This window comes from Bacillus bruguierae (assembly GCF_037104725.1).
GTDB lineage: Bacteria > Bacillota > Bacilli > Bacillales > Bacillaceae_G > Bacillus_A > Bacillus_A bruguierae.
In genome coordinates this window covers 104,897-160,905 of sequence record NZ_JBAWSX010000011.1, presented here as the reverse complement: position 1 = coordinate 160,905, position 56,009 = coordinate 104,897, and the positions used below count along the sequence as shown (strand labels likewise).

General features: G+C 34.8%; 62 protein-coding genes and 3 riboswitches (2 of these 65 running past the window's edge). Of the genes, 37 read left to right on the top strand and 25 right to left on the bottom strand.

The genetic code is table 11. From position 1 onward, the window contains the following. From WAZ07_RS17990 to WAZ07_RS17970, 5 genes are all read right to left on the bottom strand, one after another. Window positions 1-156, bottom strand: the 5' end (the start) of a protein-coding gene (locus tag WAZ07_RS17990; RefSeq protein WP_336473554.1) for a 1,2-dihydroxy-3-keto-5-methylthiopentene dioxygenase. The gene continues 414 nt to the left of window position 1, outside the view; the window shows 156 of its 570 coding nt (coding positions 1-156); its start codon is at window positions 154-156; its stop codon lies off the left edge, out of view. Beyond that, a complete protein-coding gene (locus WAZ07_RS17985; protein WP_336473553.1) occupies window positions 134-772 on the bottom strand; it encodes a methylthioribulose 1-phosphate dehydratase in 639 nt (212 codons plus the stop codon). The genes WAZ07_RS17990 and WAZ07_RS17985 overlap by 23 nt, the downstream gene beginning before the upstream one ends. Beyond that, on the bottom strand, window positions 769-1,428 hold the full coding sequence (locus WAZ07_RS17980) for a 2-hydroxy-3-keto-5-methylthiopentenyl-1-phosphate phosphatase (protein WP_090914167.1): 660 nt from the start codon (window positions 1,426-1,428) through the stop codon (window positions 769-771). The genes WAZ07_RS17985 and WAZ07_RS17980 overlap by 4 nt, the downstream gene beginning before the upstream one ends. After that, entirely contained in the window at window positions 1,425-2,669 is a 1,245-nt protein-coding gene (mtnW, locus tag WAZ07_RS17975) for a 2,3-diketo-5-methylthiopentyl-1-phosphate enolase (RefSeq protein ID WP_336473552.1), read from the bottom strand. The genes WAZ07_RS17980 and mtnW overlap by 4 nt, the downstream gene beginning before the upstream one ends. 64 nt (window positions 2,670-2,733) lie before the next feature. Further along, window positions 2,734-2,840, bottom strand: a riboswitch (SAM riboswitch). 51 nt (window positions 2,841-2,891) lie between these two features. Then, window positions 2,892-4,082, bottom strand: a complete 1,191-nt coding sequence (locus tag WAZ07_RS17970; RefSeq protein WP_336473551.1) for a pyridoxal phosphate-dependent aminotransferase — start codon at window positions 4,080-4,082, stop codon at window positions 2,892-2,894. 103 nt (window positions 4,083-4,185) lie between these two features. On the opposite strand from WAZ07_RS17970, the gene WAZ07_RS17965 reads away from it, so the two are divergent. From WAZ07_RS17965 to WAZ07_RS17955, 3 genes are all read left to right on the top strand, one after another. Next, window positions 4,186-4,965, top strand: coding sequence for a carbon-nitrogen family hydrolase (locus WAZ07_RS17965; protein ID WP_336473550.1), 780 nt, complete (start codon window positions 4,186-4,188; stop codon window positions 4,963-4,965). Between the two features lie 71 nt (window positions 4,966-5,036). Further along, window positions 5,037-5,182: riboswitch (SAM riboswitch) on the top strand. An 87-nt stretch (window positions 5,183-5,269) separates the two neighbouring features. After that, window positions 5,270-6,454 carry an S-methyl-5-thioribose kinase gene (mtnK, locus tag WAZ07_RS17960; RefSeq protein WP_336473549.1) on the top strand — a complete coding sequence of 395 codons (1,185 nt, stop codon included), beginning with the start codon at window positions 5,270-5,272 and terminating at the stop codon, window positions 6,452-6,454. Window positions 6,455-6,701: 247 nt separating this feature from the next. Next, window positions 6,702-6,887 (top strand): YvrJ family protein, encoded by a 186-nt coding sequence (locus tag WAZ07_RS17955; protein WP_090914175.1) that lies wholly within the window; start codon window positions 6,702-6,704, stop codon window positions 6,885-6,887. 275 nt (window positions 6,888-7,162) lie between these two features. Here the strand turns inward: WAZ07_RS17955 and WAZ07_RS17950 are convergent, their stop codons facing one another. Next, a complete protein-coding gene (locus WAZ07_RS17950; protein WP_336473548.1) occupies window positions 7,163-7,939 on the bottom strand; it encodes a 3-hydroxybutyrate dehydrogenase in 777 nt (258 codons plus the stop codon). 198 nt (window positions 7,940-8,137) lie between these two features. Between WAZ07_RS17950 and WAZ07_RS17945 the strand changes: the two genes are divergently transcribed. Both WAZ07_RS17945 and WAZ07_RS17940 read left to right on the top strand, forming a co-directional pair. Next, window positions 8,138-8,470: a PadR family transcriptional regulator gene (locus tag WAZ07_RS17945; RefSeq protein ID WP_336473547.1), complete on the top strand. Its 333-nt coding sequence runs from the start codon at window positions 8,138-8,140 to the stop codon at window positions 8,468-8,470. A gap of 55 nt (window positions 8,471-8,525) precedes the next feature. After that, complete coding sequence (locus WAZ07_RS17940; RefSeq protein WP_336473546.1) at window positions 8,526-9,287, top strand: DUF1129 domain-containing protein; 762 nt, start codon at window positions 8,526-8,528, stop codon at window positions 9,285-9,287. A 344-nt stretch (window positions 9,288-9,631) separates the two neighbouring features. Here WAZ07_RS17940 and WAZ07_RS17935 read toward each other — a convergent pair whose 3' ends face one another. From WAZ07_RS17935 to WAZ07_RS17925, 3 genes are read right to left on the bottom strand one after another with little or no spacing between them, the layout of a single operon-like run. Next, window positions 9,632-10,249: an ImmA/IrrE family metallo-endopeptidase gene (locus WAZ07_RS17935; protein WP_090914181.1), complete on the bottom strand. Its 618-nt coding sequence runs from the start codon at window positions 10,247-10,249 to the stop codon at window positions 9,632-9,634. A 54-nt stretch (window positions 10,250-10,303) separates the two neighbouring features. Further along, on the bottom strand, window positions 10,304-10,597 hold the full coding sequence (locus WAZ07_RS17930) for a hypothetical protein (RefSeq protein WP_090914183.1): 294 nt from the start codon (window positions 10,595-10,597) through the stop codon (window positions 10,304-10,306). Between the two features lie 39 nt (window positions 10,598-10,636). Next, on the bottom strand, window positions 10,637-11,143 hold the full coding sequence (locus WAZ07_RS17925; RefSeq protein WP_336473545.1) for a hypothetical protein: 507 nt from the start codon (window positions 11,141-11,143) through the stop codon (window positions 10,637-10,639). 368 nt (window positions 11,144-11,511) lie between these two features. On the opposite strand from WAZ07_RS17925, the gene WAZ07_RS17920 reads away from it, so the two are divergent. The 3 genes from WAZ07_RS17920 (at window position 11,512) to WAZ07_RS17910 (ending at window position 13,701) form a co-directional block, all read left to right on the top strand. Next, a complete protein-coding gene (locus WAZ07_RS17920; RefSeq protein ID WP_336473544.1) occupies window positions 11,512-11,805 on the top strand; it encodes a DUF3928 family protein in 294 nt (97 codons plus the stop codon). A 128-nt stretch (window positions 11,806-11,933) separates the two neighbouring features. Beyond that, window positions 11,934-12,383 carry an NUDIX hydrolase gene (locus WAZ07_RS17915; protein ID WP_336473543.1) on the top strand — a complete coding sequence of 150 codons (450 nt, stop codon included), beginning with the start codon at window positions 11,934-11,936 and terminating at the stop codon, window positions 12,381-12,383. Window positions 12,384-12,525: 142 nt separating this feature from the next. Then, the gene (locus tag WAZ07_RS17910) at window positions 12,526-13,701 is read left to right on the top strand and encodes an acetyl-CoA C-acetyltransferase (RefSeq protein WP_336473542.1); all 1,176 of its coding nucleotides are present in this window, start codon (window positions 12,526-12,528) and stop codon (window positions 13,699-13,701) included. Between the two features lie 38 nt (window positions 13,702-13,739). On the opposite strand, the gene WAZ07_RS17905 is transcribed toward WAZ07_RS17910, so the two are convergent. Further along, window positions 13,740-14,468 (bottom strand): AAA family ATPase, encoded by a 729-nt coding sequence (locus WAZ07_RS17905; RefSeq protein ID WP_336473541.1) that lies wholly within the window; start codon window positions 14,466-14,468, stop codon window positions 13,740-13,742. A 233-nt stretch (window positions 14,469-14,701) separates the two neighbouring features. Here WAZ07_RS17905 and WAZ07_RS17900 point away from each other — a divergent pair, with 233 nt between their 5' ends. The 3 genes from WAZ07_RS17900 (at window position 14,702) to WAZ07_RS17890 (ending at window position 16,704) form a co-directional block, all read left to right on the top strand. Next, entirely contained in the window at window positions 14,702-15,448 is a 747-nt protein-coding gene (locus tag WAZ07_RS17900; RefSeq protein WP_396547495.1) for a hypothetical protein, read from the top strand. Window positions 15,449-15,746: 298 nt separating this feature from the next. Beyond that, complete coding sequence (locus WAZ07_RS17895) at window positions 15,747-16,256, top strand: GNAT family N-acetyltransferase (RefSeq protein ID WP_336473539.1); 510 nt, start codon at window positions 15,747-15,749, stop codon at window positions 16,254-16,256. Window positions 16,257-16,326: 70 nt separating this feature from the next. Beyond that, the gene (locus tag WAZ07_RS17890; protein ID WP_336473538.1) at window positions 16,327-16,704 is read left to right on the top strand and encodes a hypothetical protein; all 378 of its coding nucleotides are present in this window, start codon (window positions 16,327-16,329) and stop codon (window positions 16,702-16,704) included. A gap of 22 nt (window positions 16,705-16,726) precedes the next feature. Here the strand turns inward: WAZ07_RS17890 and WAZ07_RS17885 are convergent, their stop codons facing one another. Next, window positions 16,727-17,161, bottom strand: a complete 435-nt coding sequence (locus WAZ07_RS17885; RefSeq protein ID WP_090914198.1) for a DUF3997 domain-containing protein — start codon at window positions 17,159-17,161, stop codon at window positions 16,727-16,729. 145 nt (window positions 17,162-17,306) lie between these two features. Between WAZ07_RS17885 and WAZ07_RS17880 the strand changes: the two genes are divergently transcribed. The 3 genes from WAZ07_RS17880 to WAZ07_RS17870 all read left to right on the top strand — a co-directional run bounded on the left by WAZ07_RS17880 (window position 17,307) and on the right by WAZ07_RS17870 (window position 18,691). Next, window positions 17,307-17,762, top strand: a complete 456-nt coding sequence (locus WAZ07_RS17880; protein WP_336473537.1) for an RDD family protein — start codon at window positions 17,307-17,309, stop codon at window positions 17,760-17,762. A gap of 259 nt (window positions 17,763-18,021) precedes the next feature. Beyond that, entirely contained in the window at window positions 18,022-18,117 is a 96-nt protein-coding gene (locus WAZ07_RS17875) for a flagellar motor protein (protein WP_396547331.1), read from the top strand. 97 nt (window positions 18,118-18,214) lie between these two features. Then, the gene (locus WAZ07_RS17870) at window positions 18,215-18,691 is read left to right on the top strand and encodes an SDR family NAD(P)-dependent oxidoreductase (RefSeq protein WP_336473536.1); all 477 of its coding nucleotides are present in this window, start codon (window positions 18,215-18,217) and stop codon (window positions 18,689-18,691) included. Window positions 18,692-18,729: 38 nt separating this feature from the next. Here WAZ07_RS17870 and WAZ07_RS17865 read toward each other — a convergent pair whose 3' ends face one another. After that, the gene (locus tag WAZ07_RS17865) at window positions 18,730-19,830 is read right to left on the bottom strand and encodes an ABC transporter ATP-binding protein (RefSeq protein ID WP_336473535.1); all 1,101 of its coding nucleotides are present in this window, start codon (window positions 19,828-19,830) and stop codon (window positions 18,730-18,732) included. Between the two features lie 278 nt (window positions 19,831-20,108). On the opposite strand from WAZ07_RS17865, the gene WAZ07_RS17860 reads away from it, so the two are divergent. Then, entirely contained in the window at window positions 20,109-21,785 is a 1,677-nt protein-coding gene (locus WAZ07_RS17860; protein WP_336473534.1) for a glycoside hydrolase family 13 protein, read from the top strand. 222 nt (window positions 21,786-22,007) lie between these two features. Here WAZ07_RS17860 and WAZ07_RS17855 read toward each other — a convergent pair whose 3' ends face one another. Continuing rightward, complete coding sequence (locus tag WAZ07_RS17855; protein ID WP_336473533.1) at window positions 22,008-23,768, bottom strand: alpha-glycosidase; 1,761 nt, start codon at window positions 23,766-23,768, stop codon at window positions 22,008-22,010. A 305-nt stretch (window positions 23,769-24,073) separates the two neighbouring features. Between WAZ07_RS17855 and WAZ07_RS17850 the strand changes: the two genes are divergently transcribed. From WAZ07_RS17850 to WAZ07_RS17835, 4 genes are all read left to right on the top strand, one after another. Then, the gene (locus WAZ07_RS17850) at window positions 24,074-25,336 is read left to right on the top strand and encodes a sugar ABC transporter substrate-binding protein (protein ID WP_336473532.1); all 1,263 of its coding nucleotides are present in this window, start codon (window positions 24,074-24,076) and stop codon (window positions 25,334-25,336) included. Window positions 25,337-25,414: 78 nt separating this feature from the next. Continuing rightward, window positions 25,415-26,716 (top strand): carbohydrate ABC transporter permease, encoded by a 1,302-nt coding sequence (locus WAZ07_RS17845; RefSeq protein WP_336473531.1) that lies wholly within the window; start codon window positions 25,415-25,417, stop codon window positions 26,714-26,716. Beyond that, complete coding sequence (malD, locus tag WAZ07_RS17840; protein WP_090914212.1) at window positions 26,717-27,559, top strand: maltosaccharide ABC transporter permease MalD; 843 nt, start codon at window positions 26,717-26,719, stop codon at window positions 27,557-27,559. A gap of 335 nt (window positions 27,560-27,894) precedes the next feature. After that, window positions 27,895-28,923 carry a LacI family DNA-binding transcriptional regulator gene (locus tag WAZ07_RS17835; RefSeq protein WP_090914214.1) on the top strand — a complete coding sequence of 343 codons (1,029 nt, stop codon included), beginning with the start codon at window positions 27,895-27,897 and terminating at the stop codon, window positions 28,921-28,923. A 15-nt stretch (window positions 28,924-28,938) separates the two neighbouring features. Here the strand turns inward: WAZ07_RS17835 and WAZ07_RS17830 are convergent, their stop codons facing one another. Beyond that, window positions 28,939-30,096, bottom strand: coding sequence for an aminotransferase A (locus WAZ07_RS17830; RefSeq protein WP_090914216.1), 1,158 nt, complete (start codon window positions 30,094-30,096; stop codon window positions 28,939-28,941). A gap of 107 nt (window positions 30,097-30,203) precedes the next feature. Beyond that, entirely contained in the window at window positions 30,204-30,404 is a 201-nt protein-coding gene (locus WAZ07_RS17825) for a hypothetical protein (protein ID WP_336473530.1), read from the bottom strand. A 215-nt stretch (window positions 30,405-30,619) separates the two neighbouring features. Between WAZ07_RS17825 and WAZ07_RS17820 the strand changes: the two genes are divergently transcribed. Beyond that, window positions 30,620-31,906, top strand: coding sequence for a HAMP domain-containing sensor histidine kinase (locus tag WAZ07_RS17820; protein WP_336473529.1), 1,287 nt, complete (start codon window positions 30,620-30,622; stop codon window positions 31,904-31,906). A 30-nt stretch (window positions 31,907-31,936) separates the two neighbouring features. Here the strand turns inward: WAZ07_RS17820 and WAZ07_RS17815 are convergent, their stop codons facing one another. Then, on the bottom strand, window positions 31,937-32,695 hold the full coding sequence (locus WAZ07_RS17815) for a DUF3967 domain-containing protein (protein WP_336473528.1): 759 nt from the start codon (window positions 32,693-32,695) through the stop codon (window positions 31,937-31,939). A gap of 260 nt (window positions 32,696-32,955) precedes the next feature. Here WAZ07_RS17815 and WAZ07_RS17810 point away from each other — a divergent pair, with 260 nt between their 5' ends. Both WAZ07_RS17810 and comJ read left to right on the top strand, forming a co-directional pair. Beyond that, the gene (locus tag WAZ07_RS17810) at window positions 32,956-33,390 is read left to right on the top strand and encodes a NucA/NucB deoxyribonuclease domain-containing protein (RefSeq protein WP_336473527.1); all 435 of its coding nucleotides are present in this window, start codon (window positions 32,956-32,958) and stop codon (window positions 33,388-33,390) included. Between the two features lie 38 nt (window positions 33,391-33,428). Then, a complete protein-coding gene (comJ, locus tag WAZ07_RS17805; RefSeq protein ID WP_413788914.1) occupies window positions 33,429-33,683 on the top strand; it encodes a competence protein ComJ in 255 nt (84 codons plus the stop codon). A 236-nt stretch (window positions 33,684-33,919) separates the two neighbouring features. On the opposite strand, the gene WAZ07_RS17800 is transcribed toward comJ, so the two are convergent. Beyond that, the gene (locus tag WAZ07_RS17800) at window positions 33,920-34,213 is read right to left on the bottom strand and encodes an MFS transporter (protein ID WP_336473525.1); all 294 of its coding nucleotides are present in this window, start codon (window positions 34,211-34,213) and stop codon (window positions 33,920-33,922) included. A gap of 48 nt (window positions 34,214-34,261) precedes the next feature. Next, a complete protein-coding gene (locus WAZ07_RS17795) occupies window positions 34,262-34,735 on the bottom strand; it encodes a DinB family protein (RefSeq protein ID WP_336473524.1) in 474 nt (157 codons plus the stop codon). A gap of 69 nt (window positions 34,736-34,804) precedes the next feature. Between WAZ07_RS17795 and WAZ07_RS17790 the strand changes: the two genes are divergently transcribed. Continuing rightward, window positions 34,805-35,515 (top strand): ArsR/SmtB family transcription factor, encoded by a 711-nt coding sequence (locus WAZ07_RS17790; protein ID WP_090914229.1) that lies wholly within the window; start codon window positions 34,805-34,807, stop codon window positions 35,513-35,515. Between the two features lie 298 nt (window positions 35,516-35,813). Here the strand turns inward: WAZ07_RS17790 and metE are convergent, their stop codons facing one another. The 3 genes from metE to WAZ07_RS17775 all read right to left on the bottom strand — a co-directional run bounded on the left by metE (window position 35,814) and on the right by WAZ07_RS17775 (window position 40,575). Continuing rightward, window positions 35,814-38,105, bottom strand: a complete 2,292-nt coding sequence (metE, locus tag WAZ07_RS17785; protein WP_336473523.1) for a 5-methyltetrahydropteroyltriglutamate--homocysteine S-methyltransferase — start codon at window positions 38,103-38,105, stop codon at window positions 35,814-35,816. A gap of 128 nt (window positions 38,106-38,233) precedes the next feature. Next, a riboswitch (cobalamin riboswitch) is annotated at window positions 38,234-38,421 on the bottom strand. A gap of 91 nt (window positions 38,422-38,512) precedes the next feature. Next, entirely contained in the window at window positions 38,513-38,788 is a 276-nt protein-coding gene (locus tag WAZ07_RS17780; protein WP_336473522.1) for a hypothetical protein, read from the bottom strand. A gap of 251 nt (window positions 38,789-39,039) precedes the next feature. Next, a complete protein-coding gene (locus tag WAZ07_RS17775; RefSeq protein ID WP_090914235.1) occupies window positions 39,040-40,575 on the bottom strand; it encodes an MDR family MFS transporter in 1,536 nt (511 codons plus the stop codon). A 714-nt stretch (window positions 40,576-41,289) separates the two neighbouring features. On the opposite strand from WAZ07_RS17775, the gene WAZ07_RS17770 reads away from it, so the two are divergent. The 4 genes from WAZ07_RS17770 to WAZ07_RS17755 all read left to right on the top strand — a co-directional run bounded on the left by WAZ07_RS17770 (window position 41,290) and on the right by WAZ07_RS17755 (window position 44,232). Beyond that, window positions 41,290-41,826: a hypothetical protein gene (locus WAZ07_RS17770; protein ID WP_336473521.1), complete on the top strand. Its 537-nt coding sequence runs from the start codon at window positions 41,290-41,292 to the stop codon at window positions 41,824-41,826. 452 nt (window positions 41,827-42,278) lie between these two features. After that, complete coding sequence (locus WAZ07_RS17765) at window positions 42,279-42,452, top strand: hypothetical protein (protein ID WP_336473520.1); 174 nt, start codon at window positions 42,279-42,281, stop codon at window positions 42,450-42,452. Window positions 42,453-42,736: 284 nt separating this feature from the next. Continuing rightward, complete coding sequence (locus WAZ07_RS17760) at window positions 42,737-43,555, top strand: peptidoglycan-N-acetylglucosamine deacetylase (protein WP_336473519.1); 819 nt, start codon at window positions 42,737-42,739, stop codon at window positions 43,553-43,555. 56 nt (window positions 43,556-43,611) lie between these two features. After that, a complete protein-coding gene (locus WAZ07_RS17755) occupies window positions 43,612-44,232 on the top strand; it encodes a YkyA family protein (protein WP_336473561.1) in 621 nt (206 codons plus the stop codon). 31 nt (window positions 44,233-44,263) lie between these two features. Here the strand turns inward: WAZ07_RS17755 and WAZ07_RS17750 are convergent, their stop codons facing one another. Beyond that, window positions 44,264-44,722: a YkyB family protein gene (locus WAZ07_RS17750; RefSeq protein WP_090914240.1), complete on the bottom strand. Its 459-nt coding sequence runs from the start codon at window positions 44,720-44,722 to the stop codon at window positions 44,264-44,266. A gap of 435 nt (window positions 44,723-45,157) precedes the next feature. Between WAZ07_RS17750 and WAZ07_RS17745 the strand changes: the two genes are divergently transcribed. Then, window positions 45,158-46,696 carry a Ppx/GppA family phosphatase gene (locus tag WAZ07_RS17745; protein WP_336473518.1) on the top strand — a complete coding sequence of 513 codons (1,539 nt, stop codon included), beginning with the start codon at window positions 45,158-45,160 and terminating at the stop codon, window positions 46,694-46,696. 110 nt (window positions 46,697-46,806) lie between these two features. After that, complete coding sequence (locus tag WAZ07_RS17740; protein WP_336473517.1) at window positions 46,807-48,915, top strand: RNA degradosome polyphosphate kinase; 2,109 nt, start codon at window positions 46,807-46,809, stop codon at window positions 48,913-48,915. A gap of 332 nt (window positions 48,916-49,247) precedes the next feature. Here the strand turns inward: WAZ07_RS17740 and WAZ07_RS17735 are convergent, their stop codons facing one another. Further along, the gene (locus WAZ07_RS17735; RefSeq protein ID WP_336473516.1) at window positions 49,248-49,454 is read right to left on the bottom strand and encodes a hypothetical protein; all 207 of its coding nucleotides are present in this window, start codon (window positions 49,452-49,454) and stop codon (window positions 49,248-49,250) included. Between the two features lie 106 nt (window positions 49,455-49,560). Beyond that, window positions 49,561-50,427 carry a metallophosphoesterase gene (locus tag WAZ07_RS17730; protein WP_090914250.1) on the bottom strand — a complete coding sequence of 289 codons (867 nt, stop codon included), beginning with the start codon at window positions 50,425-50,427 and terminating at the stop codon, window positions 49,561-49,563. Between the two features lie 198 nt (window positions 50,428-50,625). Between WAZ07_RS17730 and fadH the strand changes: the two genes are divergently transcribed. The 3 genes from fadH (at window position 50,626) to WAZ07_RS17715 (ending at window position 53,508) form a co-directional block, all read left to right on the top strand. Further along, on the top strand, window positions 50,626-51,390 hold the full coding sequence (gene fadH, locus WAZ07_RS17725) for a 2,4-dienoyl-CoA reductase (protein WP_090914253.1): 765 nt from the start codon (window positions 50,626-50,628) through the stop codon (window positions 51,388-51,390). A gap of 224 nt (window positions 51,391-51,614) precedes the next feature. Next, complete coding sequence (locus WAZ07_RS17720) at window positions 51,615-52,832, top strand: EAL-associated domain-containing protein (protein ID WP_336473515.1); 1,218 nt, start codon at window positions 51,615-51,617, stop codon at window positions 52,830-52,832. Between the two features lie 184 nt (window positions 52,833-53,016). Then, window positions 53,017-53,508 (top strand): DUF3993 domain-containing protein, encoded by a 492-nt coding sequence (locus WAZ07_RS17715; protein ID WP_336473514.1) that lies wholly within the window; start codon window positions 53,017-53,019, stop codon window positions 53,506-53,508. Between the two features lie 146 nt (window positions 53,509-53,654). Here WAZ07_RS17715 and WAZ07_RS17710 read toward each other — a convergent pair whose 3' ends face one another. Continuing rightward, on the bottom strand, window positions 53,655-53,894 hold the full coding sequence (locus WAZ07_RS17710; RefSeq protein ID WP_336473513.1) for a glutaredoxin domain-containing protein: 240 nt from the start codon (window positions 53,892-53,894) through the stop codon (window positions 53,655-53,657). A 341-nt stretch (window positions 53,895-54,235) separates the two neighbouring features. On the opposite strand from WAZ07_RS17710, the gene WAZ07_RS17705 reads away from it, so the two are divergent. From WAZ07_RS17705 to cbpB, 5 genes are all read left to right on the top strand, one after another. After that, on the top strand, window positions 54,236-54,472 hold the full coding sequence (locus tag WAZ07_RS17705) for a YkuJ family protein (RefSeq protein WP_020059327.1): 237 nt from the start codon (window positions 54,236-54,238) through the stop codon (window positions 54,470-54,472). A gap of 287 nt (window positions 54,473-54,759) precedes the next feature. Further along, on the top strand, window positions 54,760-54,909 hold the full coding sequence (locus tag WAZ07_RS17700) for a hypothetical protein (RefSeq protein WP_090914260.1): 150 nt from the start codon (window positions 54,760-54,762) through the stop codon (window positions 54,907-54,909). A 74-nt stretch (window positions 54,910-54,983) separates the two neighbouring features. Beyond that, the gene (locus tag WAZ07_RS17695; RefSeq protein WP_336473512.1) at window positions 54,984-55,502 is read left to right on the top strand and encodes a ribonuclease H-like YkuK family protein; all 519 of its coding nucleotides are present in this window, start codon (window positions 54,984-54,986) and stop codon (window positions 55,500-55,502) included. 86 nt (window positions 55,503-55,588) lie between these two features. Next, window positions 55,589-55,780, top strand: coding sequence for an antirepressor AbbA (gene abbA / locus WAZ07_RS17690; RefSeq protein WP_090914264.1), 192 nt, complete (start codon window positions 55,589-55,591; stop codon window positions 55,778-55,780). A 218-nt stretch (window positions 55,781-55,998) separates the two neighbouring features. Beyond that, on the top strand, window positions 55,999-56,009 hold the beginning of the coding sequence (cbpB, locus tag WAZ07_RS17685) for a cyclic-di-AMP-binding protein CbpB (protein ID WP_090914266.1). Its footprint extends 433 nt past the window's final position; 11 of the gene's 444 nt are visible here — the first part of the coding sequence; its start codon is at window positions 55,999-56,001; its stop codon lies off the right edge, out of view.

The window sequence follows — 56,009 nt, the reverse complement described above, 5'->3', positions numbered from 1 at the left end:
ATTTTCATCAGTTAATACATAGTTTTCTTGTAAATAAACAGGAAGTTTTGTAATATTCCATTTTTCATACAAAACATCTTCATTTTGTAAAAACTGTTGTACGTCTATTTCTTTTTCAATACGTGTGTTAATTTCATGAATACGAATTTGCGCCATGTTGAACGCCTCCTTTAATTGATAAAAGTTTAATATGGAACTGGAAGAGAAACTCGTATGCTTCTAATCTTTTTTTTGCATCAAAGCGATCTTTTCCCCATACGGTAATACCGTGATTTCGAATTAAAACAGCTCCTTCATCTTTATGAATATGCTTACGGAATTCCTTACCTAAAGTGGGAATATGCGCATAATTTTCGATAATGGGAATTTGAATAGAAGCTCCTTCTTCCCAAATGTTAAGTGCTTTAATAATTTCTTGATTACAGAGTACAACCTTTTTATCATATATATTTGTAATGACATTATTATCGGTTGTATGAATGTGCAAGACACATGCAGCCTTTGTAAGGTTATAAATGTGAGTGTGCAGCAATGTTTCGGCTGAAGGGCGTAAATCAGTTTCTAAAACAGGATTGCCGTTTTGATCAACTAACAAAAAGTCGTCCGGCGTTGTTTTTGTTTTATCTCTTCCGCTTGCTGTAATGAGAAAGGTAAGAGGGTTATCACTCACTTTTATTGAAATATTACCGCTTGTTGCTGGAAACCAGTTTCGGTCGGTTAATTCTTTTTTCAGTTCACTCAGTTCCTGCCATTGATGAAAGAGTTGTTTCACTTCATCACCCCTAACAATTTCTCTATTTCGTTTTGTATATCATGAAATGTTTCAAATGGTATATAAGAAATGTTATGTTCTATACATTTTGTAATCAAAAAGTCACGAGCAAACACTTTGTCAGCAAGTTTTGCTGCCTGCAAATCTGTAATAGAATCACCGATTACAATTTTAAAATCGCTTTGTGAACTTAAATTACGAATAAGTGCCGATTTACAAAGACCACATTCATTTTCACAATGTTCATCGCACGAATGCGGCCAATTTACTCGAATTGTTTCATTGGAAAAATCAGTTGTATTACAGTAAATTTGTTCAAAATCAACAAGTCCTTCGAGAAGAGGGTAAACAAAAAAGTCCATTCCTCCAGAAATGATATAAAGTGAGATATTGTTTTCTCGCAAAAACTGTACAAATTCTGTAAAGCCGGTACGAATGTCTGCGGTTTCTTTTATAAAATCTGTAATTTTATCTTGTAAACTTGTGGGTAATAGAGAAAAAAGTTTTCCTACACCTTCTTGAATAGAAAGTTCTTGTGATAAAATTTGTTGTTTAATGGTTTCAGCTTCTGGTGGGGCAAACTTTTGCATAATGGCAACAATATTATCGTTATTTGTAATTGTGCCATCGAAGTCACAAAAAATTTGAATGCTCATGCTTTCACCTCTTTAGATGGATCGCCCCATAAACGTAAAGCGGCTTGTAAATAAGAATCATCAACCTCATGAAGCGGCGTGTTTGTTAGCGCTGCATTGATAGCTGAGCAAAATGCTTTTCCGCCTCCCAGTGCACCAGAGGGGTGTCCGTGAATACCGCCACCAGCATTAATAACACATTGCTGACCAAAGTCACGAATGAGGAGCGGAACAAGTCCCGGGTGAATGCCAGCAGATGGAACAGGAAAGCTTCGGTTAAATGGTTCGTTTTCATCTGTAAGTGTTTTTGCTAAATAAAGTGCATCTTCTTGCTTTAAAGCGACATTTCCATACGGTGATGGAAATAGTGAGAAATCTGCACCAGCATAGCGAAGAAGCTTGCCAAGTAATAGAGAAGAAGAAAATCCATATAATTTAGATGCTATGTAAGTTCCGCTTACTGCTGGATGTGCCATAATTGGGATAGAAATATCATCATCTTCCGCTAATGCTTGCAACACATCAAGTCCATATGCGAATACGTTGAAAAGTAATAAATCAGCTCCAGCAGAAGCGGCTTGTTTTGCCTTTTCCTTTAAATCATAAGTCCGTCCTGAGAGATTAACGGCATATAACGTTTTATGACCGTATGTTTCATAAACAGATTGCAAAACTTCTTTTCCAGCGTGAATGCGTTCTGATAGTGGTGTTAACGGATTATCAAATAAAATTTCATCATCTTTTACAATGTCAACACCGCCTCTTGCTTGATCGCGAAGTTGTGTTTTTAAATAACCGATATTCCGACCGATCATTCCTTTGAAAATACTCATGAGAAGAGGGCGATTGTGAACATTCAAATTGTTTCGTATTTCATCGATACCAAATTTTGGGCCAGAAAAGTTCTTTTTGATATCATCAGAAAATGTTAAATCAAGTAATTTAATTTCTCCGTCCAAAGATAATTTTCCAAAAACAGTTGTAAAAATTGCTGGTAAATCGGTGCTGAAGTTAGCGGACGGATAATGAATTTTAATAAGTCCGCGTGTGACTTTTTTATCAAGATATATGTTTGTTTTTTCATCATCTTCTAATTTTTCTACGCTAACGACTGAACCTTTATGTCGTTTTAATTGTTTTTGTAATAAGTGGGGTAAGTGTGTCCACGAACCAACTGTTAAACCGAGAGCAATTTGCTCTGCTTTTTGACTTAAATTATGAGAATCATCATGAATGAAGTATGTTGCTGTTATTCCGCTCATTTTCATAACCTCCTAGTTGAATAAAAAAACCTCTCAGCTAAGGAGAGGTTTTTTTACAACCAGCTCCTTATCTGTCAGCATAATGCTGCGAGAATTAGCACCGTGCCTACATAAAGTAGATCGGTTGCCGGGTTTCATCGGGCTCGTCCCTCCACCAGCTCTTGATAAGAAGTATTTGGAAATGTTTAAAATTTTTGATAACTGAATTTTGACAGAGAATTTTTACGTTGTCAATGGTTTTTTGAAAATTTTTAATTTAGCAATTCTATGAACTGCTTCTTGAAGACGTTCCTCTGAATGTAATAAGCCAACGCGAATATAACCTTCCCCGTGTTTGCCAAAACCGATACCTGGGGCGACGGCGACATGTGCTTGGTTTAATAGTACATCAGCAAATTGCTCTGACGTATAGCCATCTGGAACGGGAAGCCATGCAAAAAAAGAACCATTTGGTGAGGCGACATTCCAGCCAATAGAGCGACAAGCAGTAATGAAAGCATTTCTGCGAGATTCATAGCGTTCTACGAGCTCATCGACACAAGTTTGCGGTTTTAATAACGCTTCACAAGCAGCTTCTTGTACGGCACCAAAAATACTAACATACATATGATCTTGTAATAAGTTAATCGTTTCAATGACACTTTCATTTCCAACAGCAAATGCAATGCGCCACCCTGCCATATTATATGTTTTTGATAACGTATAAATCTCAATGCCAACATCTTTTGCTCCATCGACTTGTAAGAAACTAAGCGGTTTTTTAGCATCAAAGCCGATGGCACCATACGCGAAGTCATGACAGACTAAAATGTTATGCTCGTTCGCAAACGATATAGTTTCCTCAAAGAATTTTGTTGTTGCAACGGCTCCGGTCGGATTGTTTGGATAGTTTAAAAACATTAATTTTGCTTGTTTAGCAGTTTGTGCATCAATCTTTGTATAATCAGGTAAAAATTGATTTTTTGCTAGCAGTGGCATTGTAGCAATCTTTGCTTTTGCTAAGGCTACGCCTGATAAATAATCTGGATAGCCTGGATCAGGAACAAGGATTGTATCACCTGGATTCGTAAAACAAAGTGGTAATTCAACTAAGCCAGCTTTCCCACCAAATAGAATAGCTACTTCTGTTTGTGGGTTTAATTGTACACCGTATTCACGCTCATAAAATGTAGCGACAGCCTCTTTTAAATTTTCATGTCCTCGAAATGGTGGATATTTATGGTGAATAGGGTGTTCTGCTGCCCGTTGTAATGCTGTTACGATGTGTGTTGGTGTTGGCTGATCTGGATTTCCTTGTCCTAAGTTAATAACATCATGACCAGCTTGCATTACTCCATTTACTTTTGTGACAAGAGAAGCAAAAAATTGTGTTGGTAATGATGTTAATATCTCGGAAGTTTGAAAATGTTTCATACTTTCCACCTCTTTTGAAAATTGGTACAATTATAGTGACAAATAATATAATTTTTCCAACTTTTTGTAAAGGAAAAAATAAAAAGGAAGAAGGAAGAAAGTAATGAAAATTGCTTGTGTTCAAATGAATATTACTTTTGGTGATGTTGAAAAAAATATAGAACATGCCGAAAAAAAAATAAGCGAAGCAATGAAGGGAAATCCAGATGTTATTGTATTGCCAGAGTTATGGACAACAGGTTATGATTTAGAACGTCTTCCTGATATTGCTGATCTAGATGGCAATTATACGAAATGTTTATTATCAAAGTGGAGTAAGCAACATGGTATAAATATTGTCGGTGGTTCGATCGCGAAGCAGACAGAGAATGGTGTTACAAATACGATGTATATTAGTGATCGAAATGGAAAAATTGTGGCTGAATATAGTAAAGTGCATTTGTTTCAACTGATGGATGAGCATAAATATTTGATTGCTGGAAATGAAACGGGGCATTTTCTATTGGAGGATATACCGTGTGCAGGAACAATATGCTATGATATTCGTTTTCCAGAGTGGATGCGTATTCATACTGCACATGGGGCAACGGTATTATTTGTTGTAGCAGAGTGGCCGCTTGTTCGTTTAGCACATTGGCGATTATTGCTTCAAGCAAGGGCGATTGAAAATCAATGTTATGTTGTGGCGTGCAATCGTGCGGGGAGTGATCCTAATAATGTATTTGCAGGCCATTCACTTATTATTGATCCTTGGGGAGAAATTGTTACTGAGGCTGATGAAACAGAAACGATTTTGTATGGAACATTAGATATAAAGAAAATTTCTGAAGTACGTAAAGGGATTCCTGTTTTTTTTGATCGGCGTCCAGAATTATACACATAAAAAATGTTGACAAACAAATTTTATTCTTGGTATAGTCAGAAACAGAAACGAAAAATTCAGACAACTATATACTCTTATCAAGAGCAGGTGGAGGGATTTGGCCCGATGAAACCCAGCAACCGACCGTAATACCATTGTGAAATGGGGCGCATGATTGGCGCCTAGTAAGGCACGGTGCTAATTCCAACAGAAAGAGAGACTTTCTGATAGATAAGAGGGGAGAAGTGAATCTTCAAACCTCTTTCGCTGTAGAAAGGGGTTTTTCTTATGATGAAAAGCCCTGATATATTGAGGGGGAATCAAAGTGGGATACAAGCAGTTAACAGAAAAAACAGCTGTGACATATGCGAAAGAGAATGGGTATTTTTCAGAAGGGACAGTAGTTACTTGTGAAGAAATTGGTGATGGGAATTTAAATTATGTGTTCCGTCTACATGATGGGAAGAAGGGGCTCATTCTTAAGCAGGCTCTTCCATATGCAAAGGTAGTAGGAGAAAGTTGGCCGCTATCTTTACATCGTGCAACAATTGAGAGTCATGCGTTGCAAATTTTTGCGAAATATGTACCAGAATATGTACCGGAAGTATATGGACACGATGGAACGTTAGCGATTATTGCTATGGAAGACTTATCGGCATTAACGATAACGAGAAAAGGATTAATAGACGGAGAAGATTATCCGTTATTATCTCGGCATATTGGGCGTTTTTTAGCCCATGTTCTTTTCTATACATCAGATTTTGGATTAAAATCAGAAGAAAAAAGAGTGTTAGATAGTCAGTTTGTAAATCCAGATTTATGTAAGATTACAGAAGACCTTGTATTTACTGATCCATTTGCAAATTATGAAACAAACGACTATGAAGAAGAATTACAAGATATTGTTGACGAACTTTGGTGTGATAAAAATTTGAAGCTAAAAGTAGGACAGTATAAATATAAATTTTTAACAAGAAAAGAAGCATTAATCCATGGTGATTTACATACGGGAAGTATATTTTCTTCCTCTTCCGAAACGAAAGTGATTGATCCAGAATTTGCAACATTTGGTCCACTTGGATTTGATTTAGGTCAATTTATTGCGAATTTATTAGCAAATGCATTGTCGCGTAAGGAGAACAAGCGCAACGTAATATTTTTTCATATTGAACAAACATGGAGCGTTTTCGTAGAAACATTTACAAAACTATGGATGCTTGAAGGTGTGGAAGCATATACGCAAGATAAGCAATGGTTACCAATTGTACTACGAAATATTTTCAAGGATGCTGTTAGCTTTGCGGGATGTGAGATGATACGTCGTACGATTGGCTTAGCGCATGTAGCAGATTTAGATGAAATTCCTCAAAAAGAAGTGAAGTTGCTAGCTAAACGACATGCATTGCGTTTAGGAAGAAAGCTACTTCTACATGAAACAGAAAATGCGGATGCTCGTTTATTCCGTATACTATTTGAGTCTATTGTTTTTGAAAAGGAATTGAGGGTATAAGTAGGAGTGCCATGCACTGTTATACAGAATAAAATATAATTTGCATTTGCTTGCTCCCTTTGTTTTAAATCTCGCATGTGGCAGGAAGAGGCCCTGACCGCTTCAATGCATGGCCAGACGCTCTCGTCCTCCCTTAAAAAGAACGTGGTTTTTATGTCGGTTTTTCAATTTGCATTTATATAGTTTGTTTTTAGTTACCACTTTTTTGCCTCTCTGCTTATTTATAATAAGAAGGGAGGAGACATCGATGGAGGAATGGATATCCGTTATTGGCAATGTTGGTTTTCCAATTGTTGTGACGCTATACTTGCTGCATAGAATTGAAAGTAAGTTAGATAGCGTTATTGTTGCGATTGAGAAGTTACCAAAGCAAATGCAAAGGTATGAATCTCCAAAAGAAAATATGTACATGCAAATTGAAAAAACGACGTAACTACTCAGTCACTCTATGAAAAACCGATAGAAAAGCATTTTTTTAAGTGGTCGAGAGGGACTGGCTATGTATAGTAGCGGTCAGGGCTTTTTCCTGCCACATGCCAGGTTTGAAACAAAAGAAGCAGGCCAGTAGCCAGCATGTTGTATTCTGTATAGTTGCGATTTGTATGTTAAAAAATCAAAGTGGATTTATATATGTAACAGAAACGGATTGTGTGAATAGGCACAATCCGTTTTTAAAATTGATATAGAAGAAGCATAGTTTATTGAATTTCACTGTGCAGTATAACCACCGTCAATGACAACAGCTTGTCCTGTAATCCCTTTTGCTTTTTCGCTTGTTAAAAATAAGGCGTAGTCTGAAATTTCTTCTGTATGTAATAATCGTTGTTGCGGTACAAGCGGGTAAATGACATCTTCTAGTACATGTTCAAGTGGGACATTTCTCGTTGTAGCTAAATCTTGAAGTTGGTTGCGAACAAGCGGTGTATCAACATAGCCAGGACAAAGTGCATTTACGGTAATGCCATGTTCAGCTCCCTCTAATGCTGCGACTTTTGTAAGTCCGATTACCCCGTGTTTGGCGCTATTATATGCAGATTTTCCTGCAAAGCCAACGAGACCATTAATAGAGGCGATGTTGATGATGCGCCCGTATTTTTGCTTTTTCATAATAGGAAATGCATGTTTTATTGCAATAAACGGTGCAATTTGCATAATTTTAATAAGCATTTTAAACTTTTCAGTTGGGAAATCTTCAATTGGAGAAACGTATTGCATGCCTGCATTATTAATTAATACATCAAGTGAACCAAATCGTGTAACCGTTTCAGAAATAGCTTGTTCAATCTCACGTTCTACTGTTACATCACATTGCATTCCAAATACTTTATACCCTTCGTTCTCTAATTGTTTCACTGCCTCTTGTACTCGGTCCTCTAACCGATCCGTAATCATTACAGTTGCGCCTTCTTTCGCAAAAGCTTTTCCCATTTCATATCCAATGCCACTTGCTGCACCTGTTAAAAATACAACGCGATTTTTAAACATTTTTTATTCCATCTCCCCTATGAATATAGTTAGCTCTACTGCTCTATTTATAGAAACAAAGTAGAAAATCCTGCAATCTTTTGGAAAAAATACGCAAGCTATCTTGCTTTGCAAAATACTGTTTGCTATACTATTTTGTAAAGCAAGATACTTATACCTATCTATCTTATAAAACAAGGTAGAGGAAGGATTTGAATTATGTCGACAAGTCAAATGTTAAAAGGTATTTTGGAAGGATGCTTACTTGCCATTATTTCTGAAGGAGAAATATACGGATATGAAATGAGTGAAAAACTGGCACAGTATGGTTTTACAATGGCAAGTGAAGGAAGTATTTATCCACTATTAATTCGCATGCAAAAAGAAGAATTGATTACAAGTACGATGAAAGAATCACCATCTGGTCCAAAGCGAAAATATTACACATTAACAGAAAAAGGTGAAGGTGCACTAGATGATTTCATGGAACGGTGGGAAGCGATGCAAAGTAGTGTGCAGCGTTTGTTAGAAGGTAAAGGGAGGAAACGATAACGCTGACATGATGAAAGTAAATCAAAAACAAGTAATCTAAACGAGGGAGAGTATCATGCAAGTTTCTAAAGAAGGCGAAAAGTTTTTAGTTGATATGAAAGTATACTTATTAACAAAAGGAATAAAGGAAGGAGATGTAAATAACTTTATAGAAGATGCTGAGCTTCATTTAATAGAAGGAGAAAAAGAAGGAAAGACGGTAACAGATATTTTTGGGGATTCTCCGAGAGAATATGCGGAAGAATTGGCTGAAGAGATGGAAATTGATAAGAAAGAAAATTGGAATTTACTAATTTCTTTCGTGATTGCAACGGCAGCTTATTGGATGATTCCAGAACTTGTATTTCGAAATGCAGGGAAACCATTCACTGTATCACTTATTAATTTAATTGGATATCCTATCATTTTATTCTTGATGATAGCAGGGATGATTTTTGCTTTTCGTAGCTCTAGTTTTCAAAGTAAATTGAGGGAGTTTTCTATTATATATGTAGTAATGGCTGTCATTCCAATGGTTTTACTTGTTGGATTAATGCTGCTTAATAAACAGTATGGTACAGCATTTTTCTCTTTATCCTCGATTCAAAGTTATATTCTTGGTTTCTTATTATTTGCAGCAGCTATAATAATTAATTTTCGTTTAAATAGCTGGATGGGGGTATTAACATTATTTGTTTTGCTTTTTATTATGTTTGTATTTGAATACTTTAAAATTAATAATACGGAATGGGGAAATTTAGAGCCAATTGTGTCGTATGGAAGCTTAGTACTGCTTATGATGTGGGATTCTAAACGTCAAAATATTGTGCAGAGATAGTTAAGATAGGAAAGAGTTAGAGGTTTTCAAAACAATCAAAGTAGTTTCTAGAAGATACAGGAGCGTATTTAACGGTAAAAGGAATAAAAGAAGATATAAAGTCTTTTGGGGTAGAAGAGAGGAATTACTCATATAAATTCATGGTGGTTTTTCAACATATAGGTCGCTGCTATGCAGGATACAACATGACCTGTACTCGTTTTCTTCTTTTGTTTTCAGCTTTGCATGTGGTAGGAAAAGGCTCTGACCGTTTCTATGCGCGGCCAGATGCTCTCGTCCCCCTAAAAAGAAAGGAGTTTTTATGTCGGTTTTTTAACTTGTATATATAGAAGTACCTGCAACAATTACTTTTTTTCTTTACGCAATAAAGGGCTTTGTAAAGATAATTCTCTTTGAGTATTTGTTAATAAGGAATCTATTTGTGATTTATGAGGGGGAGGAACGATATAATGCATAAGGTTTGTAGGAGAAGGATGGTGTTCGGAACCGTTTGGACACTCGGGATCTGCATTTGTAAGCTTGTCCTGTACACGTCGTGTGAATAAAATGTGACCAAGTTCGTGTGCAAGTGTGTACATGTTCCTCGAAGCTGAAGCGGCATTTGTTAATACAATGTAACCTTTAATTTGTGTGTGAATGGCTAAAGAATAGGCGCAAGCGATAATGGATTGTTCTTGAAAATAATTACTGCCGATATAACAAATATAAATATCACATTGCGAGGCAAGTTCCCTGCACTCAGCAAATAAAGAAGTCAACTTTGGTTGTGATTTTAGCGAAGATACATAACTAATCTCACCATCATGAAAACGATATGGCTCATCTAGTACGTTGACATCCTTAATTTTAAATACGATAGGATGCCAAATATATTCAGCAATTGCAATATCTTTAGCAATACGTTCTTTATCAATATGAGATCCGGGAGTAATGCAAATACATATGTTAACATAAGGACGCATAGGAGGCACCTCAAATATAGTGAATTTTTCTGTCTGGATAAAAAGGAAATGAACTTAACGATTGAAAAAAGGGGGGATAAATGTTTTTAATGTATTTATATTATTTTTTTGTCGAACTAGGTAGGGAGAATATTCTTTATTTGATAAGAGTTGCGGAAGTATAGCATCCTCTTTATTTAGTAAACTGCTAAAATTTGTGATCATATGTGAGAACTGTTCATCAGTAATCATACCACTCGAGTGCCAATAACACATCATTGCATAAGCAAGGGAACTTGTATCGACGTTTACGTTCACATTAACATTAGAATTTCCGCTGTTTGAAATTTCGGAGCTATTTCGCCGCATGGTCAACCCTCCTTACAAAAATAGGCTACTTTTAGTAGCCTATTCATTTAAATTATTTTTGTTTTTGTTTTGGCTTTGGATTCGGATTTGGCTTTGGTTTTTGTTTTGGCTTTGGTTTTTGTTTTGGCTTTGGCTTTGGATTCGGCTTTGGTTTTGGAATTGGTTTTGGCCTTGGTTTTGGAATTGGTTTTGGCCTTGGTTTTGGCCTTGGTTTTGGAATTGGTTTGGGTTACTCTGCTGGGATGGAGTAGCATTATTTAATGCATTCGTTAAGAATGGAAGCAGGGCTGCTAATAGTTGGTTTGTAGCATCTGTATTCGATTGCCCTTGTCTCTGATTCTGTTCTACATCAGTAGGCTGCCGATTAGAAGAAGCTGTTTCAGAATCTATATCAGAGTCTACATTTAAATTTACGTGGGAGTTTCCACTATCTGAAATTTGAGCAACGTTATGATTGTGTGCATGTCTTTCTGTTACTTCGTCTGGGGGATCGGGCTGAGTATACTGGAGTCTTTTTCGATCGCGATCGTGATTACTATAAGACAAGAAAATCCTCTCCTTTAGTAGCTACATAAAATGTCTATACGATACTTTATGTAAAAAGAGAGAAAGTGTATGGACAAATGAACCATCACTTTGAGTTGTTTTTTATTTTGTTATAACGTGAGTTAATAATAATTTATTATATTTACATGAATTTGTGAAAAATTTTAATACAAAAATAGGGGCATTTGTATTAGCAGCTGTGTTTCAGATAAAGGATTTGTTCATTTTCTCTGAAACTTGAGGATGGGGCTTTACTATTCGTAAATAGCAGAATAAAAAAATGATGAAAAGAAGTCAGAAAATAGTCAAACTTCGACACGCTTATATATCCATTTTTTGTTATAGTAAAAAGAAAAGGGGGAAAAAACATGTATACACTTAAAATTGTTTCAGACCGTGAAGCTATTTATCAATTTGCGAGTTATGCTCAAGTTGTACAAGGGGTAGAAAATGTATATGTGGAAGTGGGTGAAACGTTGTATGAGCCCCCGCTCATGAAGTTTTATGTTCATGTCTCCGTCAAAGAAGGGTATGAACACGGAAAAGCATTGCGGGAAATTGCACGTTTAGTAGAATTAGGACGTTTTACATATGTACATTACCGAGATGAAGAAATTGAAAGAGCATTTGAAGACGTAAAATATGAAAGTCATATAGGCTAGATAATGTAAGAGGAAGGGGCTAATGTGAGTTAGCCTCTTTTGTGTGAATAAAAATATTTTATATGTATCAAACAAATAAAGAAGGAATTTTGCTATTATAGGAGGGGGAAAGAAAGGGGAGTTACATAATGGGGTATATACAGGAGCTAAGGGAATTAGTTGGAACAAAACCACTTATAATAGTAGGATCAGCAATTATTGTTTTAAATGAAAAGAATGAAGTATTATTACAACTTCGTTCTGACACAGATGATTGGGGATTGCCAGGGGGAGCAATGGAGTTAGGAGAAACAATTGAAGAAACAGCAGAGAGGGAATTAAGAGAGGAAACTAGTTTAAAAGCAGATTCCTTACAGTTTCTCGGTGTGCTCTCTGGTCAAGACTTATATTATCGTTATCCTCACGGAGACGAAATTTATAATGTAATCAATGTATTTCAAGCGCATCATGTGTATGGTGAAATGAAATGTGATGAAGAAGGATTGGATATTCAATATTTTCCGATTGATAAGTTGCCGAAATTGAATACAACAACAGAAAAAATTCTTCAAAAATTTTTATTAGCATTAACAGAATAGAAGGAGATAAGTATCCTTCTATTTTAATTTTATTAAATATTTTTATTTTTTAGTTACTTTCTAATATAATAGACATAGATATGCATCTTATGGTATTTCATCCGAATTTTACTAGGATACATAAGAGAGGAGAAAGTACACGATGCGTAATGTAGTCGTTACAGCGGCAGTTCGTTCACCGATTGGAACATTTGGAGGAGCTTTCAAAAATGTAAAACCAACTGAACTTATAGTTCCTGTATTGCAGGAAGCTGTAAAAAGAGGCGGTGTGTCGCCCCGTGAAGTAGATGAAGTGATTTTAGGTCACTGTATTCAGCGAACAGATGAGGCAAATACAGCAAGAACAGCAGCTCTTATGGCGGGATTTCCTGATACGGTTACTGGTTACACAATTCAGCGTCAATGCGCTTCAGGTATGCAGGCGCTAATTTCAGCCGCAATGCAAATTCAATTAGGTGTAAGTGATGTTGTTGTTGCAGGGGGAGTAGAAGCGATGAGCTCTAGTCCGTATCTATTAAAAGAGAACCGCTGGGGACAACGACTACAACATGGAGAAATTCGTGATATGGTGTGGGAAGTGCTAGAAGATCCAATCCATCATATTATGATGGGAGAAACTGCGGAAAATCTTGCCAAGCAATCTGAAATTTCTCGCGAAGAACAGGATGAAGTAGCGCTGTTAAGTCATCAACGTGCTCTTCATGCAATCGAAGCGGGTTATTTTGATGAACAAATTGTGCCGATTACGATAAAGGAACGTAGAAAAGAGATTGTCGTTTCTAAAGATGAACATCCTCGTGCAGATATTACGTTAGAAAAACTTTCGGGTTTAAAGGCAGCTTTTCGCAAGGGTGGCACAGTAACTGCTGGAAACGCATCAGGTATTAATGACGGAAGTGCAGCGTTAGTCTTAATGAGTGAAGAGAAAGCGAAAGAAAAGGGGCTGCAACCATTAGCGAGAATTGTTGGATACTCTGTAGCAGGCGTAGATCCTAAAATTATGGGAATTGGGCCAGTTCCAGCAATTCAAAAAGGACTGCAAAATGTAAATTGGTCGGTAAATGATGCCGATTTATTTGAAATTAATGAAGCATTTGCTGCACAATATTTAGCAGTAGAGAAAGAATTAGGCTTGGATCGTGAAAAAGTAAACGTAAACGGCAGTGGAATAGGTCTTGGTCATCCAATTGGATGTACAGGAGCACGTATTACAGTAAGCTTGATTCATGAATTAAGAAGACGAGGATTAGAAAAGGGTATTGCTTCTCTTTGCGTCGGTGGCGGTATGGGAGTAGCGTTATTTATAGAAGCATTATAATAACAAAACCAGCTAGTGTATCTACTAGCTGGTTTTGTTTATGAACGGAAGAGATGATGAAATAGTCTTTCGCGATCTTCAAAAAAGAGTTTCATCGTTTGATAATGTTCGGTTTCTTCTAACGTAATTTCTTGTATTTTCTCTTGATGTAAAGAGTACATAATCGCGTCTGGATATGCCATTAAAATCGGGGAATGTGTAGCTATAATAAATTGTGCATTTTGATTAATGAGCTCGTGCATACGAATTAACATGGAAAGTTGGCGCATTGGTGATAAGGCAGCTTCAGGCTCATCTAAAATATAGAGTCCGTTACCAGAAAAACGGTTCATAAATACAGAGAAAAATGATTCACCGTGGGACTGTTCGTGGAGGGAAGTACCCCCATAAGAGCGAATAGCATCAATTTCATCAATATAAGATGCAACATTATAAAAAGATTCCGCACGAAGAAAAAATCCATCTTTCGGTTTTTGTAAACCTTTTCTGAGTATGAGGTATTCATGCAAGTCAGAATGAGAAGCGTTTGTCGAAAAACGAAAATTTTTTGTCCCTCCCTCTGGGTTGAATCCCCATGCAGTGGCAATTGCTTCTAATAATGTTGATTTTCCTGTCCCATTTTCTCCTATAATATAGGTAACCTTTGGATGAAAGGACAAAGATTGTAATGAATGAACAACAGGCAAGGAAAAGGGATATACAGAAAATGATGGGATTTTGTCTTTTTTTAATAAAATCGTTTGCAAAAAAGGTTGTTTCTCTAGCAATATAAGAACCTCACTTCAAAGTAGATTATATTTCTAAAGTAGCAGAAAAGCTAAGCGATAGACAACTTATGTAAATACAAGTTGAAAAACGAACATAAAAATCCCTTTTTTAGGAGAGAGAGGATCTAAGCATGCATAGCAGCGACTTATATGTCAAAAAATTCAAATGGATATATATATAGTATAATAGTACATGCAATGATAGTTTCATAGTATGTACTGACAGGAGAAGGATTATGAAAATATGGAACGTATTTTGTATTTTATGTAGTTTTGTCATCATTTTAAGTGGTTGTACTCAGCAGGAAAGAGTGAAGCAACCGAAGAAGCAGGCCATTCCAGAAACAGATGAGTATGGTGGTATACAATTAACAAAAGTAGGACAAGAGATTAAAGAGAAAAACTGGGGTACTTTAACGTTAGAACAAATCAAACATGTAAATGAAACATTTATAGTTGGAACGATGAAAATTTATGTAGAAAATGTAAGAGTTATTACATTATCAAATATGGAACCTGAAACAAAAGAGACGTTGAAAATGTATACAAAATTAACTCCGGAAGAAGTACAACACCGCTTAGGAGAGACACTGGAGCAAACAGAGGCAGAATTATATGCATCACTAAGTGGACAAGATATTGGTGATACTGCTAAATATCTTGAAATCACATATAAGGTTGAAAATGCAGGCGACAAAGAGATGCAGTTCTTTTCTATGAATGATGTAACTGTAAATGAAAAGCAACAATTTCATGTGCCAACGAAAAACTTCTTATATGCAGAAGATACGCTTGTTGGTACAAAAAGTGTAACGAGAGAGGATTATAGTTCTGGAGAAACAAGGGAAGGGTTAATCGGTCTTTTATTAAGTGACAATAATGAAAAAGTAAAAACGATTTCTTTTACAACAGATATACTTGCAATAGGAGACATACATGAAAAAATTGCAGAACCACAAACATTTACCATTTCACTATAATAGTGAAATGGTTTTTTCATTGTTATATAAATACAAATTTAAAAAATCGACATAAAAACCCTCTTTCTATTTAGGTGGGCGAGAGCATCTGGTTATGCATAGAAGCGGTCAGGGCCTTTTTTCTACCACATGCGTGATTAAACAAAGGGAACAAGTGAGTACAGGTCATGTTGTATTCAGCAGAGCTAAACAAAGATGTCGAAAAATTACAATGGATATATATAGTAGGATAGGAAATATGTCGTTTTATAGAGAATTTATATTTATATAGTGTTTAGTTTAGTAGGGAGATGAAAAAATGTATATTGTCAAAGCTAATGTAAATGATGCAAAAGCACTCGCACATGTTCATGTTGATAGTTGGAGAGAAACATATGAAGGGATTATGCCAAAAGAAGTGTTAGATAAAAAATCGTATGAGCAGCGAGAAGGACTATGGAGAAAAATATTACAAGAACAGCAATCGCATGTTTATGTTGCTAAAACAGTTGCCGGAAAACTAATCGGTTTTGCAGATGGTGGGAAAGAGCGAACAGGTAGTTATGAATATGAAGGAGAGTTATATGCGATATATATTTTAAAAGAATACCAGCGTAATCAACTGGGGAAAAGATTGCTAAAAGCGGTAGCAGCGGATTTATATAAGAATGGCTATCAGTCTATGCTTGTTTGGGTAGTAGCAAATAATCCCTCTAAATATTTTTATGAAGCAGTACAAGGTTCTTTTATAGATGAGAAAAATATTGAAGAATTGCACGTAAAAGAACTTGCATACGGTTGGAAAGATATAAAAATTCTTCTTATATAATACAACTCCCCGCTCGTTTTATCATTTCATGAATATAATGAAGTGAATAGAGTGAAAGGAGAGACAATCCGTGAGAATGTTCACGGTTTTGGCTGGATTTATTATAGTCGCTTGCTTTCAAATAGGTTTCTTATATATGTTACAACGAATTGAGCAAATATCTCCTATGTATCTTCTATGTGAATTTATATATATAGTAGTACTATTTGGATATGGAATGGGCAGTGCACATTATTTTTATAAACATAAGAAGTATATATTTATAGTCGTATTTATCTTTTTCTACATCTGGGGATATTATAGTTACAACGATAGTGTTCAAGGCATTTTGCAACTGCATATTGTATCGATTCAACAGGCATTGCAATTATTATTTTGTATTATGTTTGGAGCTATTGTTTATGGAATGTTGTTTTATAAAGAAAATACGGAAAAAAAGGTCAAATGAAATATTTTCATTTGACCTTTTTTTAAGATTCTTGTTTTGCTTTCGTAAAGTAAGTTTTTACGTTCTGTAATTGCAGTTGTTCTGAGATGCGAAATTCTTGTTTTTGTTCGTCAAATTGTTTTTTTGTATAGGGACCAAACCGGCGGTTATTTTTTAAATCGATAATCCAATAATTCTCTTTTGCTTGATTGGTGAGAGAAGCATCAGGATTGTTAGGATCATCCGTTTGTTCCATTTGTTTTGCTAAAATATAAGCGTCATTCCAGGCAATTTCTACAATTTTTGCTGGGATATATTGAGAAGCATATAGGGCATCTGACTTTGGGAATAGTTCTAGTGCATCACCGCCAACGTTAATGAGCTCATATTCATCGCTAACGCTGTAATGAGATTGATTATAATTTGTTGCACAACTAGCTAGAAGTATGAAAGAGCAGAAAATGATGAATCGTTTCAAAATGAGCTCCTCCTTCAGAAATGTGACTGATACATATTGTACAGGAAAAGAGAGTAAAACACCAATTTATGAGTTGTTTACAACTGTTTTTAGACATGATACGATGAAACAGTTAATATAGGATAGAAAAAGGAGTCGACACAACATGAAGCTGAAAATACATCGTCCAGCGATCGTTATGAATCGCATAGGGGCTGCAATTATCGATATGTTTTTCATTTCTGTTCTGTACGGTGCTGTTGTCTCAATTACAACAGGGAACTATAAAGCGATTTTGAATCGTTTTAATGTGAGTTCAGGAGATATTCGTTACGATCTTGGACTTGTATGTTTATTAATGGCGCTTTATTTTATCGTTCTACCATTTATTTGGAATGGATATACACCAGGGAAAAAATTCACACGTACAAAACTTGTATCACTTACAGATGAAAAGTTAACGTTAGGAATATTAACAATGAGGTTTATTGTATTGTTAATACCAAATATCTTATTTCTTGGAATCCCAGCATTATGTAATATATACATAATGCTGTTTAGAAGTGATAATAGCGGTTTTCATGATCTCATAGTAAAAACTAGAGTTATAAGTATTGTATAGAAAAGAGAAGCAGTTGCTTCTCTTTTCTAATTACTGTAAAATTTCTTTTGCAATAATTGAGTAAAAGAAATTTTACAATAAAATTTTTGTTAAGTCTAAATTTTTACAAAATTCGATACTTTTAATTGGTATAATAGAATTTGTATAGGACAGGCATCTCCTATATAGTACCCTCCATATTGGTGGCGCGTCACGGAAAGGCGCGCTTTTTTTATTTATAATAAAGAGTAATAATTTTATATTGGGGAGGAGCGAACTGATGGGAGGAAGTTTATTATTTTGGGGAACTCTTATTTTTGTCGGTCTAGCTTTTGATCCATATAATAGTAAGAAAAAAGAGAAAGTTCAAAAGTAAACGATTACATCTTATATATCTATCTTTTCCTGCTTGCAGATGTTTTGAAAAAAGGAGTATACTGTGACGGTAAGACTAACCAGAAGGAGTAATGACGATGAAGCTAGCAGGAAAAATTGTCGTTGTAACAGGTGGTGGCATCGGTATTGGCCGTAGCACGGCTCTTTTGTTGGCAGGGCGAGGTGCAAAAGTAATTGTGACAGATATTGATGAGGAAAGCGGACAAGCAACAGTCGAAGAAATTGTAGAATTAGGTGGAGATGCAATTTTTGTTACTCACGATATGAGTAAGCAAAGTGATTGGCGACACGTTTTAGAAGTTGCACTTGAAGTCTATAATAGGGTTGATATGTTGTTTAATAATGCTGGATTATATAAAATAGATCCAATTTTTTCTCATGAAAAAGAGAACGATTCCACTACACTTTGTATAAATGACGTCTGGATAAAAATAAAACAATTGACGTCATCTTTTATGAAGCAGCAAGAAGAAATAATGTTAACAGATTTACCGATTTCTGGTGTTATAGGAGCAAGGCAACAATCGTTTCAGACAGCAGAAGTAGTATTATAATGGAAAACCGTCCATGAATATGGACGGTTTCTTTGTATTTAGCGAATGCGGTTTTCGGTTTTTACATCAAAGAAGTGCGCTTTATTCATATCAAAAGCAAGCTGGATTTGATCACCATTTGTGAAAGTATGTCTCGCATCGACACGTGCTGAAAAATCTTGACCTCCAAGTTTCATATATAAAATAGATTCTGCGCCTAATAGTTCAGCAACATCGATTTTTGTTGTAAATGTTGTATCTTGTGAAGCTTCTAAAAATAAGAGTTCATCATGAATATCTTCTGGGCGAATTCCTAAAATAACTTCTTGATTGCTGTAGCCTTGTTCGCTTAGTAGTTTCATTTTTCCTTCAGATACTTTAATTTTTATCTTATTGTCTATTACAAAGTGAGTCCCTGTTAACTGACCACGGAAAAAGTTCATCGCAGGAGAGCCAATAAATCCGCCAACGAAAATATTTTCTGGTGTTTCATATACTTCTTTTGGTGTTCCAATCTGCTGTATTTTCCCATCTTTCATAACAACAAGGCGCGATGCCATTGTCATAGCTTCTGTTTGGTCATGTGTCACATAAATAGTTGTTGTCCCAAGTTTTTGATGCAGCTTAGAAATCTCTGAGCGCATTGTTACACGTAATTTTGCATCAAGGTTTGATAATGGCTCGTCCATTAAGAAAACCTTTGCATCACGAACAATGGCACGTCCTAATGCAACACGTTGTCGTTGTCCTCCAGATAATGCTTTTGGTTTTCGATTTAAATATTCTTCTAGTCCTAAAATACGGGCTGCATCTTTCACGCGGCGATCAATTTCATCTTTTGTTATTTTACGAAGCTTTAAGCCAAATGCCATGTTATCATAAACACTCATATGCGGATAGAGTGCATAGTTTTGAAAGACCATTGCAATGTCGCGATCTTTTGGAGGAACATCATTCATTACCTTGCCATCAATTGAAAATTCACCTTTTGAAATATCTTCTAAACCAGCGACCATTCGTAATGTTGTTGATTTCCCGCATCCAGATGGACCAACGAATACGATAAACTCTTTATCTCGTATGTGTAAATTGAAATCTGTTACTGCTGTTACATTGTTATCATATATTTTGTAAATGTTTTCTAATTTTAGTTCTGCCATGACTTTTCCCCCTAGCAAAAAAAGTGTGCAAACGTTTTCTTTCGTTTTATTATAAATGAAGGCATGAAAAAAAGAAATAAAAAAATTAAAACGTTTTCATGTTTTTTGAAAGCGTAGTTTAAATATTGTGTTCTTAGTATTAGCAGAGCGCTGGTTTTACAATTATTTGATAATAGGAAAGGTGTAAGTCTGTTTTCATTTTATTTAAAATCTGTTATCATTCACTAATGAAAACGTTTGCGCCTATTTGTAATTAAATAATGAAATGGGGTAGCACGATGAAGAAACAGTGGTGGAAAGAAAGTGTTGTATATCAAATTTACCCTCGCAGCTTTATGGATAGTAATGGTGATGGTATTGGTGATCTTCGCGGAATTATTTCAAAGCTTGATTATTTGCAAGAACTAGGCATTGATGTAATTTGGTTATCGCCAGTTTATGAATCTCCAAACGATGATAATGGTTATGATATTAGCGATTATCGTAAGATTATGAATGAGTTTGGGACGATGAATGATTGGGATGAATTGTTAGAAGAAATGCATAAACGTAATATGAAATTAATGATGGATTTAGTTGTCAATCATACTTCAGATGAACATCATTGGTTTGTTGAATCTCGGAAATCAAGGGATAATTCATATCGAGATTATTATATTTGGCGTAAAGGAAAAAGTGGAAAAGAGCCAAATAACTGGGGAGCTGCTTTTAGTGGATCTGCTTGGCAGTATGATGAAACAACAGATGAATATTATTTACATTTATTCTCAAAAAAGCAACCGGATTTAAACTGGGATAATGAACGTGTGCGTAAAGAGATTTATGAAATGATGGAATTTTGGCTTGAAAAAGGGATTGATGGTTTCCGTATGGATGTCATTAATTTTATTTCAAAAACAGAAGGGCTCCCAGCTGTTGATACCGAAGAAGAAGGATATGTATCAGGGCATCAATATTTTATGAATGGACCTAATATTCATACGTATTTACATGAAATGAATCAAGAAGTGCTGTCTAAATATGATATTATGACAGTTGGTGAAATGCCAGGTGCAACAACGGAAGAAGCTAAACTTTATACAGATGAAGAGCGTCAGGAATTACAGATGGTATTTCAGTTTGAACATATGGATTTAGATTCTGGAGAAAACGGTAAATGGGATGTGATACCATGCTCACTCCTTACGCTAAAGCAGAATTTAACAAAGTGGCAAAAAGCATTAGAACATATAGGATGGAATAGTTTGTATTGGAACAATCATGATCAGCCGCGTGTTGTCTCTCGCTTTGGTAACGATACAACTTATCGTATTTCGTCAGCGAAAATGTTAGCGACGGTACTTCATATGATGAAAGGCACTCCTTATATTTATCAAGGTGAAGAGATTGGAATGACAAATGTCAAATTTGCTTCAATCGATGAGTACCGTGATATTGAAACACTGAATATGTATCACGAAAAAGTGAATGAACGTGGTGAGAATCCAGAAATAGTAATGCAATCTATTTATGTGAAAGGCCGCGATAATGCTCGGACACCGATGCAATGGGAAGACAGCGAACATGCTGGGTTTACAACGGGTAATCCGTGGCTTCAAGTAAATCCTAATTATAAAGACATTAATGCGTGGCAGGCATTACGTGATCCAAATTCAATTTTTTATCACTATAAGAAATTGATTGAGCTTCGTAAAAAGCATGAAATCATTGTGTATGGTACGTATGATTTAATTTTAGAAGATCATCCATCTATTTTTTCTTATGTAAGAACATGGAAAGATGAGAAATTAGTTGTGATTGCGAATTTTACTGAAGCTTCATGTGTATTTGAATTACCGAAAGAGATAACATATAGTAATTTAGAGTTATTAATCCACAATTATGATGTGCAGGATGAATCAATTGAAAATATTGTTCTACAACCGTATGAAGCACGGGTGTACAAATTGAAATAAGCAATATATAACTAGGCAATAGAGAGGCTTTGAGATTGTGTAAAAAGAGGGTTATGTTGGTACATAAAAACGACACGTGGCTTGTAAATGATGAGATACAACACATCTCAGTTTTTAGAGAATAGTTGCCGGACATGATAGAATCGCAGGGTGTTTGCTGCTTCGTCTTACGTGAAAAATGAAATCAAAAAAGCCTTGTATAGAAAACAAGGCTTTTTTGATTTACCATGTTAAAATTGAAAATCCGTATGGTGGAAGTGTAACTTGTAATGAGTTTGTATCGGCAGAAAACTCTTCTTTTGTATATAGATTTATAATTTTTTTGCCAGCGATATCATAAGGGATAGGAGCTGTAATTTTCTGGTTTGTTGCATTTAAAACAAAAAAGATTGTTTCGTCTTTGTATGTTTTTATATAAGAGATATAATCGTGTTTGCTATTTGTTTCAATCCATTGAAATGAACCATGTCCACTAAAGGCTTTATATTGTTTTCGCAGTGAAATTAATGTTTGTATATGCTTAAATAATACTTTATCTTGTTTATTTTCATCCCAAACCATACATTTTCGGCAATCAGGATCCATTCCACCATCCATACCGATTTCATCACCATAATAAATACATGGTGAACCAATGAAAGAAAGGTGGAATACGTATAGTAATTTCACTTTATCCTTATTTCCGTTACAAGTTGTCAAAATCCTCGGTGTATCATGGCTATCTACTAGATGAAAGGCAGCTTCATTTACATTCATGGAATATGAATGTAAAGATGCTGTAATGTGTTCCATAAATTCACTAGCTTTAATCGTTTCATGTGCAAAGTAAGAAAGAAGGGCATTTGTAACAGGGTAACTCATAACAGCATCAAATTGGTCGCCCTGTAGCCATGGGAGTGCATCATGCCAAATTTCTCCTAAAATATATACTTCTGGATTAATTGCTTTTATTTCACTACGGAACTCTCTCCAAAAGCTATGATCCACTTCATTTGCAACATCAAGTCGCCAACCGTCAATGTGAAACTCTCGTACCCAATAACGTCCTACTTCTAGTAAGTATTCTTTTACGTCTGGATGAGTAGTATTTAGTTTTGGCATATGTGGTGTAAAAGCGAATGTATCATAATTAGGCAAAGGTGCTGTTGTAATTGGAAATTCATGAATATGAAACCAGTCTTTGTAAGGAGAGCATTCTCCTTTTTCAAGAACATCTTGAAATTTATCGAAAAAGTATCCGCAATGATTAAATACAGCATCTAGCATGATTTTTATACCACGTTGATGGCATGCTTCTACAAGCTTCTGAAATGTTTCCTTCGTCCCAAATTGAGGATCGATTTCCATATAATCAATTGTGTCATATTTATGATTAGAGTGCGCTGTAAAGATAGGGGTAAAGTAAATACCAGAAATACCAAGTTCTACAAGGTAATCAAGATGATTCATAATGCCAGCGAAGTCCCCGCCAAAAAAATTTGTTGCGGTTGGATTTGTGCTGCCCCAAGAAAGAGAGTTAGCTGGATTGTATGTATGATCTCCATTAGCAAATCTCTCTGGGAAAATTTGATACCACACTGCATCTTTTACCCATGAAGGGGCTGTAAAAACATCTTTTTCATGAATAAATGGGAAGCAAAAGTAATAGCCAACATCGTCGGTAGGTGCTTCGGAGAAGAAGCCTCTTTCGGTAAAAATGATAGATTCAGTACTGTTTTTTAGTTCGAACCCGTATCGTAAGCGCTTAAATTTCGGTTCAATTGATACAAACCAATAATCAAATAAATCTGTCGAACCACTCTTTTTCATTGATATTTTTGCTGTGAGCCATTTCCCATTTTGCCATTCATATGGATCACCATAAATGAAGGAAACTACATCTACATCGTTTTTTTTCGTACGCAGCCGAATGTGAAGTGTTTTTTGATCGTAAGCGTATGCGTAATTATCTTTTGGCCTATGGTATATAGCTTCTTTGAACATATAGAAAGTCCCCCTTGAATATTTTTATCAATAAATATATGCTGCAAACGATTGCTTTTTAATATACTTTTAATATTGCTTATAAGAGTAGTACTCATTCCATATAAAGTCAATGGATGTATAGATTAACTTTATAAATTTTAAAAAAATAATATTGCAAAATTTATAAAAGAATGTATAATGATAGACAAATAGCGCAAACGTTTTCATAGATTGGAAAGTTGTTTGTGCTTCTATTAAACTATTATATGCAAACGTTTTCATTTTTTTGGTTATTATGTACATATTTTAGGAGGTAGTTAGGGATGAAGAAGAAAGCGTTATCTTTATTAACAGTTTCAGCTTTGACAATCGGAATGTTATCCGCGTGTGGTCCGAAAGATTCAGGGAAAAAAGAAGCGAGCAAGGAGAAGAAAGATTATGATCTTCTTGTTTGGGAAGATCAGAAAAAAGGTGTTGCTTTAGATCCAGCCGTAAAAAGTTTTGAAAAGAAATATAATGTAAAAGTAAAAGTTGTAGAAGTTCAGATGACGAAACAAGAAGAAAAACTTCGACTTGACGGTCCGGCTGGTACAGGGCCAGATGTTGTAACATTGCCGCATGATCATATTGGGAATGCAGCAACAGAAGGGCTGCTTTCTGAAATGAAAGTAGATGATTCTGTTAAGAGCAAGTTTACTGATTTGTCACTAAAAGCACAAACATATGATGGGAAATTATACGGTTTACCAAAAGCTATTGAAACCCCGGTATTTATTTACAATAAAAAATTAATGCCAAAAGCGCCAGAAACGATGGATGAACTGTTTAATTTTTCAAAAGGGTTTACGAAGGACGGGAAATACGGATTTTTAGCATTAGGAGATAACTTCTATTTTGCGAATGCATTTATGGCTGGTATGGGTGGTTATGTATTTGGTGAGAAAGATGGTAAACCGAGCCCAGCAGATATTGGTTTAAACAATAGCGGTGCAGTACAAGGTGCAGAATATATTCAAAAATGGTATAAAGAAAACTTATTTCCAAAAGGTATTATCGGTGAGTCTGGCGGTTCAGCTGCAGATGGATTATTTAATGAAGGAAAAGCAGCATCTATTATGAACGGTCCATGGGCATTTCAAGCAATTGAAAAAGCAAAGATTGACTATGGTGTAGCTCCAATGCCAAAATTACCAAATGGTCAACCGTTGAAAACATTTGTTGGTGTAAAAGGATGGCATGTAACAAGCTTTTCAAAAAATAAAGATTTAGCAGCAAAATTCACTGATTGGGTAACAAATGAAGAAAATGCAAAAATTCGTTTTGAAAAAACAAAAGAAATTCCTCCAGTGAAATCAGTGATGGAAGACCCAATTATTAAAGATAGCGAAGTTGCAAAAGCGGTAGTAGCGCAAGCGGAAAATAGTATTCCAATGCCGAATATTCCAGAAATGCAAGAAGTTTGGAAACCAGCGGGTGATGCGCTGCAATTAGTTGTAACAAACAAGCAAGATCCAAAAGCTGCACTTGATGGGGCTGTGAAACAAATTAAAGGAAACATTGAAGCAAATCATAGTAAGCAAAAATAATATAGAATTCGTGTCTTTTGTATACAAAAGACACGAATTCTCCTCCTTCCAAGGGGAAGAAAAAAAGGGGGAAGAACCATGCAGACATCCTTTGAACCAGCTCATGCAGGAAACGGTTCAAAACACCGAAAAACAGCGGCAACGTTGTCTATTATTCCGGGGATTGGTCAACTGTACAATAAACAATATGTAAAAGGTATTATTTTTTTAGTATTGACTTGTTCGTTTTTTGTAGCATTTGCTGACTTATTAAATATTGGGTTGTGGGGGATTGTAACGCTCGGTACAGAAGTTCCTCGTGATCACTCTATCTTTCTATTAGTAAAAGGGATTTTAGCGCTTATCGTTATTGTGTTTGGATTAAGCGTATATGCTTTTAATTTATATGATGCATATCAAAATGGGAAAAGACGTGATGAAGGAATACCGTTACACTCTGTAAAAGAGCAGTACCATCATTTATTAGACCAAGGCTTTCCATATATGATGGTTTCGCCAGGATTTCTGTTATTAATCTTTGTTGTTGTACTTCCAATTATTTTCGTCATACTCATTGCATTTACAAACTATGATTTATATCATTCTCCTCCTGCAAAACTTGTAGATTGGGTTGGTTTTAAAAATTTTGTTGATATTTTCACATTACCAATGTGGCGAAGTACATTTGTAAGTGTATTTTCTTGGACAATCATTTGGACGTTTTTCGCAACGACATTGCAAGTAGCGCTTGGGATTTTCTTGGCAATTTTAGTGAATCAGCCAGGAATTAAAGGGAAAGCGATAATTCGTACCATTTTTATTTTACCTTGGGCCGTTCCAGCATTCGTATCTATCCTCGTATTTGCTGGGATGTTTAATGAATCATTTGGTGCCATTAACAATCAAGTGTTAGCTCTATTTGGAATTGAAAAAATTGCTTGGATGACAGACCCATTTTGGACGAAAGTTGCCTTAATTTCCATTCAAACATGGCTTGGTTTTCCTTTTATCTTTGCAATGACGACAGGTATACTGCAATCGATTCCAAGTGAATTGTATGAAGCTGCGACGGTAGATGGTGCGACAGCTTGGCAACAATTTCGTAAAATTACATTACCGCTCGTTTTATATGCGACTGCTCCTATTTTAATTACGCAATATACGTTCAACTTTAACAATTTCAGTATTATTTATCTGTTTAACGACGGTGGTCCAGCTGTATCGGGACAAAATGCAGGCGGAACAGATATTTTAATTTCTTGGATTTATAAGTTGACGATGACATCGTCTCAATATGGGAAAGCAGCAGCACTTACGATGATTTTATCGTTAATTGTTATTTCAGTTGCTTTATGGCAATTTAAAAGAACAAAATCATTCCAAGAAGAGGATATGATGTAAATGAACATAAAACGACAGAAGATATTACGTCTTTCATTAAGTTATTTTGTAATTTTCATGATGTGTGTAATTATTTTCTATCCATTATTATGGATTGTAGGATCATCATTTAACCCAGGAGATAGTCTCTCTGGATCAAGTATCATTCCTAAAAATGCAACGCTGGATCATTACAAAAAACTACTTGATCTCTCGCAAAGTAACTATGTACTTTGGTATAAAAATACGTTGAAAGTTAGTATTTTGACAATGATTTTCTCTGTATTGTCAATTAGTTTTACAGCATATGCATTTTCGAGATATCGTTTTGTCGGAAGAAAGAATGGGTTACTAACATTTTTAATTCTCCAAATGATCCCAAACTTTTCAGCGTTAATTGCATTGTATGTTTTAGCGCAGCTAACAGGATTAATGGATACACATATTGCGTTGATTTTAATTTATGTTGGCGGTGCAATTCCGATGAATACGTGGCTCATGAAAGGATACTTTGATACGATTCCAAAAGAATTAGATGAATCAGCTCGTATGGATGGGGCAGGACATTTTCGGATTTTTTGGCAAATTATTATGCCTTTAGCAAAACCAATTGTAGCGGTTGTAGCGTTATTTACTTTTATTGGTCCATTTACTGATTTTATTTTAGCGAGTATCATTTTACGTACACCAGAAAATTATACATTAGCTGTTGGATTATATGAAATGGTAGCGAAAAAATTCGGTAATGAATTTACAACATTTGCGGCAGGCTCGGTATTAATTGCAATACCAATTTCAATTTTGTTCTTATCTTTGCAAAAATATTTTATTTCTGGTTTAACAGCTGGAGGAACGAAGGGATAAATGGGACAGCATGTCTCATTTATCTTTTTTTATAGGAATATCGGTTTAGATAATATAAGAACAGGGTAATTATAAAAAAAATAGCATATAGTATAGGAAAATAATGCTCTATCCCTTACAATACATGGAGAGGGAGATTATAGACTGACATTGATAGAAATTTTTCGGATGGAATAAAGTGGATTTTTTATCAGTGAGAGGGCTTTATCCATCATCTGTTTTCTTCATTTTCTCTGAATCTTGAGGTGGAAAGTTTACTGCCCGTTAATGGGGAATGGAAATAGAAGTAATTTGTATAAATGATTTAAAGAAAAGAAGAGAGGAGGAACAAATTTATGACAGTTACAATTAAAGACGTGGCAAAAAAAGCAAATGTTGCTCCTTCTACGGTTTCACGTGTAATTGCTGATAATCCGAGCATTAGTGAGAAAACAAAGCGACGTGTTCGGAAAGTAATGGCTGAATTAGGCTATCACCCGAATTTAAATGCGCGAAGTCTTGCAAACCAAACAACAAAAACGATTGGACTCGTTATGCCGAGTTCTGCGAGTAAAGCCTTTCAAAATCCATTTTTTCCAGAAGTGATTCGAGGAATTAGCTCATTTGCACATGGAGAAGAATATTCATTGTATATGTCAACGGGAGAAACGGAAGAAGAGATTTTTAATGGTGTTGTGAAAATGGTACAAGGAAGACAAATAGGTGGTATTATTCTTTTATATTCCCGTATGAATGACCGTATTTTAGAATATTTACATGAACAGAATTTCCCATTTGTTCTTATTGGTAAGCCATATGAGCGAAAAGAAGATATTACATATATTGATAATGATAACTATGCGGCGGCACGAGAAGTAACGGAATATTTAATTTCACTTGGACATGACCGAATTGCTTTTATTGGTGGGGATTCAGATTTACTCGTTACGAAAGATCGCCTTGCTGGAATGACAGATGCATTAAAATTAGCTGATATTTCTCTGCCATCTGAGTATATTTTAAATCTTGGTTTTTTACGAGAAAGTGGTCAAGAAGCAGTAGAAAAACTTATGACACTTGGTGCACAGCCAACAGCTATTATTGCGACGGATGATTTAATAGGATTAGGTGTATTAAGTGCTTTATCAGAAAAGGGAATCTCCGTACCGAAAGATATTTCTATTGTTAGTTTTAATAACGTATTATTATCTGAAATTGCAAATCCACCATTAACAACGATAGATGTAAATATTTATCAACTAGGCTACGAAGCGGCTAGATACTTAGTTGACAAAGTTGAACATTGTGAAGTTTCACCAAAGTGTATTATTATTCCTCATAAATTGGTGAAACGTCAGACTTGTAGTGAAAATAAAAAAAACTAAGAGAAGGATTTCCTCTTAGTTTTTTTGTTGTATAAATGTTTCTAAACGGTCACAGCCTTCTTTCAGCATTTCCATGCTATAAGCATAAGAAATACGAATGAACCCTTCACCGTATTCAGAAAATGCCGATCCTGGAACAACTGCAAGTTTCGCTTCTTTCACAAGTTCCATTGCAAAATCAAAAGAAGAGGAAGAGAAATTACCGATATAAGGAAAGAGATAAAATGCTCCTGTTGGTTTTTCTACAGTTAATCCCATTTGTACAAGACGGTTGTATACATAATCAAGGCGTTTTTTGTATTGATGACGCATCATACGGGGAGCGTCCTTTGCTGCTGTTAGCGCTTCGATTGCCGCATATTGGGAAATTGAAGTTGCACATGTAACGTTATATTGATGAACTTTTAAAATTTGACTTGTTAAGAAGTTTGGGGCAAATAAAAAGCCGATGCGCCATCCTGTCATAGAATGAGATTTGGCTAAACCGTTAATGACAATTGTTTTGTTGCGCATTTCTGGGAAATTTGCAATAGATATATGTTTATCCTGATATACAAGTTCGCTGTAAATTTCATCGGAAAGAACAAAAATATCTTTATTCTTTAATACTGCCACAATTTCTTCAAGTTCTTCTTTAGATAATGTTACACCAGTTGGATTTGATGGATATGGTAGTACGACGCACCGTGTTTTGTCTGTAATTGCTTCTTCAAGTGCTTTTGCTGTTAAGCGAAAGTCAGTTTTACGAACATCTACAAAAACAGGTTTTGCACCGCACAGACGAATAATAGGTTCATACCCTGGATAGACAGGAGCTGGTAAAATTACTTCTGTTCCTTCTTCCAAAATTGTACGAAAGGCAATATCAATTGCTTCACTTGCTCCAATAGTGACAATTGTTTCATTCTCAGGAGAATATACTAAATCATAGCGTTCTTTAAAAAAATCACAAGCGGCTTGACGAAGCTGTAATAAGCCCGCATTATGTGTATAACTTGTAAAGTTTTCTACAATAGCTCGCTTAGCGGCTTCTTTTACTAAAGAAGGCGTTGGAAAGTCAGGTTGTCCAATTGTGAGTGAAATAAGATCATCATAATGTTGAATCATGTTAGAAAATTGACGAATTCCAGAAATTTGAATGTCCTTTACGCGAGGGTTAATAAATTGTTCCATTTTGTCTCCCTTTCTTCCGTTGCAAAATTTATTTTATTTTATCATATTTATCATATAATCGCTTTGAAAAGCTACAAATAAAAAAGGCCGCTAAAGCGACCTTTTGTTTAATAACCGTATTCCCAATCGATTTCGTCTTCACTCCAAAGAACAGAAGAAATTTTTCCTAAATGCACTACTGAGTTGTTTACAGAGCATGTACAATCATTTGTACCTGTTCGCCCTTGTAATTCTTCGTACACTGATTTCTCAATATTTTCTAATACAACAAGATTTTCCTCGTTTAAGACGAGCGCAGTTCCTGTCATTTTATCTTCCTCCAATCGATTTCTTATCCTGTATTTATTGTATATGGCATTGGGATAATTTGATACATGGTTTACAATCATTTCGAAAAGTTGTAACACTTGTGAATGAATCTTCACAAATTATTTACGGAAATGTTTGGAATAATCTAAAAAATTAAACAAATTTGTCAATAAAATGATATAATCATATCAAAATGAATATAGGGGATGAGGGGATGGGACTTATCCGCGACTTAATGATTCAAGTTGCTATCATTATTTTGCCGCTATTTTTGTATGAAGCAATTCGTTTAAATCGTTATCAAAGTATGAATCAAAAGCCCAATCGCTATTTTATTGTATTATTATCAACAATTACGCTTATTCTTTCGATGACGTATCCGATTTGTGTTTGGGAAACTTGTAATTATGATTTTCATCAAATTTCAATTATTAGTGCATTTTTGTATGGTGGCATAGTTGGTATCATTCCAGCTATAATTGCCATTTTATACGATGGATTTCTCAATGGTTTAAGTTGGTTGCGTGTACTAGAAGTTACTTTTATCTCTGTCATTCCTTTTTTATTGTCTAAAAAGTGGAGTACATTTTCGAGACATAAAAAAATGGTTTTATCTTTTATGTTGGCATCTGTTTATACTCTAATCTCTTTAGGATTTGAAATATTTGGTCTGTTATTTGGAAAGGGATTTACACCAATGATATCTTATTTATATAGCGAATATATATTTGCTTCTTTCATTATGATAATGACGATGACCTTCCAAGTTTACTTAACAGAATATTTATATGAAAATGCAATGTTACGAACAGAAATGCAAAAATCTGAGAAATTAAATATTGTTAGCGAGTTAGCAGCGAGTGTAGCTCATGAAGTTCGTAATCCACTTACAGTTGTACGCGGGTTTATTCAATTATTGGAAAGTACAGAAGATGTGAAAAATAAAGAATACATGCGTCTTGTTTTAGCTGAATTAGACCGGGCAGAACAAATTATCTCAGACTATTTAAATTTAGCAAGGCCGCAAATTGATAAGAAAGAACATATTTGTTTATCTGCACAACTTATTGAAATGACTACGTTAATGTCTTCATTTGCTGCAATGCGAGGTGTATATTTACAAGTTGAAATTGCAGAAAATTTATATACGATAGGTGACAAAACGAAATTAAAACAAGCGATTATGAATGTTGTGAAAAATGGGATTGAAGCAATTCAAGAAAATAAAGGATATTTAAAAGTGACAGCATGGCAAAAAGATGAATCTATTGTTATTCGTGTTAAAGATAGCGGTGTTGGAATGACGAAAGAGCAGCTTGCGAGACTTGGACAACCATACTATTCATTGAAAGAAAAGGGAACAGGTCTTGGATTAATGGTTACATTTAGTATTTTGCAAGCTCATAGTGGTACACTTGTATATAAAAGTGAAATAGGACAAGGAACGGAAGCGATTATTACCTTACCAGATGCGATGCAAAACATTGTACATAAAGAGTAAAAGTTACCAAGGTACGGTAACTTTTATTTTTTATTTATTTATTTCTCCCGTTTTTTCAGATTTAAATCGAACGAATAAATTTTTAAACGATTTAAATAAACTTTGTTCTTGCGAAGCGGCAATTAATCGTTTTGTTTCTTGAATTTCTCGAATTACTTGCATGAGTTGTACATCACGATTACTTTCTTTATTATAAACTTGATTCATAAGTTTGTTCATTTTTTCTTCTTGTTTGGATTCCCGCTTATACATATGGTTCATGAGTAGATCCATTTTTTCTTTTTGGAGCGCATCAGTTTCTGCGGCATGATCCACAAGACTTTGCAACATTTCTTCTTGGTTTACTTCTTTTACATATACTTGGTGAATTAATTCATTTAGCTTTTCATCTTTTAAACGATTCTGCGTAATAAGGGTTGAATTTTGATGAATAATGGCTTCGTTTAATTGGGCGAGCATATCTAATTTGTGCATGAATTCTTCAAATTTTTTGCTTTGTTCATTCGGTTGCAAGTTGTTATTTTCCTCTATAATAGCAGGAGACACTGCTGGAGATTCTTCCCCTTTTAGTATAAATGCAATCGTTTCCATAATATCTTCTTCCAATGTAGCGGCTCGTTCGTGAATCATTTTTAATATTCGTAAATCATCCATTTTATACGAGCGAGATTGAGCTGTTTTATCAATAAAATAGCCATGTTGTTCTAAAAGTTGGCTATATTTGCGAATTACATTTTTGGGGATTCCCGTTTTATTTGTGACATCTTTCGTTTTATATGTTCCACTCATGACATTTCCTCCCTAAAAAGTATCATGTATATCAATTCCATTTCTTGTTTTGTACTTCCTTTGAAAAAAAATGTCGGAAGGTTGAAAGTTTTCTACACGATTAGTGGAATGCTGCATAAAACAGCATGTTTTTGATGGAAAAGAAGACAGGAATATAGAATAATGTCTGAAAATATAAGAATATGAAATTTGTTATAATGACAGGATGAGGAGGAGAAACGTTCCATATTAGTGGCAAGAAAATGGAGGACTTAGATCAGATGAAACAAGTTAAAGGTATTTTAATTACAATCGTTGCAATCCTTTCTTTACTAATTGGTGTATACAAAATTTTGATAGTACCGGAACCAGAGAATAAGAAAGACGTAGCATACGACCAAATTCTTGAGTTTCCGAAAAAACAGTATCCTGAAACAGGAAATCATATTGAAAATGCAATACAAGAAGGTCATTCTAAAATTTGTACGATTGATCGAAAGGGTGCTGCAGATAGAAGAAAGCAATCATTAGCTCCATATCCACCAAAGAAAGGATATGATCGTGATGAATGGCCAATGGCGATGTGTAAAGAAGGCGGAAAAGGAGCACATATTGAATATATTAGTCCTGCAGATAACCGAGGTGCAGGTTCTTGGGTCGGTAATCAATTGGATCAATATCCAGATGGAACACGTGTGAAATTTATTGTGAAATAATATATTACCTTGTATGAAAGGGGTGAGGAGGGGGAGCAATTATATTTGAAGCACTATCTGATTATACGTGTGAAATAATGGTATATACTCAGAAGTTTGTAGAAAACAAAGAAGCGGTACGGATAGTGTCAGCTCCGTTTGCAGTGTTACAAGAAAGAGTGTTAACAAGTAAACTTCCTTTCTTTGTTCCTTCAGGAGAGTATATAGTAACTATGCAAGCAGTTCCTCTAGAAGAACCTTTAGTAGATGACTTGTATAAAGTAAAATATGAATTGTTTTTTGAAGAGAACTAATATTGAAAAACTGACATAAAAACCCTTTTTTTAGGGGGACGAGAGCATCTGCCGTGCATAGAAGCGGGCAGGGCCTTTTCCTGCCACAAGCGAGGTTTAAAACAAAGGCAGAATGCAAGTACAGGTCATGTTTTACTCTGCATTCTGCGGTTTATCCCGCATTAACTAGCAATAAGCCCCCCACTTCAAGAGTGAGTAAACCGCACCCCTATTGTTAGAAATCGCATTTTTATATTTTAAGATTTCCGATAGCCTAAAAAACATAGAAGATTAAATAATAGTAATCCTCCTGCGATATACCACGAATATCGGAAAGCTTGAATAAGCTTGTATGTTTCTATGTCGCCTTGTGAACTCATAAATGTTGTAGCAACTGCAGCACCAAATGCAATTGCTACGTTTTGTAACATACGTTGTACAGCTCCAATCGTACCTTGTTTTTCTTTGGATACAGACGCCATAACTGATACAATATTAGCTGGTTGAAATATCCCTCCCCCAATTCCGTATAGAAATAATAGACTAGCCATTATATACGATGACCAATGGGGATTTCCTCACAAAATCTTTATTTAAGGTTAATCCCATATAAGGGGCCTTTCCAACTCTACCATTCGTAAGTATTGTAAAAACTGACCCGTATGAACGGCATCATGATAGGCAATTCTTAAAAGCATGTCACCTAAATATCGTTGGTAGCCTACATCACTTCTATCAATAAGTCTTGATTCTAGTTCCTCCGTTGATATGGATTCAACATATTCTATAAAATCGTCAAAATACAATTGCGATAACTCGATCTCTTTTTCAACAGAAGTGATTGGTTCTTCATCACATGGGGTATATATGTCTGTCTTTATCAATCCGTTGTTCCTTAAGAGCATGTGATAATGGAAACTTGCACTCCACACATGACGAATCATCTCCCCAAAAGACATTGCTTCGTTGTCAGGTTTCCAGGAAAGCAAGTTATCAGGAAGAGACCTCCACAATTTGATAGAGCGCCTTCTTGTTTCCTTTAAATTTAATATACAAAGCTCAATTGTATTCATTATAAACTCCTCCTTGCTTGTGGATTTAAGATAATTGTATCAAATAGATAATTAGGGTATCATCGAAATATGAATGTATATCCGAATATCTCATATATAGCAAAACTAATTGCTGAACCTACAAGGGCAATAATTTTAGATTGTTTAATGAATGGTCAGGCTTTACCAGCTAGTGAATTAGCATATATGGCAAAAGTGTCACATCCAACAATCAGTTCTCATCTTTCTAAATTGGTCGAGGGTAATCTCCTTAATGTTGAACAACATGGTAGACATCGGTACTATAGACTTGCTAATCAGGAGGTAGCGGAAGCTCTTGAAAAATTAGGGACGATCGCACCAACTGCTCCAGTTCGCTCTTTGAGGCAGTCCGATCAACTAAAAAAAGTTCGTAATGCTCGAACATGTTATGATCATCTTGCAGGGGAGCTTGGTGTAAAAATAACAGAGGGGCTAATTGATAGACAACTTCTAACTTTAGAAGATGAAGAGTACGCTGTGACTGAGCAAGGGAAAAAGTGGTTTTTAAAATTTGGAATCAATATCGAAAAGGCTAATATAAAAAGGAGGATATTTGCAAAGCCTTGTCTTGATTGGAGTGAAAGACGTTATCATATTTCGGGGTGGTTAGGATCTGAAATAGCCAATCTTTTTTTTGAACAAGGATGGATTACAAAAGAAGAAAACAGTCGAGCAGTCCATCTTACAAACAACGGTAAAAAAGCCTTGCAAGATCAATTAGGTATAAACATAAATAAAAATGAAAGTAAGTCTGTTTAATTCTATTAGTCCGTCAAGTGATGTGATCTTTCATTGTAGGAGGAAATTTTATCCTAAAAAGGCTAGATATATTATTATTCCTTAGCGTATGTTTTTGGTGGAATCCCTATAAGAAAGGTACAAATCAAATTCAGTTTCAAATATAAAAGGTTCTAACATATTGTATATGACTAATATGTTAGAACCTCTATATTTTAAGTTTTTTTGAATTTAGGTCTTGATAACCAAGGGACAGTAGTTTTCTATTTTATCTAGTGATTCGCGGCCAGTGAGCCACACAGAGGGAAGCTTTAAGTTATTATTGCGCACTTGTTTGTAAAAGTTGACGTGCTTTTACAGCTGCTTTTACCATATGTGTTAGTGCAGGAATAACTTCTTCTGTTCTTCTTGTTTTTAAGCCGCAATCTGGATTAATCCAGAAATACTTTGGATCACACACCTTTAATGATTGCTCTACAATTACATACATTTCATCTATACTTGGTACACGTGGACTATGGATGTCATATACACCAAGACCAATTCCCTTTTCATATGGATGTTCTTTTAATGTATCAATAAACTCCCCGTGACTTCTTGATGTTTCAATGGAAATAACATCTGCATCAAGTTGACGGATTGCTTCTACGATATCTTCAAAATTACTGTAGCACATATGCGTATGAATTTGTGTTTCGTTTTCCACTGAAGAAGTAGAAAGGAGGAATGCTTGGACAGCCCATGTTAAATATGTTTCCCAATCTTTTTCTTTTAATGGCATTCCTTCGCGTAGTGCAGGCTCATCAACTTGAATGACACGAATACCGGATGATTCAAGTAATTTAATTTCATGGCGAAGTGCTAGGGCAATTTGATAAGCAACTTCTTTTCTTGGAATATCATTTCGAACGAAAGACCAATTTAAAATTGTGACAGGACCAGTTAACATACCTTTAACAACTTTTTTCGTACAACTTTGTGCAAATGCCGTTTCTTTTATTGTCATACCATTAATGAACGCAACGTCACCATAAATAACAGGAGGTTTCACACAGCGGGAACCGTACGATTGTACCCAACCGTTTTTCGTAAAGGAGAAACCAGCAAGTTTTTCGCCAAAATATTCTACCATATCTGTTCGTTCAAATTCGCCGTGAACGAGGACATCAAGCCCAATTTCTTCTTGATATTGAATCCATTTTTTTGTTTCTTCTTCAATAAACCTTTCGTACTGTTCATTTGAGATATCGCCGCTGCGCCATTGTTTTCTCTTTTGACGAACTTCTTGTGTTTGCGGGAAGCTACCAATTGTTGTTGTTGGAAGTAATGGTAGCTTCAGAGCTTTTTGCTGTAAGTTATAGCGGTTTTCAAATGAAAGAGGACGGGAAAAGTCTTCTTCTTGTAATGCTGATAGTGTAGATTGTACATCTTTACGATTACGAGCTGCTGAAGTACGAATGGCTTCGTGCACACGTCGATACGTTTGTAATTCATCAGAAATACTTTCTATTCCATGTACGAGAGCTTTTTGTAAAATAGTAAGTTCTTCTAGTTTTTGATTTGCAAAAGCGAGCGCATCGTATAATTCGTGTACAAGGTGTGTTTCAGTTGTCTTGTCAATAGGAGTATGAAGTAAACTACAAGAAGGTTGGACAATCCATCCTTTCGGTTGCACAGTTTCTTGCAATGTATGGAAAAGGGAGAGAATTTCGTCAAGGTTTGCTCTCCAAATGTTACGGCCATCTACACAACCGACCCCTAATACTTTATCAGATGGGAATCCGTGTTGTAGTAAGGCGCGCAAATTCCCCTCTTTACCGTGTACAAAATCAAGCCCAATCCCAGTAACCGGGAATGAAATAACCTCTTCATAGTTTTCTTCTATGCTATCAAAGTACGTTTGTAGCATAATAGATAGATTTGGAACAGCTTTACGGATTGTTTCATACAAATTTCTTGCGATACTAACTTCTTGTTTTGATAGGGAAGTAAGGATTGGTTCATCAATTTGAACCCAGCATACACCAGCATCTTGTAATTCTTGTAACAATTGAATGTACGGTTGTGTTAATTTTTGTAAAATGGTTGTGAATTCTTCTTTTTTATAACCCTTGGCTAAGCTTAAAAACGTATAAGGTCCTAATATAACAGGCTTACCATCAATACCTAGTTCTCGTTTTGCTTCTTCATATAAACGAAGTGGACGATTCTCTTTAAGGGAAATATGTAGATGATCCTCATATTCTGGAACGATATAATGATAATTTGTATTAAACCATTTTGTCATTTCAGAAGCAACGTGATCTTTTGAACCGCGTGCCATGCCAAAGTATACGTCAAGTTCCGATGTATACTTTGAAAAACGAGAAGGGATAAACCCGAGCATATATGCTGTATCAAGGACATGGTCATAATATGTAAAATCACCGATTGGAATGAGATCGATTCCTTTTTCTTGTTGTACTTTTAGATGTTGAAGGCGAATCTCTTTCATTTGTTTCACAAATTGTTGTTCATCCACTTTGTTTGTCCAAAAAGATTCTAAAGTTTTTTTCCATTCGCGTTGTAATCCAATTCGTGGATACCCTAAGTTACTTGTTAAAAGTGTCATTGTAAATTCCTCCCTAAATATAAGTAAGCATTTCCGTATACTCGGAAATGCTTTTAACGAAAAGTGGCCACAGAAGCAGAAAATACTTCTCTTTCGTTAAAAACACCTCCTCATCATCCGTGAGTCTATCAGTGCCGTTAAAATAGGCAGGTCTCCTGGCTCATGCATCAGCGATTTCGATCACCTTCCCGTTTTCACAGTGGTATATAGAAAGAAATCTTTACACTTACAGTGGCGGGACCGCGTTGGATTTTCACCAAACTTCCCTTTTAAACACGAAAATATTTTTTCGTGTACCTATCTCCTTTTGGAAAGGAATGTAACTAGCGTAAATGATATTGAAACAGATTTTATCATAATATTTTTAAAATTGTCTACTATTTTTAAAAATAAGATAATTAATTTTGTTAAAACAAAAAATTTTCTAAATGCCACCACCAATGTGATGGTGGATATGTATGTGAAAAAACAGAGTAGGAACGATGTATTCGTTTATATATATCGTGAGCGTGATGAAAGAGTAATCGGTCATAGGAGAGTAGTTCCAGTTGTTCATTAGGGTGTAATGTATGGGACTGAAAAGCGATTTCGCTGCGAAGTATTAGTATGTATAAGATTTGTTTTTGTAAATAAGAATGATAGTATACGGAGAATCCGTATTGTTTAATTAAATGCCCCTTCATAAGATTTCACCTCCTTTATATATTTGTATTGTAATGAAAAAGGAGAGAGGTTACAAAAAAGAAAAATGGAAAAAAACGCTTCAGAAAATCCATTTTTATGAATAGAAAAAACAGTCACTCTCGGTGACTGTTTATATATTTAATAGTCTAATTCTGTATTGATTTCTGAACGTTTTCCTTCTCTTGCATCTTTATATAGAGAAGCATGATCAATAACATTTTCCAAAATATAAAGCTGTATACACGGAATGTTAACTCACTTGTTTTTGTTTCTTGTTTGTTGGTGCAACTAATCGGTCTTTTCCCATTAATAAGATACATATAATGCTAAGTGATGCAGGAATAAGTGCCCATAAAAATGTGTCAGCGATAGAGTTTGCTAGCGCATCTTTAATGCCATGTAAAATTTCTGGTGGTATTTTTTCAGTAGCATTTGGAGATAATAAGAAACTTGTATCTCCGCCTTTTGGAGCCATTTTTGCTAGTTCTGGCGGGAAAATAGATTTTAGTTTATCTGTAAATGCATGATTTTGAATGGTACCAAAAATCGTTACACCAAGTGTCATACCAAGTGAACGGAAGAAAGAGTTTGTTGATGTTGCAGAGCCTCGTTCTCTCATACTTAAATTATGAATAGAGGCCATACTTAAGACAGAGAAGGAAAAACCAACGCCAAATCCAGCTAAAATCATAAAGACTGTTACCATTGCGCGTGAGGTATCTATTGTTAATGTACTTAATAAATACATACCAAGAATAAAGAAAATACCAGAGATAGTCATAATGTTACGATAACTTGTACGCGTTGCTAACTGTCCGCCTATTTGACTTCCGATAACAGATCCTACCATCATCGGTGTTAAAATTAGTCCAGCATTTGCTGCAGATCCACCAAGAACACCTTGAACAAAAATCGGAATATAGACTGTGCAAATAATAAACGTTGCACCATAGAAAAAAGCAACGCCTTGACTTGCTGCAAATAAACGTTTTCGGAATAAATGGAAAGAAATAATCGGTTCCTCCACTTTTCGTTCAATAAAGAAAAAGATAAGAAGCATAACAGTAAATGTAGCAAATAAGCTAATAATTACACTTGAATCCCAAGCGTACTCTTTACCACCAAGTTCTAAAGCAAACATGAGACAAACGATACCGATAATTAAAGTAACGGCACCTGCCCAATCAATTTTTTGTTTACTATATTGTAAAGATTCTTTATAGTATTTTGTAATTAAAAAGAGCGAGATAATTCCTAATGGGATATTAATATAAAATACCCAGTGCCAACTAATATAGTCGGTAATATACGCACCTAGGAGCGGACCAAACACACTTGACGTTCCAAAAACAGCTCCAAATAGCCCCGTCATTTTACCGCGTTTTTCCGCTGGGAAAATATCATACATAATTGTAAAGGCGATTGGCATAAGAGCTCCTCCGCCAATACCTTGAATTGCGCGGTATATACTTAATTGTTCAATGCTATTGGCAGTGCCGCAAAGCATTGAACCAACTAAAAAGAGAAGCAATCCTCCTATGTAAAACCGTTTACGTCCGTACATATCTGATAGCTTTCCGAAGATAGGCATTCCGGCCATAGTAGCTACCATATAGGCAGAAGTAACCCATACAAACTTATCAAATCCACCTAAATCACCTACAATAGTAGCCATTGCAGTAGCAACAATTGTATTATCCATTGACGCTAGTAGTATTCCAAGTAACAATCCAGTTACAACGAACTTTGTATTCCTTGCTTGCTTTTGAGTTATTTGTTCCTCCAAGCATAGCCCTCCTTTGCATACTAATAATAAAATGAAACTTCCATTATTATTTTTCATCCCTACTGATGGTGAGTGCGGGATAAATTATATTATAGTCAAAATTGACTAAATAACAAATTATTTCTTTCAGTAAAATTATTTTGCTTTGTGCATGAATCTTTTAGTCAAAGATCACATATATTGTGGATTATTTGTTATTCAAAGTATTGATTTTAATTATAGTAGAAGTGAAGAAGGGAAATTATTCTTAACAAAACATATTATGAAAAATAATTCATAAACATAGAAAGTATGGGAAATTTTACATGTTTTGTTATATGAGATATAGAGGGAAAATTACTATATATACAAGTTAAAAAACGACATAAAAACCCCTTTCTTTTTAGAGGAGGACGAGAGCATCTGGCCGTGCATAGAAGCGGTCAGGACCTTTTCCTGCCACATACGAGGTTTAAAACAAAAGGAGGAAGCAGAGCTAGACAAAGATAAACTTTCATCAGTAAGAGAGTTTTTATTCATAGTTAGTAGAGGATAAATAAATACAGGAAAAAGCTGTATATGATGTGCAGCTTTTTTAAATGATTTTTTCTTTTGTTTATCGAATACTATATAAAGTAAAGAGTACAAAAAGGATAAATTTTTGTCGGGGGCTGTTCATGGAAGAAGTAGAAGTGAGAACGGTATATATTCAATATGAGAATGGGGTGAATTTGTATGGTGAGATATTGCGGGGAGTTAGAAAACCGAAATAAGTTTACTTTGAGTATACAACCTGCTTTATGGTCAGGGAGTATTGATAAAGATTTAACTTATAAGCAATACATTCCTCGTATAGAAGTGACGCTTACGGTGTGCGATGTGAAACAACACTCTTCGTTTTCAAACACTGTTTATTATGGAATTCAAGATATAATTGCGCTTCAAATTGAAGTAGATAATCAAGGAGAAGAAGCTGTTTCTCACATATGTGTCAGTCATATGATTAGAGATCAGTTGTCGTATGTACCTAATACTTTAACATCCGATAATGGGCAAAATGAATTTCTTTTTCAACTTGTTCGTTGGCGCATTGATAACTTATTACCGAAAGAAAAAGCACGTTTAGTATGGCAAGTAAAAGCTGATCGTAACAGTATATCACCTTCTTTGCCTCTTCGGGCTACGTACACATTCCAACATAATCACCAAGTGTATGGACCGTTGCAAACAAAGGAGGCTCTGCTGATAAAAAGGAATTATGAAACCTACTGAAAACGAATGTATGTATAAATACAAATTGAAAAAACGCCCTAAAAACCCCTTTCTTTTTTTGGAGACAAGAGCATCTGGCCATGCATAGAAGCAGTCAGGGTCTTTTCTTGCCAAATGCAAAAATAAAAATAAAGAAAGAAAGCGAGTATAGGTCATGTTTTGTTCTGCATAGCAGCGACTTATATATAATTATAAATAAGTGAAGAAGGGAATCGTCGATGTATCATTTCCTTCTTTTATGTTGAACCAATCGGGCGCATGCTCACAGCTGTCCCCCATCTATCTACTCCGTTTTTCTCTGCACCTTGAGGTGGGGGTCCTACTGCCTACGAATAGCGGAATAAAATTTTTTCAGTTCCTTCTTAATAGAGAGGTTCTTTTTATTTTGTTTAAATGATCTATCATACCTTTCGAGAGGACTCCCACCTCTAAACATATGTGAAGGTGGTAAGGTGAATCGAATCACTAAAAATTTAACAAAAGTGTTACAAGATGATATTGTACACATCACATTTATGTCTACGGGAGCAATATATCCATTAGAAGGATTTTCATTTGAAGAACTGTTAGAACTAGCGCAAACAGGTTTATATCAAAATAGGGATATACAAAAATTAGAATTATAACATTATTATTTTGAAACATTTTTTGCAGTTTTGTTACAAGATATTGTGTATTTTGTAACAACCCCCTTTAAAAATGGAGTTAATCATCATATAATAAACGATGGACGTATCAGTACATTTTGCACGATGATTTCTCATTAAAGTGTAGAGTTGGAAAGATCTCTACACTTTTCCTTTTGAAGATGTTTGGAAAATAATCGGAATTTATTATTGCGTCGATTCTTTTATACTGTGTAAAATGAAAAAAGTACAGATGTATAGAAAAATAGAAAGGAAATGATAGAATGGTAGACGTTACGAACCGTCGCTCTACAATAATTAAGCGATTGGGTATCGCTATTATCCTAATTTTTACTGTAGCAGCAGGTTTTTTTATGTTTCAATCCATTACTTCTCCTGCAAGAGCAGTTGCGAATCAAGAAAATACTGTTCAGTTTGCCGGTGAACAACCAAAAGTAGAATTGAGAAAAGAGGCACCAGAAAAATATAACGGTCAAATACGTAAAGTAGTATACTTAACATTTGATGATGGTCCAAGTGAATTTCAAAAGGAAATATTAGATATTTTAAAGAAGAATAATATAAAAGGAACATTCTTTATGATTGGTGGAAATATTCCAGCTCATAAGGATAGTGTAAAGCGTTTAGTAAAAGAGGGCCATTATCCAGGTGTTCATAGTATGACGCATAATTATAGTAAACTGTATAAAGAAGGTAAATTTGTTGAGGAAATGAAACAAGCTCAGGATATTATGAAAGAGGTAACAGGTATTCATCCGAGCCTTGTTCGCTGTCCATATGGAAGTATGCCGGGACTTACTCAAGCGTTGCGTGATCAAATGTTATCTGTCGGTATGAAAGAATGGGATTGGACTGTGGATTCTTTAGATTGGAAATTACCAGGAAATCCTAATGGGGTCATTCAAAATGTTGTTCCTCATGTTAATAAAGAACGAGAAGTCGTTTTAATGCATGAAAAGAAGCAAACAGTGGAAGCTTTGCAAACAATCATTGATGATCTTCGTAAAAAAGGATATGAATTTGAAGTATACGATGAAGCAAATCATTTTCCATTAAATTTCTGGCATGATAATCGTATATAAAATAGGAGGAATTGAAGTTGAAATATAAAAAAGTAGCACTAGTAGCAGCTATATCAATGAGTTTACTTGCAGGTTGCTTCGGGCCTAAACCAGAAGAAGAGTTATATGTAGCATTTGAGAATGCTGCAAAAAAAGAAAAAACAATCTTTGAAGATGCAAAAAAATTAGAAACATTAGAAAAGCAAGGGCAAGAATTATATGGCCAGATTGTAAAAGACGGAAAAGATAACAATCAAGTGGTAAAAGAGAAGTTAGATCAAGCTGTAAAAAGCGTTACTGATCGTGAAAAGGTGTTAGATAAAGAAAAGGAAACGTTAGATAAAGCACAAGCAGAAACAAAAGATGTTGATAAATATGTAAAGGAACTTAAAGATAAAAAGTTACAAGAACAAGCAAAGAAAGTACAAGATGCATATAAAGGCCGTTATGATGCCTTCAAAAAGATGTATGATAACTATAAAAAATCATTAAAACTAGAAAAAGAATTATATACGATGTTGCAAGCGAAAGATGAAAAATTAAAAGTAATTAGTGAAAAGGTGAAAGTTGTAAATCAATCTTATCAAGAGATTGATTCTCCAAAAAATAAATTTAATGAATATACAAAGCAGTATAATGAAGAAAAACTGTCTTTCTACAAGCAAGCAAATATTAAAATAAAAGAAGATAAAAAATAAAGAAGCTTTGGCCGTTTCGGCCAAGGCTTCTTTATTTTTTTGTGTAAGTACGACGATACCAAGGAGTTGGTTCGCTTAACTTTTTTTCTTGTTGAAATGCCTCTTTTCCAATATACTGCTGGAGCATTTTTTTAGCAGAGGTTAAGGATAGATGTGTTTTTGGGTTTCGATATGCACAATCAAGGTTGCCGAGATGTGGAAGGTTACGAAAATCGTCTTTCGTAGGAGGGATATGGAAGTAATAATTACCTGCTCGGACAAGAACGTCAGATTGTTGCTGACTAAACCGTGGGTTTTTAGAAAAATGTAAACCTTCTTTCGTAGCTTGTTTTTCTGCAATTAATCGTTCTAAAGCTGTTTTTTTTAACCAATATAAATATTTCGGATTTGTAGCAGATTTTGCATGTCGGTTGACACTGAAAATTGCTTCAGCAAGTTGATGAACCGAAAATTGATTATAGGAACGAGACTGGGGTTGTGAAGATTTCATTTTAGCACTCCTTTCCTGTCTACATTATCATAATTCAATAAAAGTTAGCAATTTTTCTATGTAGAAAGCTAATATAAGTATTTTCAATATTAAAGCAATGTTGTGACAAAAAACAACTATTTTGTATAATATATAAATACAAATTGAAAAAACAACATAAAGACATAAAGACCCTCTTTCCTTTTGGATGAGGCCATGCATAGAAGCAATCAGGTCCTTTTCCTGCCACATGCAAGGGTGAAACCGAATATAGGTCATATTTTGTTTTGTATAGCAGTGATTTATATAGTTATATCTTTTTTTAAAAGTAAGTCAATACTTTTATTTAATTGAGAGAAAAAACTGGAAAGAGTCTTTTATTCATTTATGTGCTTTTATGCTATGGTGGATGAGTTTTGTAATTTTAAAAAACGATATAATGATACGAAGAAAAGGATGACGAGAGTGTTGAAAAAACAATATGGAATTATTGATATCGGATCGAACACAATGAGATTAGTTATTTATGAAAAACAAAGCGGTGGCTTTTATAAAGAAATTGAAAATACAAAAGTAGTTGCTCGCTTACGGAATTATTTAGTAGATGGTTCCTTAAACGAAGAAGGGATTCATATATTATTACATACTTTGTTGCAATTTCAAGAAAGCACGCGCTTTCACCAGCTGCATAAAGTATTGTGCGTTGCAACGGCAACAGTTCGGCAGGCTAAAAATCAAAAGGAAATTAAATGTCTTGTTGAAGAGAGCACTGATTTTAAGCTTCGAGTATTGTCAGAATATGAAGAAGCGCGGTATGGATATATAGCTGTTACAAATTCTACCTCTTTCACAGAAGGGATTACTGTTGACATTGGAGGAGGAAGTACAGAAGTTACGTATTTTCAAAATCGAGAAATTGTAAACTATCATAGTTTTCCGTTCGGAGCGTTGTCGTTAAAACAACAATTTTTTCATTATGATACGCCAACTTCGGAAGAACTTGAAGAATTAAGAAGTTATCTATGGTATCAATTCCAATCACTTCCGTGGCTTAAAGATAAGGAATTACCACTAATTGCAATTGGAGGTAGTGCGCGTAATATGGTGACAATTCACCAAAACCTCATTTCCTATCCAATTTCTGGATTGCATTTATATAAGATGAAGCCAACTGATATTGAATATGTTCACGAACATTTACTAAGACTTTCTTTTCCAGAATTGCAAAAGTTAGAGGGTCTTGCTAAAGATCGCGCAGATACTATTATTCCGGCAGTAGAAGTGTTTAAGATGTTAACAACTATTATAGAAGCTCCGTCCTTTGTATTAAGTAGAAAAGGACTACGCGAAGGAGTTTTTTATGAAGAATTAGTTAGTTCACTTGGGATTACTTATTATCCAAATGTTGTAGAAGAAAGTTTCCACTTACTTTCTTATGAATATGAGATGGACATGAGTGGTGTGATACAGCTTATGAAAAATACGACAATGATTTGTAAGGAATTAGAAAAAAATAGGATTGCTTCTTTTGAGCGAGAAGACTGGACTGCGTTGCATAGAGCGGCAAAAGTATTTAATATTGGAAAATATATTGATGAAGAGTCAAGCAGACAGCATACATTTTATTTATTGGCAAATAAAACGATAGATGGGATGATGCATAAAGAACGAATTAAATTAGCATTAATTGCTTCTTATAAGTCGAAATTGTTGTTTAAACAATGCATAGAACCGTTTACAGGTTGGTTTGAAAAAGACGAACAAAGAAAAATCCGATTATTAGGATCGGTTTTGCAATTTTCAGCAGCGTTACATGTAACCAATCGTAATCTTATTGAATCTATTCGTATTGTAAAAAAAGAAGGCGGGCTTGATTTTTATATTTACTGTAAGCAATCAGCTTTATCTGAAAAAGTACAAGCAGAAAAGCAGAAAAAGCAGATAGAGAAAATTTTAAAGATGAACATTGATCTATATTTTTATGAAGAATGTTAAGTTGTACGGACTTCTTTACAAAAAATTTACATTTATCCCAGTAAAAATTTGTTAAAATAAATATAACTAAATTATATTGAGAAAGCTTTAGAGGGAAGTGTGAAGGAAATATGGAAGCGATGAAAAATAGTCTTATAAACTTGAATGATACAGCTTATTATAACAATCGTGAATTGAGTTGGCTTGCTTTTAATGAACGAGTATTACAAGAAGCACAAGATGACAGTAATCCATTACTAGAGAGATTAAAGTTTATTAGTATCTTCAGCTCAAATTTAGATGAATTTTTCATGGTGCGTGTTGCAGGACTAAAAGATCAGGTGAAGGCTGGATTTAATCAACCGGAAAATAAAGCTGGACTAACACCGAAAAAACAACTGGGAAAAATTTCATATAAAGCACATGAATTAATGCAAGTACAGTATGATACTTATCAAAATGTTTTACTTCCTGCACTGCAGGAAGAAGGAATCGAAAAGTTGTCTTTTCGTGATTTAACGAAAGAACAACGAGAATTTATTGAGGAATATTTTGATGAACAAATTTTCCCTGTGTTAACACCTGTAGCAATTGATGCGTATCGACCGTTTCCTATGTTATTAAATAAAAGCTTAAATTTAGCTGCTATTTTATATGATGAAAGACAAACAGTAGAAGAAAATCGGACAAAGCTTGGCATCGTTCAAGTTCCATCACTATTAGAACGCTTTATTTTTTTACCTAATGAAGATAATAAGCAAAAATTTATTTTTTTAGAAGACGTGATTAGTAACTTTACTCATAAATTATTTACAGGATACAAAGTATCATCTGTTACGCGTTTTCGAATTACGCGTAATGCAGATTTAACAATTCATGAGGAAGGCGCACGTGATTTATTGAAGGTCATTGAGAAAGAATTAAAAAAACGAAAATGGGGAGCGGCGGTTCGTTTAGAGGTAGGGACGGATAATTTAGATAAAAGAGTATTGTCTCTATTATACGAAGCGTTAGAAGTGAAGGATGAAGATGTATATATGATTGAGGGTCCGCTTGATCTAACATGTTTATTTGCGCTCTATAAAAAGTTAGCATCTACATATGAGCATCTAATATATCCTGCATTTATTCCTCAACCATCTCAAGATTTAGATGACGAAGAAAATATATTTGAAAAAGTGCTAGAACAAGATATTTTATTACATCATCCGTTTGAGTCATTTCATCCTGTCATTGATTTTGTAGCAGAGGCAGCTGAAGATCCAGATGTATTAGCAATCAAACAAACACTATACCGTGTAAGTGGAGATTCACCTGTGATTCAAGCTTTAAAAACAGCTGCAGAAAATGGGAAGCAAGTGACAGTACTTGTGGAATTAAAGGCTCGTTTTGATGAAGAAAATAATGTCCAATGGGCAAAAGAATTAGAAAAAGCAGGCTGTCATGTGATTTATGGTGTTAGCCATTTGAAAACACATAGTAAAATTACGCTTGTTGTAAGGCGGAAGCATGGGAAAATTGAGCGATTTGTTCATTTAGGTACAGGGAATTATAATGATGCAACAGCGAAATTATATACTGACTTTGGATATATTACATCACGCAAAGATTTCGGAATTGATGCAACAAACTTTTTTAACTATTTAAGCGGATATACGATGAAACCACATTTTCATCAATTATCTGTTGCCCCGTTTGATATTCGTCAGCAATTTATTGAACTCATTGATGAAGAGATTCGCTATCATAAACAATATGGAAATGGCTATATTATAGCAAAAATGAATTCTTTAACAGATAAGCCGCTCATTCAAAAATTATACGAAGCATCGCAATCTGGTGTAAAAGTTGATCTCATTGTGAGGGGGATTTGTTGTTTACGTCCTCAAATTCTAGGTGTAAGTGATAATATTCGCGTTATTAGTGTAGTAGGTCGTTATTTAGAGCATAGTCGTATTTATTATTTTCACCATAATGGAGAGGAAAAAATATTTTTATCGTCAGCCGATTGGATGACGCGTAATATGGAAAAGCGTGTAGAAATATCATTTCCTATTTTAGGACTTGATATGAAAACGCGAATTAAAGATGTTTTACAACTTATTTTAGATGATAATGTAAAAGCACGTGAACAAAATGAACATGGAGAATATCATTATGTGGTAAGGGATCGTATAGAAAATATTGAAAGTCAAGTGCAGCTCTTTCAAATGGCATATATACACACTGAAGAGGAATAAAGTGAAACGGGAAATCTTTATAAGTATAAATTGAAAAAACGACATAAAATTATTTTCTTTTTATATATACAAGTTAAAAAACGACATAACCCCCCTTTCCTTTTAGGGGGACGACAGTATCTGGCCATGCATAGAAGCGGTCAAGGCCTTTTCCTGTCACATGCGAGGTTTAAAACAAAGTGAGAAAGCAAGTAGCTGTCATGTTGAATTCTGCATAGCGGTGATTTACATATTGAAAAATGAAAATGGATGTATTTGTACGTAATAGAATAAGATATATAGAAAAAAGGCCTCGATTTGAGGCCTTTTTTACATAGTTGTTTCTACTTACATTAGTAAAAATACGGTGTTGGATAAGGATAGCCGTAGCAAGGATACGGTGGGCAATATGGTCTAGGTCCAAATGCCAATGCTCCGCCAAGTAAACCTCCTGCAAGCCCAGCTAAAAAAGGAAATCCGAAAAATGGGATAAATCGTGAATCTCCGATTGGACCAACTGGAGCTGAGCGGAAGGGAATTGGCTGATATTGAGGATACATGTTAAAACCTCCTTCAATGAACTCATTGTTATCATATGGGAAAATAATGTGGATGAGCGAGTACAAGAGAGAATGGTGCAGAAAATAGGCGAAACGCATTCAGATATTATGTCGATTGTAATGTGAAGAGTGTAATTTCTGGTTTTGCTAAAAATCGAAATGGCACACGCGTTGTTCCAAGGCCGCGATTTACATGCAATAACAACTCGTAGTTTTGCTTAATATGATAAAAGCCTTCAATATAATGCTTTGCAAATGCAGGAGTAATAATGGCGCCAAAGAAAGGGAGTTGAACTTGTCCACCGTGACTATGTCCAGAAAGTTGTAAATTAATAGGGAAAGTTGCAATATGCGGTGCAACATCGGGTTCATGTACGAGAACAATCGTATAAAGATGATCTTGCGCTTGTTTTAAGATTCCATGTATGTCAGGTTTGCCAAGCATAATATCATCAATACCGAAAATAGAAATTTCACTTCCATCTAGTAGACGAATGCGTTTTTCAGCATTTTGTAATATTTCAAATCCGGATTGCTTCATGATGTGATCATAGTATTCTGTTCCGTACCCACCATGATCGTGATTACCGAAAACAGCAAATTTACCGAGCGGGGCATGAATCGTTTGTAAAATTGATGAGACAAATGGAGTATCTTCATATGTTTGATAATTGTCGATTAAATCTCCGGTAAAGAAGACGATGTCTGGTTTTTTTTCATTTATTTTTGCAACTACTTTAGAAAGTTGCTGCAGTGAATAATAATATCCTAAATGTAAATCACTAAATTGAACAATTTTAATACCGTTAAACCCATATGGAATAAGTGGAGAATGAAGTGTATGATACGTAAAAGAGAGAAGGGATGGTTCTATAAACTTTGCATAATAGTAACCTGTACCAGTCGTTATACAAGTATATAATAGTGTGCGAATGCCTTTTTTTATAAAATTTCTTCTTGTTATTTGATTCATATTTATATGAGCGAGATGATAGAAAATGATAATAGTAGAAAGATGTGATTTGTTAGAGTGAGTCGCTGCGTATCTTCTCCCCTTTCGTTAATTTATAGTGTATTTTATTAAAATATATCAGAAAAATTTAAATTTATAAAGAATTCCGTCGAATAAAATGATAAAATGAATATGTATTCATTTTAGGGAGGGAAAATTATGAAAGAAAAAGTAGTTGTAATTACAGGTGGTTCAAGTGGAATGGGAAAAGGAATGGCAACTCGTTTTGCAAAAGAAGGAGCGCGAGTTGTAATTACAGGACGTACACTAGAAAAGTTAGAAGAGACAAAGAAAGAAATTGAACAATTTGAAGGACAAATATTACCAGTGCAAATGGATGTGCGTAATATTGAGGATATAAAAGCAATGATTGAAAAAATCGATAAAGAATTTGGACGCATTGATGTACTCGTAAATAATGCAGCAGGAAATTTTCTTTGTCATGCTGAAGATTTATCGCCAAATGGTTGGAATGCTGTTATTAACATCGTGTTAAATGGTACATTTTATTGTAGTCAATCTATTGGTAAATACTGGATTGAAAAAGGGATAAAAGGAACAATTATTAATATGGTTGCAACTTATGCATGGGATGCAGGTCCTGGTGTTATTCATTCAGCAGCAGCAAAAGCGGGTGTATTAGCGATGACGAGAACACTTGCTGTTGAATGGGGACGTAAATATGGAATTCGTGTGAATGCAATTGCTCCAGGGCCAATTGAACGTACAGGGGGAGCTGATAAGCTTTGGATATCTGAAGAAGCAGCGAAGCGAACATTACACAGTGTTCCACTTGGCAGGCTTGGTACACCAGAAGAAATTGCTGGTCTTGCTTTTTATTTATGCTCTGAAGAAGCAGCGTACATAAATGGAGCTTGTATTACAATGGATGGTGGTCAACATTTGCATCAATATCCGTTTTAAGAGAGGGGTTATTTGTGACTAATTTGTGACATTTAGAAAAAGGGTCTTTACAAAAATTCTATTTATAAGGTAAGATTAAAATCTCTTTTTTCTTCATAGTAGAATTGCTAATTCCCCTTAGCATTTTACCCCTCTAATCCCTTCAGGAGAACTGAAGGGATTTTTTTATTATTTTTTCTACATAACGTGTTATAATCTTTGAAAAGTAAAGGGGGGGGAGCACTATGGTAGATGCATTAGATGTGATGAGTAATTTGGATAAAGTCCTTCCTTATTATCAAGCTATTTTTAGTGCAGATGAACATACTGTAATTGGATATGAAGTAGTAGGACGTATACAAACAGAAGAAGGGATTCACAGTCTTGCTTCATTCTTTCGCGATGATTCGATTCCATATGAATTTCAACTTGAAGTAGATAATGTTATTTTAGGAAAAGCATTGGATCGGTATTTGGAAACAGATCAATCATTTTTATTATTTGTGCATCGTAATGCGCATATACTGATGAGTGATGAAAGTGAAAGTTTACTGCATTTATTATTAACGTATGAGAAGAAAGGATTACGTTTAAATCATATTGTATTAGAAATAACAGAACACGATTTTAAAGAAGATATTGAACAGTTCAATCATTTACTTATGTATTACCGTACATATGATATTCAAGTCGCAATTAACAAAGTAGGAACAGGCACAAGTAATCTTGAAAGAATGAGTATGTTAACTCCTGATATTTTAAAAGTAGATTTAACAAACTTACGTCAAACGGCGTTGTTACAATCGTACCAGGATATTTTGTATTCATTATCACTCTTGGCGAGACGCATTGGAGCAACATTATTGTATGAAGATATTGATGCGTTCTATCAGTTGCAATATGCGTGGAAAAATGGAGGGAGGTACTACCAAGGGAATTACTTGAAAGAATCTTTACCTAATTTTATTGATAAAGACATTTTGAAAGAGCGTCTTGGCAATGAGTGTCATCAATTTATTCAGCGTGAAAAACGAAAATTGCAGAAGATTTATGAACTGACAGAAACGCTTCGAGAATATGTTGGGAATGTATTAGCAAAACAGAGAAAAATAGAAGATTTTAATAAATGGCTAATGAATTTTAGTCAACAAGTGACACATTGTAGCTTTCGTATTTTTATTTGTAATGAAGATGGATTTCAAAAATCAGGAAATGTTATGAAAAAAGATGGAGAATGGGTGCTAATGCCAGAGTATTATATGAAAAATTGGAGCTGGCGTCCGTACTTTTTAGAAAACATTATGAAACTACGCTTTGAACAAAAGGGAAGATTGTCTGATTTATACGGGGATCTTGAAACGGGTGAATTGGTTCGGACATTTTCGTTTCCTATTGATGATGAGCATTATTTATTTATTGACTTATCTTATGAATTTTTATATGAAGAAGATGTTTTATTATAATGCACGAAATATTTCGTGCATTTTTTTGTTTGTTTTTATCATAAATTGGTAATAGTGACAACTATGATAAGAATGGTGTCTATCGTTGTAAACATTTTACGAACGAAAGCTACTCTTTCATGGCATAATCATTGCTACAATGAATAGTAGAAGGATAAGCTCTTTTTATAAGGAGGGTGCGAAAATGAGGAAATACGGGATTTGGATTGTGCTATTTCTTTTCGTTGCATTTGTAATTGGACAAGGTGTGACAACGGTTCTTGGAAAAGAAGAAACAAAAATTGATCAAAATGAAATATTTGAAACGATTCAAAAGGGATATGAAGCGCAGTTTTCTATTCGTGGTAAGCGACTATCAATGGATAAAATGTATGACACATTATCTCCTTATTTCACGGATAACTTCCTTCAAGTTTTTACGGATGAAAATAATCAGGATGTGAAACGGAGTGCTCAATATTTATTGCCTACTAAAGAAGCGCCATTTACTTTTTCATCAAAAACAAAAATTGTATACAATCAAGAGCATAATTTGTTATACGTGTATGAACGGAATATGAAAACGGATGAGTATCAAATTATGACATTGCAAAAAAATGGTGATAAATGGAAATTAGCAGGGTATCATGAAAATAAACAGCTCTTATCTGAAATAAAAACATACGAAAAAGAGTAACGTGAAACTCTTGTTATTAAGAGGCCGTTCCAAAATGACAGGAATTTCATTTTATCGTCTCCATTTTGGTGTCCTTAAAGTATTGAGGCAAGGAATTTACCATTGGCGGATAGCGAAAAAAAGTGACTTATATACTGTCACTTTTTTTATTGTTCTAATTCTAAAAGTTGTTGTAATTTTTCAATTTGAAATCCTGCTACAACTTCTCCATCTACAACAACAGTAGGGGTAGAATAGGACTCATAATCATAGAGGAGACGATTGCGAGCTGCAGCATCTTTTTTGACATCATATTCTGTAAAAGTAACATGATTATGTTTTAAAAATTCTTTTATAATTTGACACGGTGGACAATCAGGTTGTGTGTATACATCTACTTTCTTCATGTAAATCCTCCTTTTTAACTCCTTCTCATTATATTCTCGTATGAAAAAAACTGCAATAAAGTCAATTTTTCATTCATACAGATGTTTTTTCTATGAGAGGCTATACGCAATCTTCTTTCAGTTTTTCGAAACTTTGATGTCAAGTATTTTCTATTAATTAGGGGAGAAAAGTGATAGAAGTGTGTATTTCGGCTTTTTGTATGTTTTTTCGACAAATTTTAGTTGAGTTTCTTGCTCATAACCATTATCCTAGGGTGTGGGACATTTTTTCAGTTATGACGGATAGAATGAGTATTGCTGCAAAACCTATTCGTAGGAATATTAGAGAAAGGGGAGATTTCATGTCTCTGCTCCAAGGAATTTTAACTCGTCTTGTTAGTCTAAAAGAACAAGCTGAAAGCGGCGAAGTAGCACAACGCTATTTTGAAGTGAACGGTGAACGCAAATGTAGCGTAAAATATTTTGATAAAAGCGATATGTACGAGCTAGAAGTGTATCAACAAGGAGAAAAACCACAAGTATATCAATTCGATAATATTGATATGGTTGCAATTGAAATTTACGACATTCTTTCTTGATACATAAAAAGAAGGTGCCTCAGAATGAAGGCACCTTCTTTTTTTATTCCGTTATTCGAGGGCGGTAAAATCTCCCGCCTCAAGATTCAGAGAGAAGCGAAGAAGATAGATGGAAGTTTCACTTTATATGCTGAATAATATTCTCTCTCTAGTCCTACACTGATAACACATTCTATAAAGTGAAAATTTCATCAAAAGGATCATTCTTAAACGAACTGATGGGAAGCTCTTACTTTATTTTGAGATAGAGGTCTATTCGTAAGTAGCGTAAAAAGGAGGTGAGAAAAATGGAAAAAATGCCTGTTGTTGTATGTCCAAAGTGTCATAGACAATCAGAGATTACACATGTATTAACAGCGCAATCTAATCAAAATGTTATTTTCAAATGTCCATTTTGTACATATTTAATCCGGAATATTGAAACGAGCAAGGGATAAGTAAGACATATTTTGTTACTCTGTCCCATACAATGAGAATGCGAAAGTCTGTCTATGAGAAGGGACGTGACTATATGGGCGGAGAATATCAATTTTATAATTTATCAGAGCGAAACATGAGTTTTGAAGCTGTATTCTCAAGGATTTGTCATTTTATTCAAAGTGCACCGCGTAATATGTATCGATTGTCAATTGGAACAGATTCACAAGTACATCGAAATGACACACGTTTTATTACAGCCATTCATTTGCATCGCGTTGGAAAAGGGGCATGGGGGTGTTTATACCACCAAACAATAAAGCGAAAGCCCCCGAGTTTACGAGAGAAAATTTATTTGGAAACACAATTTAGCCAAGAGATTGCTTGTTTATTTACACCTAAGCGAATGCAACAGCTGTGGGATATTCTTTATCCATACCGCAAAGAAGGTGCTGAATTTGTTATGGAGATTCATTTGGATATTGGGAAATACGGTTTAACGAGAGAGTTTATTTTAGATATGACAAATAAAATTACAGCAATGGGATTAATTCCTAAAATTAAACCGGATGCATATGCGGCTTTTAGCTATGCTAATCGGTACACGAAATAATTTTTGTACTAAATTTTCAATCTATTAAATAAAAGGAATATTTTGTATAATAAATAATAAGAACGGTTGAACAAGGGGAGGAGAAAATGAGTAGAGAAATTGATTTAACGAAAGAAGAACAAAACTTATTGTTAGATGTGTTGTTTCGGCAAAATTATGCGAGTGAAATACTTTCCGTTGAACTTTCTGATATCGAAACTGGACGAAAGAAAACAGATATATCTCATTATAAACAGGTTACAAACTTATTTGCTCGGCTGAAAAATGAAGGATATTAAGGCTGCCAGAATGGTGGTCTTTTCTTTTGTTTCTATGGTAAAATGAACTGTGATTATTTATTTTATAATAAGAAAATAAGGACAAATAATAATGTGTAAACGCTGTCATAAACTAAAAATAGAATTGAGAAAGTAGAGCATTACTTGAATGAATTGTTTTTTTACGATTGGTTTACAATTGCTACTTGTTAGAATGAGTTAAAGTGGGGGATATTAATATGATTAGCAT

What these genes read in the sequence shown, in the direction of transcription:
- WAZ07_RS17700 (WP_090914260.1), top strand. Translation starts at nt 54,760, where the DNA reads ATGGAAAAAATGCCTGTTGTTGTATGTCCAAAGTGTCATAGACAATCA.
- WAZ07_RS17850 (WP_336473532.1), top strand. Translation starts at nt 24,074, where the DNA reads ATGAAGAAGAAAGCGTTATCTTTATTAACAGTTTCAGCTTTGACAATC.
- WAZ07_RS17910 (WP_336473542.1), top strand. Translation starts at nt 12,526, where the DNA reads ATGCGTAATGTAGTCGTTACAGCGGCAGTTCGTTCACCGATTGGAACA.
- WAZ07_RS17955 (WP_090914175.1), top strand. Translation starts at nt 6,702, where the DNA reads ATGGAGGAATGGATATCCGTTATTGGCAATGTTGGTTTTCCAATTGTT.
- mtnW (WP_336473552.1), bottom strand. Translation starts at nt 2,669, where the DNA reads ATGAGCGGAATAACAGCAACATACTTCATTCATGATGATTCTCATAAT.
- malD (WP_090914212.1), top strand. Translation starts at nt 26,717, where the DNA reads ATGAACATAAAACGACAGAAGATATTACGTCTTTCATTAAGTTATTTT.
- WAZ07_RS17865 (WP_336473535.1), bottom strand. Translation starts at nt 19,830, where the DNA reads ATGGCAGAACTAAAATTAGAAAACATTTACAAAATATATGATAACAAT.
- WAZ07_RS17750 (WP_090914240.1), bottom strand. Translation starts at nt 44,722, where the DNA reads ATGAAATCTTCACAACCCCAGTCTCGTTCCTATAATCAATTTTCGGTT.
- WAZ07_RS17870 (WP_336473536.1), top strand. Translation starts at nt 18,215, where the DNA reads ATGAAGCTAGCAGGAAAAATTGTCGTTGTAACAGGTGGTGGCATCGGT.
- WAZ07_RS17800 (WP_336473525.1), bottom strand. Translation starts at nt 34,213, where the DNA reads ATGGCTAGTCTATTATTTCTATACGGAATTGGGGGAGGGATATTTCAA.
- WAZ07_RS17935 (WP_090914181.1), bottom strand. Translation starts at nt 10,249, where the DNA reads ATGCGTCCTTATGTTAACATATGTATTTGCATTACTCCCGGATCTCAT.
- WAZ07_RS17790 (WP_090914229.1), top strand. Translation starts at nt 34,805, where the DNA reads ATGAATGTATATCCGAATATCTCATATATAGCAAAACTAATTGCTGAA.
- WAZ07_RS17895 (WP_336473539.1), top strand. Translation starts at nt 15,747, where the DNA reads ATGTATATTGTCAAAGCTAATGTAAATGATGCAAAAGCACTCGCACAT.
- WAZ07_RS17815 (WP_336473528.1), bottom strand. Translation starts at nt 32,695, where the DNA reads ATGAGTGGAACATATAAAACGAAAGATGTCACAAATAAAACGGGAATC.
- WAZ07_RS17715 (WP_336473514.1), top strand. Translation starts at nt 53,017, where the DNA reads ATGAGGAAATACGGGATTTGGATTGTGCTATTTCTTTTCGTTGCATTT.
- WAZ07_RS17860 (WP_336473534.1), top strand. Translation starts at nt 20,109, where the DNA reads ATGAAGAAACAGTGGTGGAAAGAAAGTGTTGTATATCAAATTTACCCT.
- abbA (WP_090914264.1), top strand. Translation starts at nt 55,589, where the DNA reads ATGAGTAGAGAAATTGATTTAACGAAAGAAGAACAAAACTTATTGTTA.
- WAZ07_RS17705 (WP_020059327.1), top strand. Translation starts at nt 54,236, where the DNA reads ATGTCTCTGCTCCAAGGAATTTTAACTCGTCTTGTTAGTCTAAAAGAA.
- WAZ07_RS17880 (WP_336473537.1), top strand. Translation starts at nt 17,307, where the DNA reads ATGAAGCTGAAAATACATCGTCCAGCGATCGTTATGAATCGCATAGGG.
- WAZ07_RS17965 (WP_336473550.1), top strand. Translation starts at nt 4,186, where the DNA reads ATGAAAATTGCTTGTGTTCAAATGAATATTACTTTTGGTGATGTTGAA.
- WAZ07_RS17830 (WP_090914216.1), bottom strand. Translation starts at nt 30,096, where the DNA reads ATGGAACAATTTATTAACCCTCGCGTAAAGGACATTCAAATTTCTGGA.
- WAZ07_RS17720 (WP_336473515.1), top strand. Translation starts at nt 51,615, where the DNA reads ATGGTAGATGCATTAGATGTGATGAGTAATTTGGATAAAGTCCTTCCT.
- WAZ07_RS17970 (WP_336473551.1), bottom strand. Translation starts at nt 4,082, where the DNA reads ATGAAACATTTTCAAACTTCCGAGATATTAACATCATTACCAACACAA.
- WAZ07_RS17745 (WP_336473518.1), top strand. Translation starts at nt 45,158, where the DNA reads ATGACGAGAGTGTTGAAAAAACAATATGGAATTATTGATATCGGATCG.
- WAZ07_RS17845 (WP_336473531.1), top strand. Translation starts at nt 25,415, where the DNA reads ATGCAGACATCCTTTGAACCAGCTCATGCAGGAAACGGTTCAAAACAC.
- WAZ07_RS17875 (WP_396547331.1), top strand. Translation starts at nt 18,022, where the DNA reads ATGGGAGGAAGTTTATTATTTTGGGGAACTCTTATTTTTGTCGGTCTA.
- WAZ07_RS17980 (WP_090914167.1), bottom strand. Translation starts at nt 1,428, where the DNA reads ATGAGCATTCAAATTTTTTGTGACTTCGATGGCACAATTACAAATAAC.
- WAZ07_RS17740 (WP_336473517.1), top strand. Translation starts at nt 46,807, where the DNA reads ATGGAAGCGATGAAAAATAGTCTTATAAACTTGAATGATACAGCTTAT.
- WAZ07_RS17855 (WP_336473533.1), bottom strand. Translation starts at nt 23,768, where the DNA reads ATGTTCAAAGAAGCTATATACCATAGGCCAAAAGATAATTACGCATAC.
- WAZ07_RS17825 (WP_336473530.1), bottom strand. Translation starts at nt 30,404, where the DNA reads ATGACAGGAACTGCGCTCGTCTTAAACGAGGAAAATCTTGTTGTATTA.
- WAZ07_RS17835 (WP_090914214.1), top strand. Translation starts at nt 27,895, where the DNA reads ATGACAGTTACAATTAAAGACGTGGCAAAAAAAGCAAATGTTGCTCCT.
- WAZ07_RS17755 (WP_336473561.1), top strand. Translation starts at nt 43,612, where the DNA reads ATGAGTTTACTTGCAGGTTGCTTCGGGCCTAAACCAGAAGAAGAGTTA.
- WAZ07_RS17915 (WP_336473543.1), top strand. Translation starts at nt 11,934, where the DNA reads ATGGGGTATATACAGGAGCTAAGGGAATTAGTTGGAACAAAACCACTT.
- WAZ07_RS17760 (WP_336473519.1), top strand. Translation starts at nt 42,737, where the DNA reads ATGGTAGACGTTACGAACCGTCGCTCTACAATAATTAAGCGATTGGGT.
- fadH (WP_090914253.1), top strand. Translation starts at nt 50,626, where the DNA reads ATGAAAGAAAAAGTAGTTGTAATTACAGGTGGTTCAAGTGGAATGGGA.
- WAZ07_RS17950 (WP_336473548.1), bottom strand. Translation starts at nt 7,939, where the DNA reads ATGTTTAAAAATCGCGTTGTATTTTTAACAGGTGCAGCAAGTGGCATT.
- WAZ07_RS17735 (WP_336473516.1), bottom strand. Translation starts at nt 49,454, where the DNA reads ATGTATCCTCAATATCAGCCAATTCCCTTCCGCTCAGCTCCAGTTGGT.
- WAZ07_RS17780 (WP_336473522.1), bottom strand. Translation starts at nt 38,788, where the DNA reads ATGAAGGGGCATTTAATTAAACAATACGGATTCTCCGTATACTATCAT.
- WAZ07_RS17710 (WP_336473513.1), bottom strand. Translation starts at nt 53,894, where the DNA reads ATGAAGAAAGTAGATGTATACACACAACCTGATTGTCCACCGTGTCAA.
- WAZ07_RS17795 (WP_336473524.1), bottom strand. Translation starts at nt 34,735, where the DNA reads ATGAATACAATTGAGCTTTGTATATTAAATTTAAAGGAAACAAGAAGG.
- WAZ07_RS17770 (WP_336473521.1), top strand. Translation starts at nt 41,290, where the DNA reads ATGGTGAGATATTGCGGGGAGTTAGAAAACCGAAATAAGTTTACTTTG.
- WAZ07_RS17695 (WP_336473512.1), top strand. Translation starts at nt 54,984, where the DNA reads ATGGGCGGAGAATATCAATTTTATAATTTATCAGAGCGAAACATGAGT.
- metE (WP_336473523.1), bottom strand. Translation starts at nt 38,105, where the DNA reads ATGACACTTTTAACAAGTAACTTAGGGTATCCACGAATTGGATTACAA.
- WAZ07_RS17930 (WP_090914183.1), bottom strand. Translation starts at nt 10,597, where the DNA reads ATGCGGCGAAATAGCTCCGAAATTTCAAACAGCGGAAATTCTAATGTT.
- WAZ07_RS17730 (WP_090914250.1), bottom strand. Translation starts at nt 50,427, where the DNA reads ATGAATCAAATAACAAGAAGAAATTTTATAAAAAAAGGCATTCGCACA.
- WAZ07_RS17945 (WP_336473547.1), top strand. Translation starts at nt 8,138, where the DNA reads ATGTCGACAAGTCAAATGTTAAAAGGTATTTTGGAAGGATGCTTACTT.
- WAZ07_RS17810 (WP_336473527.1), top strand. Translation starts at nt 32,956, where the DNA reads ATGAAACAAGTTAAAGGTATTTTAATTACAATCGTTGCAATCCTTTCT.
- WAZ07_RS17940 (WP_336473546.1), top strand. Translation starts at nt 8,526, where the DNA reads ATGCAAGTTTCTAAAGAAGGCGAAAAGTTTTTAGTTGATATGAAAGTA.
- WAZ07_RS17920 (WP_336473544.1), top strand. Translation starts at nt 11,512, where the DNA reads ATGTATACACTTAAAATTGTTTCAGACCGTGAAGCTATTTATCAATTT.
- WAZ07_RS17820 (WP_336473529.1), top strand. Translation starts at nt 30,620, where the DNA reads ATGGGACTTATCCGCGACTTAATGATTCAAGTTGCTATCATTATTTTG.